Origin of the sequence: Micromonospora sp. MH99, assembly GCF_021442385.1 — a bacterium.
In the GTDB taxonomy this organism is placed as follows: Bacteria; Actinomycetota; Actinomycetes; order Mycobacteriales; family Micromonosporaceae; genus Micromonospora.
In genome coordinates, this window is sequence record NZ_MUZA01000045.1 from 1 (window position 1) to 52,372 (window position 52,372).

The window sequence follows — 52,372 nt, forward strand, 5'->3', positions numbered from 1 at the left end:
CGCGACGGCCGGCGACCCGGTAGGGCTGGGTCACCCGGATCACCGCCAGGCCGGCCCCGACCGCCGAGTCCCGCACCGCGAGCAGGTCGGGCGCGTCCACGCTGCCGCCCGCCCCGTGCCCGAGCACCAGCAGGGCGGCGGCCGGCCGGGCCGGCAGGTCGGTGTCGATCCGCGCCGGGCCGCGGGGCGTGTCGATCTCTTCGCTGGGCAGCACCGACCCATTCTGCGCCGACCTCGCCGGTCAGCGGGATGGTTCACTCCCGGCGGTCAGCTCAGCGGCACCAGGGTGAGCAGACGGTCGCGGACCGGAGGGCCGGCGTCGTCGGCCGCGTCCGGATCGGGCTCGACCTCGCCGCGCCAGGCGACAAGCATCGCCCGCCGCTCGCGGGGTGTGGTCGCGCCCCACACGCCGTGGCAGTCGCCGACCTCCAGCGCCCAGGCCAGGCAGGAACCCTGCACGTCACAACTGCGGCACAGCGCGACGGCGGCATCCGCCGGTTCGTTCGGTGCCGGAAAAAACGTCTCCGGATCGACGTTCTGGCACGTCCCTCTGGTGCGCCACGCGTCGTCCTGTCGGCGTTCTCGCAAGGCCCGCAGCAGCCGCGGATCTCTCCGTGCCGCAGCCACCTCGTGCGGACGGGGCATACGCGCCCGTGTCATTCCACCCACCTCCCCCGTGGGACCGGCAAGATCGGTGGATGTCGTCCGCCCCGTGCGAATCGACAGCCACTACCGGCGCTGTGTTGTATCGCACTTCCGGACACCGAGACAAGGGCTTACGGAGAACATGGCTGAACGGCCAGGCGACGAATCGAGCAGAACCCTGGCAAATCGGTGCTCGACGATGCCTGTCATTTTCAGAACAGAGTCAGCTCCGATGGGACCGGCTGCGGCGGGACGGACACTCGGGCGGTCAACTCCGGGCCGTCGTTGCGGACGTCGCCCACCGCCGGCCCGACCGGGCGGATCTCCAACCCGGCCAGCCGATCGGACGACGCGGGCACGAGCAGGCGGTCGGGCTCGTCGCACGGCCCCAACCAGGACGACCACCGATCGGGCGGCAGCAGCACCGGCATCCGGTCGTGCACCTCGGCCAGCTCGCCGAGCGCCGCGGTGGTCAGCACGCTGAAGGTGAGCCGGCTCTCGGCCCCGGACTCCCAGACCGACCAGATGCCGGCCAGGGCGAGCACCGAGCCGTCGGCCGGGGTCATGAAGTACGCCTGCCGGCGGCCGTCGGGCTGGCGGACCCACTCGTACCAGCCGTCGGCCGGCACCAGGCAGCGGCGGCGGGCGAACGCCCCGGCGTACGCCCGGCTGGTGGCCACCGTCTCGGCCCGCGCGTTGATCATGCGGGCCGCGCCCGCGGCGGACCGGGACCAGTGCGGCAGAAAGCCCCAGCGGGCGACGCAGAGGCTGCGGTGCCCGTGCGGGGTGAGCCGGACCAGCGGCACGCGGTCGGTGGGCGCGACGTTGTGATCCGGCCGGATCGCGCCGTCGGTGTCGTCGGCCGACTCGAACAGCGCGCTCAACTCACCGGAACCACGGGTCGTCGCGTACCTGCCGCACATGCGCTCACGCTAACCCGTCGGGGGCCCTGCCTGCTGTCCCGCCAACCGGGAGTACGACCGCCGGTCGGCGTCACCCACCGGCCGACACGGCAGAATGTAACCGTGGGGAATCTGACCGCGACCCGGCCGCCACAGCCGTGGAGCGCACCGACCGCGTCCGACCCGGTGGCAGCGACACTGCGCCTGCCCGGCTCCAAGTCGATGACCGCCCGCGCCCTGGTGCTCAGCGCCGTGGCCGCCGGGCCGTCGACCCTGGCCGAGCCGCTGCGCGCGCGGGACACCGAGCTGATGGCCGCCGGCCTGCGCGCGATGGGCACGCACGTGTCGATCAACGACGACGAACGTTGGCTGGTCCGGCCGCACCCGCTGGTCGGCCCCGCCCACGTCGACGTGGGGCTGGCCGGCACCGTGATGCGGTTCCTGCCACCGGTGGCGGGGCTGACCGACGGGCAGGTCACCTTCGACGGCGACCCGTACGTCCGCACCCGGCCGCTCGGCCCGCTTGTCGACGCACTGCGCTCGCTGGGCGTGCGGATCGACGTCACCGGCACGGGCAGCCTCCCGCTGACAGTGCTCGGCACCGGTGGGGTCACCGGCGGCGAGGTGGTGATCGACGCGTCCGCGTCCAGCCAGTTGGTCTCCGGCCTGCTGCTGGCCGCCCCGCGCTTCGACCGGGGCCTCGTGGTGCGCCACGTCGGTGCGCCGGTGCCCTCCGCGCCCCACCTGCGGATGACGGTGCGGATGCTGCGGGCCGCCGGCGCGGCGGTCGACGACAGCACCCCCGACGTCTGGGCCGTCGAGCCCGGCCCGCTCACCGGGCGCGGCTGGGAGATCGAGCCAGACCTCTCCGGCGCCGTGCCGTTCTTCGCCGCGGCCCTGGTCACCGGCGGCGAGGTGACCCTGCAGGGCTGGCCGCACAGCAGCGCCCAGCCGGTCGAGCAGCTCCGGTCGCTGCTCCAGCGGATGGGCGGCGAGGTCACCCTCTCCACCAACGGGCTGACCGTCCGCGGCACCGGCGTGGTGCACGGTCTGACCGCCGACCTGTCCGACGTCGGCGAGCTGACCCTCGTGCTGACCGCGCTGGCCATGCTCGCCGACTCGCCGTCGGTCTTCACCGGCGTCGGGCACATCCGGGGCCACGAGACCGACCGGCTCGCCGCGCTCGCGCGGGAGTTCGGCGGGCTCGGGGCCGACATCACCGAGACGCCGGACGGGTTGGAGATCCGGCCGCGCCCGCTGCGCGGTGGCGTCTTCCGCACCTACCACGACCACCGGATGGCCCACGCCGCCGCGGTGGCCGGGCTCGCCGTCCCCGGCATCGAGGTGGACGACGTGGGGTGTACCTCCAAGACCATGCCCGAGTTCCCGGCACTATGGTCAGCGATGGTGACCGGAAAGTGACGCTCACTGAGAGCTGACGCGAGAAGAGGACAGGTCCTGGCGACCAAACGGCGGGAGTACGACGAGGACGACGTACGGGTCCGACCCGGAAAGTCGTCGCGCCCGCGTACGCGCACCCGCCCGCAGCACACCGACGCGGTGGACGGCTTCGTCATCGCCGTGGACCGGGGGCGCTACCAGTGCGTGCTGGCCGGGGCCGAACGCGGCGTGGTGGGGGCCGAGCTGCCCACGGTGACCGCGATGCGGGCCCGGGAGCTGGGCCGCAAGTCGGTGGTCGTGGGTGACCGCGTCAGCCTGGTCGGCGACACCTCCGGCGCCCAGGGCGCTCTCGCCCGGATCGTCCGGATCGCCGAGCGCCGCTCGGTGCTACGTCGCACCGCCGACGACGACGAGACCACCGCCGAGGGCCGGCTGGAACGGGTGGTGGTGGCCAACGCCGACCAGTTGGTGATCGTCAGCGCCCTGGCCGACCCGCCGCCGCGGACCGGGTTCATCGACCGCTGCCTGGTGGCCGCGTACGACGCGGACGTCGAGCCGCTGCTCTGCCTCACGAAGGCCGACCTGGCCGGGCCGGAGGAGGTGCTCGGCTACTACACCGAGCTGGAGCTGCCGTACGTGCTCAACCGCCCGGACTCCGACCTCGCCGCGCTCCGCGCGCTGCTGAGCGGCAAGGTGTCGGTGCTGGTCGGGCACTCCGGGGTGGGCAAGTCGACGCTCGTCAACCGCCTCGTCCCGGAGGCGCTGCGCGCGGTAGGCGTGGTCAGCGCGATCGGCCGGGGCCGGCACACCTCGACAAGCGCGGTGGCGCTGCGGCTGCCACCTGTGCCGGGCGTCGACACCGACCCGGGCTGGATCATCGACACCCCCGGGATCCGCAGCTTCGGGCTGGCGCACGTCTCCGCCGACAGCCTGCTGCACGGCTTCCCGGACCTCGTCGAGGGCACCGTCGACTGCCCGCCCAACTGTCAGCACACGGCCGACGAGACCGACTGCGCGCTGGACGCCTGGGTGGCCGCCGGCAAGGCCGACCCGCGCCGGCTGGCGTCGTACCGCCGGTTGCTCGCCTCGCGTGCCGGCGACGGTGACGCGCGCGGCGACAGCGACCAGCGCGGGCCCGGCGAGGGTGACCGGCGCGGGCCCGACGAGTGACCCGCGAGGCGTCGGCTAGGTTGCCGGCATGACCGGGTACGCCGACGACCTCGCCCTCGCCCACCTGCTCGCCGACCGGGCCGACGCCATCGCCATGGCCCGGTTCCGGGCGCTCGACCTGCGGGTGGAGACGAAGCCCGACCTGACCCCGGTCTCCGACGCGGACACCGCAGTGGAGCGGGAGATCCGCGCCCTGCTGGCCGAACACCGGCCCGCCGACGGGCTGCTCGGCGAGGAGTACGGCGCCGAGCCGTCCACCGATCCGAACGGCCGGCGGTGGATCGTCGACCCGATCGACGGCACCAAGAACTTCGTCCGTGGCGTGCCGATCTGGGCCAGCCTGATCGCGCTGTACGACGGCGACCGGCCGGCCGTCGGCGTGGTGTCGGCGCCGGCGTTGGGCCGACGCTGGTGGGCGAGCGCCGGCGCGGGCGCGTACGCCGGGCCGGGTCCGGCAGCCGGCGACCGGATCGGGGTGTCGGCGGTGCGCGAGGTCGCCGACGCGAGCGTCTGCTACTCGTCGCTGACCGGGTGGGAGGACGCCGGGCGACTCGACGCGATGCTCGACCTGCTGCGGGCCGGTTGGCGCAGCCGAGCGTACGGCGACTTCTACGGCTACATGTTGTTGGCCGAGGGCGCACTGGACGTGATGGCCGAGCCGGAGTTGTCGCTGTGGGACGTGGCGGCGCTGGTACCGATCATCACGGAAGCGGGTGGCACGGTCACGGATCTGGGCGGTCGACAGTCCCCCACCGGCGGGCCGGGCACCGAGAGCAGCGTGGTCGCCACCAACGGTGTACTGCACGCCGACATCCTCGCCCGGCTGGATCGACCAGCCGAGCGCTGACCCCCGGCAACCTCTATCCTCGCCAGGTGGTCTCCTCCGGCTGGTGCTTCCTCGCGGCGATGATCGTCGCGTACGGCTTCGCCAACCTGCTCCAGTCGGTGGCTGCGGCGCGCACCACAGTGCACCACACCTTCGATCCGGGTCTGCTGCTGCGCCTGGCCGGGCACCGGACGTACCTGGTGGGGCTGTGCTGCCAGATCGGCGGGTTCGTGCTCGCCTTCCTGGCCCGACGGGACCTGCCCCTGTTCCTGGTGCAGGCGAGCGTGGCGGCCGGGCTCGGGGTGACCGCCATCATCGGCGTTCTGGTGCTGAAGTGGCGGATGCCGGCGGCGGAGGTGGCCCTGCTGGCCCTGCTCTTCGCCGGGATCACCGCGCTGGTGCTGGCCGCGCGGCCGGCGCCGTCGAAGCAGCTCGGCACCGCCGGCTCGGTGGCCCTGCTGGCGGCGCTCGGCGTCATCGCGGTGCTCGGTGTCTTCGCCGTCCGGCTGCACGGAGCGCCCGGGTCGGTGGCCCTGGGCTCGCTGGCCGGGCTGGCGTTCTCGTCAGCGGCCGTCGCGGCCCGGCCGCTGGCCTCCGCGCCGTCGGCCGAGGCGTTCCTCGCCAACCCGCTGTTCTACCTGCTGATCGCCCACTCGATCGTCGGCCAACTGCTGCTCGGGCTGGCCATGCAGCGCGGCTCGACGACCGCGGCGGTCGCCGCCATGGACGCCGCCGGAGCGGTGCCGGCGGCGATCGTCGGTCTGCTGCTGCTCAACGACAAGATCTGGCCGGGTCGCGAGTGGCTGGCCGCCGCCGGATTCCTGGTCACCCTGGCCGCCGTGATCGGCCTGACCCGCTACGCGCAACCGCAGCAGCACCGTTCGGTGGCGCACCGCCACGACCGGGCCATGGTCAGCGCGGGCCGGTCCGTCTGACCGACCCGCGCATCCGGCGGCACCCCGCTCACGCCTCGACGGGCTTGCGGCGGCTCACCACCCGCTCGTAGAGGCGTTCCAGGGCGCCGGCGGTCCGTTCCCACGTGTAACTGCTGCGGACCCGGTCCACCGCGGCGTGCCCGTACGCGAACCGGCCGGCGTTGTCGGCGAGCAGCCGGCGCAGGGAGACCCCGAGCGTGCGTACGTCACCGGGGGGCACCAGACGGCCGGTGACCTCGTCGACCACCGCGTCCGCCAGGCCGCCCATCGCGTAACCGACAACCGGCACCCCACAGGCCATGGCCTCCAGGGAGACCCGTCCCGCCGAGGAGTAGTGCGGCGTGCAGGCCACCACGTCGGCCGACCGGTACCAGGTCGCCATCTGGTCGTGCGGCACCGCCCCGACCAGGCGGACCTGCTCGGCCACCCCGGCCCGTTCGGCCAGCTCGCGCAGGCGACGCGCCTCCGCGTGGTTGGCCAGCTGGCCGGCCGGTGGACCACCGGCGATCACCAGTTCGGCGTCGCCGACCAGCCGCATCGCCCGGATCAGGTCGTCCTGGCCGTGGCCCGGGGACAGTCCGCCGACGGAGAGGATCCGGGCCCGCTGTTCGCGCGGGGCCGCTTCGCCGTCCGGGTGGAACTGCGCGGTGTCCACCCCGGCCGGCACCATCGCCACGGAGGTACGTTGCAGACCCATCCGGGTCAGCTCGTCCACCTCGTCGTTGCACTGGGCGACGGCGATGTCCACCGCCCGGGTCAGCGCCCGCTCCAGCGGGATCCGCTCCCCCGGGCCGTCGTACTCGCCGCCCAGGTGGCGCAGCTGCTCCACACCGAGCGAGTGGAAGGTCTGCACGACCGGGATGTCGGTCTCCCGGACGGCGTGCGCGGCGGCCAGGCCGCCGATCCAGTAGTGCCCGTGCACCACCTCGGGGCGCCAGGCGCCGCCCCACTCGTCGGTCAGCCACCGCCCGAACTCGGTGACGTGCGGGATCAGACCGGCGGTGGGCAGGGCGGTCGCCGGGCCGACGGGCACCCGGTGCACCCGGTAGCCGCCGACGTCCGCCGTCGCCGGCAGGTCAGGGTCGTCCCGACGTTCGTAGATGCGGACGTCGTGGCCTCTTCCGGCCAGTTCGGCGGCGACCCGCGCGATGTGTTGTTGGGTGCCGACCGGCGGGCCGTCGGCATGCCGGTACGAGCTGGTGTGCGCGCAGACGAGGCCGACGCGCATGGGTCACCTCCCTGCGATCTTTTCCTCGGCGGTCCCGGTCAGAGCGTCCCATTAACCTCAGAGCCCCGAGCCGAAACCTGGCAGATCGGGAACAGTCACCGCAGGTGCCACCGACACTTGCGTCACGGCAAGCACATGAGCCCCGATTTCGCCCGGCGCACCGGGCGGATCCGATGATCGTCGGGCGGCGATTGGTATGACCGGGCCCGACCGGGGGTACCGCTGCAGAATGCCGCTGACCCGCACCCTCGACGATTCGACCGTGGTGATCACCGGCGCCTCCAGCGGGATCGGCACGGCCACCGCGTACGCCCTGGCCCGCCGGGGCGCGGCGGTGGTGCTCGCCGCCCGCAGCGAGCCCGCGTTGCGACAGGTCGCGCAGCGCTGCCGGGAGCTGGGCGGCCGGGCGGTGGCCGTCCCGACCGACGTGACCGATCTGGAGTCGGTGCAACGGCTGGCCGACCGCGCGGTGGGCGAATTCGGCCGCATCGACGCCTGGGTGAACAACGCCGCGGTGAGCGCGGTGGGCCTGTTCGACGAGATCCCCGTCGCCGAGTTCCGGCGCGTGCTGGAGGTCAACCTGCTGGGCACTGTGCACGGCATCAAGGCCGCTCTGCCGTACCTCGGCGCGGCCGGCGGCGGCGTGCTGGTCAACAACGCGTCGGTGCTGGCCGAGGTGGCGATGCCGTACCAGTCGGCGTACAACGCCGCGAAGCACGGCATCCGTGGGCTGGCCGACACCGTCCGGCAGGAGCTGCGGGTGACCGGTCGCGGGCAGATCTCCGTCTGCACCGTCCTGCCGGCCACCATCGACACCCCGTTCTTCCGGCACGCGGCCAACCACAGCGGTCGCGAGCTGGTGCCACCCCCGCCGATCTACCCGCCGGAGGTGGTCGCCGAGACGATCGTGCGGCTGCTGCGCCGGCCGCGCCGCGAGGCGTACGCCGGTGGCGCCGCACGGCTGCTCGGCCTGCAGTGGCGGCTGGCGCCGGCCCTTGTCGAACGCACCCTCGGCTGGTACGCCCACCGCACCCAGTTCGGCCCGGGCGCCCGGCTCGACAGCACCGGCAACGTGTTCCACGCCGACGGGCAGGCCAGCCGCAGCGGTGGCTGGCACGGTCGACGGCGTCAGCTGGTTCGGATGACCGCCGCGTTCGGTCTCGCCGCGGCCGGCACCGCTGTCGGCACCATGGCCATGAACCGCCGATCCCGATCGGTTCGCTGATGACAGGCGTCGACCGACCGCAGGCGCCGTACGTCAGCGGGCCGCACCCCGAAACGACCATCGGAGTGAACGAGCGCTGCCGGGTGGAGGTCGACGAGTCGTCCCCGGTCATCCGGTTGAGCGGGGTGCTCGACACCGCCGGGGCGCCCCGGGTCCACGACGCGTTGCTGGCACGGCTCAGCGACCGGCCCGGCCCGGTGGTCGCCGACGTGACCGGGTTGCGGGTCACCGACCCGGCCGGGCGGGGCGTCTTCGCCGAGGTCCGCCGGGAGATCGCCGACTGGCCGGCCGCGGACCTGCTGCTGTGCGACCCGGCGGTCTCCGGGCCCGGTCGCCCCGACGCCGTCCTGGCGGGTGTGCCGGCCTGGCCCACCCTCGACGCCGCGCTGGCCGCTGTCGCGGCGGCCCCGCTGGCGGCGGTGCTGACCGCCGAGCTGCCGCCGACCCCGGAGTCCGCCCGGCAGGCCCGCGAGCTGGTCGCCACCGGTTGCGTGCGCTGGGGCATGCCGGCCCTGACCGAGCCGGCGCAGATCGCGGTCACCGAGATGGTCAACAACGTGGTCACGCACGCCCGGACCCCGATGAGCGTCCGGCTGGCGCCGCAGGACGACACCCTGCACCTGGCGGTTCGGGACCACTCGTCGCGCCGGCCCACATTCGAAGGTCTGTCCCCGCCGAACCGCGTGGGCGGCCGGGGTCTGCTGCTGATCGACACCGTGGCCCGACGGTGGGGCACCAGCATGGTGCCGGACGGCAAGGTCGTCTGGTGCGTGCTGCACCCGGACGACGAGGCAGCGCAGGGCTGACGGACTTCCCGCACCCGGTGTCCGGTTCGCCGCCGCATGACCGGCGGTGCTCCGGTTACGGCGGGAGGGCAGCGGGTAGTGATCAGACATGCGCGACAACGAGTACCCGACCCCCGTGTCCGACACCGAGGCGGAGGGGCTGCCCGACACCGCCGATGACGACTCGAGCGCCAACGACGACGTGCTCACCGGCCGCGAGGCGGACGGCCCGGAGCCGGCCCAGCTGCCCGGCGACCGGACGCCGGTGGCCGTCGACCGCTTCGGGACGACCGCCGAGGAGCAACTGGACGGGGAGTCGTTGGACTACAAGCTCGATCGGGAGGTCTACGAGCGTCCGGCGGACGACCCGCTGGCCGGGACGATCGACCCGAAGATCGCCTTCGAGGCGGACAACCTGGAAGCCGCGGCCGAGGCCCAGTTGGACGCCGACGTGATGGACCCGGGGCCGACGTCGGATCCCAACTCGCCGGTCTCCCTCTACGACCACGGCCAGCTCGGCACGGTCGCCGACGCCACGGTGGGCCGGCTCGTGGAACCGGACGAGGGAGCGCACACCGACCAGGAGACCGACTCCGTGGCGTACGACGCCGGGTCGGCTGGCGGCGGGGCGACCGCGGAGGAGCTGGCCATCCACGAGACCGAGCCGCCGCGCTCGGTCTGAGCCGATCAGTCGTCCAGGCCACGCTCGATCGCGTAACGGGTCAACTCGACCCGGTTGTGCAGTTGCAGCTTGCCGAGCGTGTTCTGGACGTGGTTCTGCACCGTCCGGTGGGACAGGCCGAGCCGCTGCGCGATCTGCTTGTACGACATTCCCTTGGCCACCAGGCGCAGCACCTCGGTTTCCCGGTCGGTGAGGCGGGGCGTTCCCGGCTCCGCGTCCCCGGTCGCGTCCTGCCCCGGCCCGGCGGCCATCCGCCGGTACTCCCCCAGCACCAACCCCGCCAGGCCGGGCGTGAAGACCGGGTCACCGGCGGCGGTGCGGCGGACCGCGTCGAGGAACGCGGCGGGCGCCGTCGACTTCACCAGGTAGCCGGTGGCGCCCGCCTTGACCGCGTCGAGCACGCTCTGCTCCTCGCCGCTGGCGCTGAGCATCAGCACCCGGACCTCGGGCAGCGCGGCGCGCAGCCCGACGACCACCTCGACCCCGGAGATGTCCGGTAGTTGCAGGTCGAGGACCACCACGTCGGGGCGGGCGGCGGCGGCCACCCGGATCGCCTGTCGCCCCTCGCCGCTGGTCGCCACCACCAGGAAACCAGCCTCGGCGAGGTCGCGGGCCACGCCCTCGCGCCACATCGGATGGTCGTCGACCACCATCACCCGCACGGCCGTCACCGCTGCGTCCTCGGCACGATCAGCTCGATCTCGGTGCCCGCGTCGGGGGTCGACATGATCCGGACCGTACCCCCGAGGTCGGTCACCCGGCCACGGATCGACTGGGCCACGCCGAGCCGTCCCTGCGCCGCGGCCTCGACCAGCCGGCCGGCCGGGATGCCCGGCCCCTCGTCCCGGATCGACACGGTCACGGTCTCCCCCTCGTCCTCGATCAACACCCAGGCCCGCCCGCCGGCGTGGCGGCCCACGTTGTCCAGGGCCGCGCCGGCCGCGGCCGCCAACTCGCCGGCCACCTGCCGGGGCAGGGCCACCGGGGTGGCGGGGGCCGAGACCGACACCGCCGCCGACGCGTACCGGCCGAGCAGACCGCGCAGGTCCACCGCTTCCGCCCCGGCGTCGGCCGGTGCGGTGCCGGCGATCAGCGCCCGCAGCGCGGCCTCCTGCTCACCGGCGAGCCGGGCCAGTTCGCCGGCCTCGCCGGGCAGGTGCGCGCCGCGCCGCTGCACCAGCGCCAGCACCTGGAGCACCGAGTCGTGGATGTCGCGTGCCAGTCGTTCCCGCTCCCGGGTGGCCGCCTCCAACTCCACCGCGTGTTGCAGGCGTTCCTCGGCGGCCACGGCGAGCCGGGCGACGTGGCCGACCACCACCCCGGCGAGCAGCAGCAGGATCACTCCGGTGAAGGAGGACTGGCTGATCCGTTCCCGGGTGGCCACGTCCGCGCCGGCGACCAGCAGCGCGGCCACCGTGCCCCGCCGCCGGCCGCCGGAGACCGCCCAGGCCAGCACCGGGCCGGCCATCCAGGCAACCCCCAGGGTGGGTACGCCGTGGGCGAGCGCCTCCCGTCCGATCACCCAGGGGGTGGACAGCACGATGGCGACCACCACCCCGAGGTCTGCCAGCAGCAGCGGCCAGCGGCGCCAGGCGGAGCGGGCGTACCCGACGGCTGTCACGGCGGTCCAGAGGATCATCGCCAGGACCAGGGCGCCGACGGCGAACGGGTGGTCGTACCGGTCGGCGTCGCGTACGGCGAGCGCGCAGACGTACAGGAGGGAGGTGACCCGGAACACCGTGAGCGCCCGCCAGAGCGGCACCTCGAAACCACCCGACGGCGACGGCATGGCGGTCAGGATGCCACAGCGGGGCCGGCGGCGCGGGGCCACGGAGTGCACATCAAGGAACCCTGACGTACGGTTGAAAAGCCGCGAAATACTCCGAGATCCGCTGTCGGGACGGGCCATGACGAATGCAGATCCGCACGCACCGCGTACGGTTGTGCCCATCGAACCCTCCCTCCTGATCGCCGAGGCCTTCGAGCAGGCCCAGGTGACCGAGATTCGACACTCGGTCACCTCCTGCGCGCACGCCTCCGGCCTCGACGGCCAACGGCTGGACGACTTCGTGCTGGCGGTCAACGAGTTGATCACCAACGCCGTGCGGCACGGCGGCGGGCGCGGGTGGCTGCGGCTCTGGCGGGAGCCCGGCGCGCTGTTCTGCGAGGTGGCGGACCACGGCCAGGGCATCACCCCGCAGCGGCTTGGCGACCGGAGCCGTCCCGCCCCGGACACCGCGGGCGGGTGGGGTCTCTGGCTGGCCCGGGAGCTGACCGACGCCATGGAGATCGCCACCAGCGCCGCCGGCACCACCGTCCGCATCGCCGCCACCCTCGCCGCCACCGACCGCACCAAGCGCTGAGACCGGGCCGGGCGCTAGCGGGCTCACCCGAACAGGGCCGAGACCGACTCCCCGTTGTGAATCCGGCGCATGGCCTCGGCCAGGGCGGGAGCCACCGAGAGGACCTGGAGTTTCCCGACCCGCTTCTCGGCCGGGATGGGGACGGTGTTGGTGCAGACGATCTCCAACACGCCGTCCTGGTCGCTGAGCCGCCGCAGCGCGTCGCCGGAGAACAGGCCGTGCGTGCAGGCCAGCCGGATCGAGCGCACCTTCAGGCCGCGCAGGTGCTCCATCAGCTCGACCACGGTGCTGCCCTTGGCGATCTCGTCGTCCAGCACGATGACGTCCCGGTCGGCGACCTCGCCGATCACGGCACTGATCTTGACCAGGTCGTCGCTGAACCGCTGCTTCGCACCGGCCGCCACCGGCGTGCCGAGCAGCCGGGCGAAGGCGGCGGCCTCCTTGGCGTTGCCCAGGTCCGGCGAGACCACCACCGTGTTGCTGAGGTCGTAGCGCCGGAAGTGGGTGGCCAGCTCGCGCAGCGCGTGCAGATGATCGACTGGGACGCTGAAGAAGCCGTGCACCTGCGGCGAGTGCAGGGTCATCGCGAGTACCCGGTCCGCACCCGCCGAGGTGAGCAGGTCGGCGACGAGCCGGGCCCCGATCGAGATGCGCGGCGCGTCCTTCTTGTCCGAGCGGGCGTACGCGTAGTGCGGCAGCACCACGGTGATCCGGCCGGCGGACGCGCCCCGCGCCGCGTCGATCATCAGCAGCAGCTCGACGAGGTTCTCCTGCACCGGGGGGACCAGCGGCTGGATCAGGAAGACGTCCCGCTCCCGGCAGTTGGCCTGCAACTGCACTTCCAGGCAGTCGTTGGCGAACCGGGAGACCCGCACCGGATGCAGCGGCACCCCCAGGTGGGCGCAGATCTCGGCAGCCAGGTCGGGATGGGCGGTTCCACTGAAAACGGCGATGTCGCGCACGTTCGCACATCGTAGGCGAAGCCCCGGCCAACGTGACGTCTGTCGCTCCGCGCCGCCGGTTTGGGTACGGTGCTGCCGTGAGGACCGAGTACGTCGCCGCCATCGACCAGGGCACCACCTCCTCGCGGTGCATCGTCTTCGACTCCGCCGGGGACATCGTCGCCTCGGCCCAGCGCGAGCACCGGCAGATCTTCCCCCGGCCCGGCTGGGTGGAGCACGACGCCGAGGAGATCTGGGACAACGTCCAGCAGGTGGTCGCCGAGGCGCTGCGGGCCGCCGGCACCGACGCGGCCGGGCTCGCCGCCGTGGGCATCACCAACCAGCGGGAGACCACAGTCGTCTGGGACCGGGCCACCGGCCGCCCGGTGGCCAACGCCATCGTCTGGCAGGACACCCGCACCGGGCCGCTGCTGCGCGAGCTGGCCTCGGCGTACGGCGAGGAGCGCTTGCGGGCCCGCACCGGCCTGCCGCTGGCCACCTACTTCGCCGGCCCGAAGCTGCGCTGGCTGCTCGACGAGGTCGACGGCCTGCGCGAGCGCGCCGAGCGGGGCGAGGTGCTCTTCGGCACGATGGACAGCTGGCTGATCTGGAAACTCACCGGCGAGCACGTCACCGACGTGACCAACGCCAGCCGGACCATGCTGATGGACCTCGCCACCCTCGACTGGGATCCGGAACTGCTGGACGCGCTGGGCGTGCCGGCGGCGATGCTCCCGGAGATCCGCTGCTCCGCCGAGGTGTACGGCACCGCCACCGGCGTGCTCGCCGGCGTGCCGGTGGCCAGCGCGCTCGGCGACCAGCAGGCCGCCCTGTTCGGGCAGACCTGCTTCCAGCCGGGCGAGGCGAAGTGCACCTACGGCACCGGCAGCTTCCTGCTGCTCAACACGGGCGCCAGCCCGGTGCCCTCCACCCACGGCCTGCTCACCACCGTCGCGTACCAGATCAAGGGCCAACCTCCGGCGTACGCCCTGGAGGGCGCCATCGCCGTCACCGGCTCGCTGGTGCAGTGGCTGCGCGACAACCTCGGGCTGATCTCCAGCGCCGCGGAGGTGGAGGACCTGGCCCGCACCGTGGACGACAACGGCGGCTGTTACGTAGTGCCGGCGTTCTCCGGGCTCTTCGCCCCGCACTGGCGCAGCGACGCGCGCGGCGTGATCGCCGGGCTGACCGGCTACATCACCAAGGGGCACCTGGCCCGGGCGGTGCTGGAGGCGTCGGCGTGGCAGACCCGCGAGGTGGTCGACGCGATGAACGCCGATTCCGACGTGGCGCTGCGCCGACTCCGGGTGGACGGCGGGATGACCGCCAACGGCCTGCTCATGCAGTTCCTCGCCGACGTGCTCGACGTGCCGGTGGTCCGCTCCCGGATCACCGAGACCACCTGCCTCGGCGCGGCGTACGCGGCCGGCCTGGCGGTGGGCTTCTGGCCGGACCTGGCCACCCTGCGCGCGCAGTGGCGCTCCGACGCGCAGTGGGAGTCGACGATGGCACCGGAGCTACGCGACAGCGAGCTGCGCCAGTGGCGCAAGGCCGTGCAGCGCACGCTCGACTGGGTGGAGTGACAGAGGCGACCAGGTGAAGCGCCGCGCAGGCGCCCGGCTGAAGCGGCGCGCGGACACCCGGACGAAGCGGCGCGCGGACACCCGGGCGAAGCGGCGCGCGGACACCCGGGCGAAGCGGCGCGCGGACGCCCGGCTGAAGTCCGCCCTGGGCGGACGCCCGGGCGAAGCGGCGCGCGGACGCCCGGCTGAAGTCCGCCCTGGGCGGACGCCCGGCTGGAGCGCCGTAAGCCCGGTGCCGGACCGGCCAACCGTCCCAGCCAAGCGTGCCCGGCCAAGCACCCACGTGCGCGTCCTTTGCTCTGCTTCAGCGGAGGCAACAGAAAGGTGCCCTGAGTGTTGCGCCGGTTGAAGCAGAGCAAAGGACGCACAGTGGTGCCCCGGCCCAGCGAGCGACCCGGCGAAACGGAGCAACCCAGCGAAACGGAGCAACCCGGCGCAGCGCGCAACCCGGCGCAGCGGGCGACCCGGCGGACCGAGAGACCTGGCGGACCGAGAGACCTGGCGGACCGAGAGACCTGGCGGACCGAGAGACCTGGCGACCCGCTCAGCTCCAGCGGTTGCCGGTGAGCTTCTCGTAGACCTCGACGTAGCGGGCGCGCGTCGCCTCGACGACCTCGGCGGGCACGTCCGGCGCCGGAGGCAGCTTGTTCCAACCGCTGCCGGTGGCCCAGTCCCGCACGTACTGCTTGTCGTAGGAGAACTGCACCCGGCCCGGCTGGTACGACTCGGCCGGCCAGAACCGCGACGAGTCGGAGGTGAGCAGCTCGTCGGCGAGCACCAGGGTGCCGTCCGGCGCCCAGCCCAGCTCGATCTTGGTGTCGGCGATCAGGATGCCCCGGTCGGCGGCCAGCTCGGCACCGCGCCGGTAGACGTCGATGGTGATCTGTCGCAGCCGTTCGGCGGTCTCGTCGCCCACCTTGTCCACCACGTCGGCGTACGTGATCGGCTCGTCGTGCTCGCCGGCCGGCGCCTTGCTCGACGGCGTGAAGATCGGCTCGGGCAGGATCGACGCCTCGACGAGCCCGCGCGGCAGCGGTACGCCGGAGACCGCGCCGGTGCGCTCGTACTCCCGCAGGCCGCCGCCGGTGAGGTAACCCCGGGCGACGCACTCGACCGGGACCATGTCCAGCCGCTGGCAGCGGATGGCCCGCCCGGCGAACTCGGCCGGCACGTCGGTGGCCGAGATGACGTGGTTCGGCACCAGGTCGGCGAGCTGCTCGAACCACCACAGCGAGAGGGCAGTGAGCAGCCGACCCTTGTCCGGAATCGGTGTCGGGAGGGGCACGTCGTAGATCGAGATGCGGTCCGAGGCGACCAGAATCAGGTCGTCGCCGTCGGCGTACACGTCCCGAACCTTGCCCGAGTGCAGAAGTTCCACGCGCCCTAGTACACCACGCGACGACGACGGGCCCGTTCCGGCCACCCATACCACCCGCGGGCTGCCGGGTGACCGGACGGACGTTGACACCCTCCTGCGCCGCCTGCGTGAATGGTCCGACCCGTCCGTACGTGCCAGGAGACCTCGTGCCCGTTGCCCGTCCCCCGATCGCCCGCTTCGGCGCCGACCCGGGCCGACGCCGAGTGCTCACCGCGCTACTCGGCGCACCTCTGCTGGCCACCGGTGGGCTGGCCGGATGCAGCGATGGCGCCGACACCTCGACCCAGGACGGGCCGATCGAGCTGTCGGTCTTCTGGTGGGGCGGGGCGAGGCGGGCCGAGTTGACCGAGAAGGCCCTCCGGCTGTATTCGCAGCGCAACCCGCAGGTCAGCTTCCGGGTCACCTGGCAGGGCGCCGACGGCTACTACGAGCGGTTGGCCACCCAGGCGGCCGGCGGCAACGTTCCGGACCTGATCCAGCTCGACGACGCCATGCTGACCGAGTACAGCGAACGCCAGATCGCCCTCGACCTCACCGAAGCGACCGCCGACAACCGACTGGACCTGCGTGGCCTGCCGGAGGGTCTGATCCGCTACGGCACCGTGGACGGGCGGACGATGGCGGTGGCCGCCGGGCAGACTCTCGCGGCCGTGGTCTTCAACCGTGACCTGCTGCGCGAGCTGCGGGTGCCGGAGCCGCGCGGCGGGATGCCCTGGGCGGACTACATCGCCTGGGCGCAACAGGTCACCGAAGCGAGCGACGGCCAGGTGGCCGGCACGATGGACGCGTCCGGCGACTACCGCGCCCTCTGGCTCTGGCTGCGGTCCCAGGGCGGCGAGTTCTACCGCGGACGGCAGCTCGGCTTCGGCGCCGAGGAGCTGATCGCCTGGTTCGAGCTGTGGCAGCGCGCCCGCACCGGGCGGGCCACGCCGGGCGCGGCCCTCGTCGAGCAGGCCGACAGCGGGGAGCCGGCCCGGCAGTTGGTGGTCACCGGGTTGACCGCCGCGTCCTTCGCCTGGTCCCACCAACTGCCGGAGATGCAACGACTCAGCGATTCCGAGTTGGGTGTGGTGGGCTTCCCCGGCCCGCCGGGCGCCCAGTGGGCGCGGGCGTCGATGTACTGGGCGGGGTTCCGGGGCACCCGCCACCCGGACGCGGTGGCCGACGTGATCAACTTCCTGACCACGAACGGGGAGGCGGGCACCATCCTCGGCCACGAGCGTGGTCTCAACGCCAGTCTCGCCGTGCGCCGCTACACCGAGGGCAGCATCACCGACCCTGCTCAAAAGCGCGCCGCCGCGTTCGGCGCCAGCATCGCCGACCAGCTGGGGCCGGCTCCCGCGCCACCGCCGAAGGGCCACCCCAAGGTGCGTTCCCTGCTGGTCACCGCGGCGGAGAGCCTCCGCGCCCGGCGTACCGGCACGCGGGCGGCGACCTCACGTTTCCTCGCCCAGGCCAACGCCGCCCTGGCAGCCTGACCCACCGGCGGACCACCGCCGCCCGCCACGCCTGTCGACCGGCCCGGCCGGCCGTCGTCGACAGGTGGTCGTCGGCGGCCGGCCCGGATGGGCGACGGTCAGCGCGGGGGGCCACCTCGCCGGTTGCGCGTCAGACGCAGCACCAGGAACACGATGATCGCCACCACCACGAGGCAGCAGAGCAGACCGAGAAAACCGAAGCCGCCGCCACGGGAGCGCCGCCGGGCGGCCTCCACCACCAACTCGCCGGTCCCCGTGGACGCCCAGGCCGCGACCGGCACGAAGACCGCCAGGACGACCGCACCGAGGACCGCGCTGAGCCGGCCCCACCACTTCCCGAATGAAGACATGCGCCCATCCTCGCCGAAGGACGCAACCTCGGCACGGCGGTCCACGCCGAATTCACGCCGTTCGGACGGACGGAGCAGATCGGAATCCACAGAGGTGATCGGATTCGGCGAGCACCTCGCACCCATCGCGCCGGTGGTGGGCGGCCTTCGGCCGGGAAACAGAAGACCCGGCCCCACGATCTGGGGCCGGGTTCCGGTGTGCACTTTCCGTGGTAGCGGGGACAGGATTTGAACCTGCGACCTCTGGGTTATGAGCCCAGCGAGCTACCGAGCTGCTCCACCCCGCGTCGACTGGTTAACCCTAACCCATCCGCCCCGACGATGATCAGCGGGGGCCTCGGCGGCCCGGACACGGGCTCCGGACATGGCTCCGGAAACGGGCTCCGGACATGGCGAAAGCCCGCCTCCGGAGATCCGGAGACGGGCTTTCAGTCGTAGCGGGGACAGGATTTGAACCTGCGACCTCTGGGTTATGAGCCCAGCGAGCTACCGAGCTGCTCCACCCCGCGTCGGCTCGTTAACCGTAGCGCACCGACCCGGGGCACCGCAAAACGACTCCGATACCGCCGTCAGCCCAGCCATTTCTCGATCGCCGCCACCGCCCGCCGGCTGTCCGCGTCGACCTGCGCGCGCTCGGCGGCGGTGTACTCCCAACCCTGCTCCCAGAGCACCGTCACCACGTCGTCGACCCGGACCGCACGGACCAGTCGCACCTCGTGCGCGCCCGGGTCGCCCATGCCCTGCGGGTACGGGGCTCGCAGCTCGAACAGCACCGACTCGTCGCCGTACGCCCCCGGGTCCAGCAGTCGCTGCCGCCAGGTCCTGGTGTCGTCGGGCATCGTCTGCTGCGGGCAGGCGCGGACGGCCTGCCGCAGCTCGCGCAGCGCGTCGTCGGCGCGACCGGGACGGTAGATCGCGATGCTGTGCCGGTAACTGCCGTCCGGCACGTTCCCCTGCGGGGTCTCCGGTCGCTTGTAGGCGATCGACCGGGCGCGGCGCTGCACCACTGCCGATTCGCTCCGATAGCGGGTCCCGCACAGCGCCGGCAGGACCGGACCCGGTGCGGTCGACTCCAGGCCGGTCCGGTTGGCGGCCGCCAGGACGAAGAAGGCGCGGTCCGGGATCGAGGTCGGTGGGCGGGCGGTCGCCCCACCGGTGGGCTCGACCGACCGCGTACCGCTCGGGGTGGCGTGCGACGGCGTCGGGGACGAGGGCGAGGCGGACGGGGACGGGGAGGGCGCACGAGCCGACCCCGTCGGCAGTGGGGAGACCGGCGTGGCGGCCGGTGGTGGCAGCGGCGCGGGCCGGTCGGCGGAGAACGCCAGCCGCCCCCCGACGGCCACTCCGCCGAGCAGCACCGCCACCGCCAGCGCACTGCCGGCCACCCGGACCCGCGCCCGCCGGTCGGCGTGCCGCCGGACCAGCTCGGGGTGGGCCACCTCCACCCCATCGGCCACGACGGTGAGCGATCGGTACAGGTCGGAGAGTTCAGCTGACATCGTTCGCCTCCAGCTCCTCGATGTGGACGTCGGGCAGCAGCACGGCCAGCCGGGACCGGCCGCGGGCCAACCAGGACTTGACGGTGCCGAGGGGTACGCCGGCCTCCCGGGCGATCTCCTCGACCGGCAGGTCGAAGAGGTAGTGCAGGGCCAGCGCCTGTCGCTGCGCCGCCGGCAGTTGGCGAAGCGCGTGCACGAGCAGTACCCCGTCTTCGCTGGGTGGGGGCGCGGTCGGTGGCGGCCCGCTGCGGCTCACCATCGCGCGCGAGCGGTGCAGGCGCCGCCAGCGGTCGTTCGCCAGCCGGGACACCACCAATCGCAGCCACGCCTCGGGCGCCGGATGCTCCGACAGTCGCCCCCACTGCCGCCAGGCCCGCGCGAACGCCTCCTGAACGAGGTCCTGCGCCTCGGTGTGGTCACCGGTCACCGCGTAGCCGTAGCGCATCATCCGCCGGGCGGTGCTGCGGTAGAACTCGTCGAAGCTCTGTGCGTCCCTCACGCCTGCCCCCTTGTCCGCGCCCCGTTGCATCAAGGACGGCGGGAGGCGGTCGCGGGTTGCGGTTCAGCCGGACAAAGCATGTCGGAGAGGCGACAGGCCGGCATAACGTACGGACGCGACGGAGCCCCCGACGCCAGGACCGGTCAGGTCCGACGACGAGGGCTCCGTGGTGCTCCTCGGGCGCTGGTCAGCCGCCCGTGCCGGCGCTCGGGGTGGCGCTCGGCGCCGGCGGCGCACCGCCGCTCGGGTTGTTCGCCTGCTGCGCCTGCTGGAACGCGGTGAGCGCCTCGTCCAGCGCCTTGAGCGCGCGACCGTACCGCTCGAAGTCGCCGGAGGCCTGCGCGGCACGGACCTCGGTGATGGCGGCCTGCACCCGGTCCGCGGCGGTGGCCAGCTCGCCGGTCGGCGGCGGGTTGGTGCCACCCGGCGTCGGGGTCGCGGTCGGCGACGGGCTGGTCGGGTTGCCGCCCGTGGTCGGCGGCGGCGACGTGCCCTGCCCGGCGCGCTTACCCTGCTCCACCAGCTGCTTGATGCCGTCGTTGATGTTGTCGGCGAGCGCCACGAACGAGCCGCCGTCACCGTAGGAGAGCAGCACCTTCTGCAGCAGCGGGTACGCGTCCTGCTGGTTGCTCTTCACGTAGACCGGCTCGACGTAGAGCATGCCGTCGGCGAACGGCAGCGAGAGCAGGTTGCCGTACTGCACCTGCGCCTGGTTGCTGGAGAGCAGGTTGAGCTGCTGGCGGATGTTCGCGTTGTTGGTCATCTGCTGGTGCACCTGCACCGGACCGGAGATCCGGGTCTGGTCCGGCAGCTCCAGCACCTCCAGCCGCGGCTTCCCGTCGACGTACGACCCGGAGATCAGCGCGGCCAGGTTCTGCCGGCCGTTCGGGGTGACCGCCGAAGTCAACTGGAAGCGTGGGCCCTCCTGGCCCGGGAACTGGGTGAACAGGTAGTACGGCGGCTGCTTCTGGCCGCTGTCCGGCGCGTCCGGCACATTCGGCACCTGCCAGAAGTCCTGCGCCGAGTAGAAGTCACCCGGGTTGGTCACGTGGAACTTGGTGAGCAGGTTGCGCTGCACCTTGAACATGTCGGCCGGGTAACGCAGGTGCTCGGTCAGCTCGACCGGGATGTCCGCCTTCGGCTTGATCAGGTCCCCGCCGAACGCCTTGTTCCATGCCTTGAGCACCGGGTCGGTGTCGTCGTACTCGTAGAGCGTCACGGTGCCGTCGTACGCGTCGACGGTGGCCTTCACCGAGTTGCGCATGTAGTTGACGTTCTCCCTGGCCAGCTGGAAGGTGCCCCGGTTGGTCAGCTCGTCGGTCGTCTCGACCTGGAGGTTGACCCGCTCGGCGTACGGGTAGGTCGCCGCCGTCGTGTAGCCGTCGACGATCCACTGCACCCGGCCGTCGACCACCGCCGGGTACGGGTCGCCGTCCAGGGTGAGGAACGGCGCGACCTTCTCCACCCGGTCCCGCGGGTTACGCACGTACAGCAGCTTGGAGTCCTTGTTGACCGCCTCGGAGAGCAGGAAGTTCGACTCCTGCTCCTTGATGGCGTACAGCAGCCGCCGGGTGAAGGAGCCGATCTTGACGCCGCCCTCGCCGGTGTAGGTGTAGGACTCGCCGCCGCCCTCGCCGACCGGCCTGTCGAACTCGGCCTTCTTGTTCGGGTCGGATTGGCCGACGATCGCGTAGTCGTCGGGCGCCATCCGCTCGCCGTAGTAGATGCGGGGCTGCTTGGCCGGGATCTGCTCGGTCTGCGAGGAGCACGCCTCCTGGGTCCGCTCGCCGAGGAAACCCGAGACGAAGAACGGCTGCCCGCCGCACACCACCTGGTTCGCCGGGGCGGCCACCAGGCCGTACCCGTGGGTGTAGACGGTGTGCCGGTTGATCCAGGTGTTCTGCTGGTCGGTCAGCTCGCCGTAGTTGATCTCCCGGACGCCGACGACGTAGTCGGAGGTCTTGCCGTTCACCCCGTACCTGTCGATGTCCAGCTTGGGGCCGAAGTCGTAGAAGCCGCGCACCTGCTGGAGCTGGGTGTACGTCTCGCTGACCAGCTGCGGGTCGAGCAGCCGCACGTTCGACACGACGGACGTGTCGGTGGCCAGGTTCGCCGGTGGCGTGAGGTTGCTCGCCGCGTACGGCGTGGTCTCGGTGGCGCCCAACCCGAACGCCGCACGCGTCGCGTCGATGCTGCGCTGGATGTACGGCGCCTCCTTGTCCTTGGCGCTCGGCTTCACCTCGAAGGTCTGCACCGCCCAGGGGTAGATGCCGCCGATCGCCACGGCGGAGACGCCGAGCAGAGCGAGCGAGATGCCCGGCCACACGAGGTTCCGCATCCAGGCGTTGGAGAACACGATGATCGCGATCGCCACGACGATCGAGATGTACGCCAGGATCTCCTTCGCCGGCAGCAGCGCGTTGACGTCGGCGTAGCCGGCGCCGTACAGCTTGGCGCCCTCGTTGTACTCCAGCAGCATCGCCCGGCGGTCCAGCACGTACGCCAGGGCCTTGAGCAGCACGAACACCGCGACGAGGGTGCTCAGGTGAGCGCGGGCCGCGTTGCTCATCCGGTCGCCGATGCCCTGGAGGCGGACCCCGCCGAAGAGGTAGTGCACCGCCAGCGCGCCGATCAGGGCCAGCACCACGGCGGTGAAGCCGACACCGAGCAGGTAGCGCCAGAACGGCAGCTGGAAGACGTAGAAGCCGATGTCGACCCCGAACTCCGGGTCCTTGACCCCGAAGTCACCGCCGTTGCGGAAGAGCAGCCACTGGTTCCACCGGCTCTGCGCCGACAGGCCGGCGAAGAGCCCGACCACGGCGGCGGTGAGCGCGATCCAGGTGCCGAGGCGCGGGCTGAGCGCCATCCGGTAACGCTCCAGGGTGGCCTGCTCCATCGAGTGCGGCCGCAGCCGCGGACGCAGCCGGTGCGCCAGCCACAGGTTGCCGCCGACGATCACCGCCATGGCGAGCCCGATGACGAGGAACAGCGTCAGCCGGGTGAGCAGCACACCGGTGAAGACCTCGGTGTAGCGGACCTCGTCGAACCAGAGCCAGTCCGTCCAGGCCTGGACACCCCAGCCGAGCAGGGTGAAGAGCACGAACACCCCGACCAGGACAGCGATGGTGACGCGGCCGCGCCGGCTCATCCTCGGCAGGGGGCTGCTGCTACGCATTACCACTGTTGGCTCCGCACGCTCGATGTGATCGGCTCCGATCAGGCACCCAGAGTACGGGGTGTTCCTGAGCGTGTCGGGGCACGGTCACACCGGTCAGCAGCGGGTCGGCTGACCACCGGTGCGCAACGTCTCCAGAGCGGTAAGCGCCTCGTCCAGCGAGCCCACCTTCAGCAACGGCAGGTCGGGCTGCGGGTTGCGGACCGCCTCGGCGCAGTTGTCCGCCGGCACCAGGAAGACCTTGGCCCCCGCTTGCTTCGCGCCGACCAGCTTCTGGGCGATCCCGCCGATCGGGCCGACAGTGCCCTCGTCGTCGATGGTGCCGGTGCCCGCGATGACCTTTCCGCCGGTGAGGTCGGCCGGGGTCAGCTTGTCCACGATGCCCAGGGCGAACATCAGGCCGGCGCTCGGGCCGCCGATGTCCCCCAGGTCGATGCCGAGCGTGAACGGGTGCGGCTGCTGCTGGTCGATCTCGACGCCGATCCGCGGCCGACCGTCCTGCTCACGGCTCGTCACCGTCGCGGTGGCCGCCGCGCCGTCGCGCGTGTAACCGATGCTCAGGGCCGTACCGGCCGGCTTGGCCCGGATCAGCTCGGTGACCTTGGCGGCCACCGGCACCGGCTTACCGTCGACCGAGGTGACCACGTCGCCGACCTTGAGCACCCCGGCGGACGGGCCGTCCGCGGCGACCGTCTTGATCACCACCTGCACGGGGAAGCCCAGCTCGCGCAGCGCGGCGGTCTCGGCGCTGGTCTGCGACACCTTGAAGTCCTCGGCGTTGCGCTGCTCGACCTGCTCCGTCGACTCCCCCGGCGGGTAGACCAGCTCGCGCGGCACCACGGCCTCGTCGTCGGAGAACCAGCCGGCGATGGCCGAGCGGAGCCGCACCGTCGGCTGCACGCCCACTGTCGTCAGCCGGAGCTGGCCGGCGGAGGTGGAGGTCTCCCGGCCGGTGACCTGGATGACCTCCTTACCGTCGGCCGTGCCGAGGGTGTTGACCGTCGGGCCCGGGCCGAGCACCACGTACGGGATCGGCACCCGGAGCACCCCGATGCTGAGCAGGGCGGTGAGCAGGGCACCGAGCAGGACCGTCAGGCCGCGACGTCTCATGCGCCAGAGCGTACCGATTGCGCCGGGCCCACCCGACGGATGCGCCGCGCGACTTCGCCCTCAGCGCAACGCCAGCGGCGGCTACCTGGGGCGCGGCCCGCGTACCGTAGACGTCGTGCCTGATATTCCGTTCGGTTTCGCGCTCCCGGGTGGGCAACCACCAGACCCCAACGATCCCGCGCAGATGCAGCAGTTCATGTCGCAGTTGCAGCACCTGCTCTCCGCGCCGGGCAGCGGGCCGGTCAACTGGGACCTGGCCCGGCAGGTGGCGGCCAGCCAGCTCGCCGCCGCTGGCGACCCGGCGGTGTCGCCGTACGAGCGCAACGCGGTGGAGGAGGCGTTGCGCCTGGCCGACCTGTGGTTGGAGCCGGCCTCGTCCTGGCCGTCGGGCATCCAGTCCCCGGTCGCCTGGAACCGCAATGAGTGGATCTTCAAGACGCTCGACGTGTGGCGCAAGCTCTGCGACCCGGTGGCCAGCCGCATGGTCGGCGCGATGGGCGACCTGGTGCCGCCGGAGGCGCGCGCCCAGCTCGGCCCGATGCAGTCGATGGTGGCCACCCTCGGTGGCGCGCTCTTCGGCGGTCAGCTGGGGCAGGCCCTCGGCTCGCTCGCCGCGGAGGTGCTCTCCGCCGGTGACATCGGGCTGCCGCTCGGCCCGGCCGGCACGGCCGCGCTGATCCCGGCCAACATCCGCGCGTACGGCGAGGGCCTGGAGCTGCCCGAGGACGAGGTCCGTCTCTACGTGGCGCTGCGCGAGGCCGCCCACCAGCGGCTGTTCCAGCACGTCCCGTGGTTGCGCGGGCACGTGCTCAGCGCCGTGGAGATGTACGCCTCGGGCATCCGGGTCAACCGCGAGGCGATCGAGGAGGCGATGGGCCGCGTCGACCCGACCGACCCGGAGTCGATGCAGGCGATCGCCCTGGAAGGCATCTTCACCCCGGAGGACAGCCCGGCGCAGAAGGCCTCACTGGCCCGGTTGGAGACCGCGCTGGCCCTGGTCGAGGGCTGGGTGTGCCACGTGGTGGACAGCGCGGCCAGTGACCGCCTGCCCAACGTCGTCCGGTTGGGCGAGGCGTTCCGTCGCCGCCGGGCCGCCGGCGGCCCCGCCGAGCAGACCTTCGCCGCGCTCGTCGGCCTGGAGCTGCGCCCCCGCCGACTGCGCGAGGCGGCTGCCCTGTGGGCGGCGCTCACCCAGCACCGCGGCATCGAAGGCCGGGACGCCGTCTGGGGTCACCCGGACCTGCTCCCGTCGGACAACGACTTCGCCGACCCGGTGGCCTTCGCGATGAACGACATGGACCTGAGCGAGCTGGACAGCTTCGACTTCACCGCGCCCGGTGGCGCAAAGGAGAAGGCCCCGGGCCAGCCCGACGACACCGAGGGCGACACCAACACCGACGGCGACAGCAGCACCGACGGCGACAGCAAGGCCTGACGCGCGAGCCCGGGTTCCCGCGCCACGCGGTGGCGGGCACCCGGCGCATGTCCGCGCCGGGTTGCCCGGTCCGCAAGGCGGCTGATCGGGCGGAGTGCCCGGTTGCCGATCAGCCGGCACCGCCGACCATGCGCAGCGCCCGCCCGCCGACCAGCCGGAACTGCCGATCGGGCAGGGTGCCCGGTTGCCGGCCAGCCGCAACCGCCGACCATGCGCAGCGCACCCCCACCGACCACCCGACCGGCTGGTCGGGCGGCGCGCTGGGTTGCCTGGTCAGGCCGGACGGCCCGATCCGGACAGCAACGCGCGGGTGGCCTCCCAGCCCTCGAAGGCCGGGTCCAGGCTGGCGAGGTCGGCCGGACCGCGCTGCCGCCGCCAACCGGCGGTGACTGCGACGTCCCCGGGCGCGGGAGCACCGGCCCGGGCGTCCGCCGGCATCGACGTGTCCAGGTCCAGCGGAGGCAACCACTCCGGCACGGGCAGTCGTACGGCCACTCCGAGCAGACCGGGGCCGCCGCCCTCCACCGGCGCCACGGCGACCGACCGGGTGGTGAGCGGGCGCAGCAGCTTGCCGACGGTCAGCGCGGGCAGGTCGGGCACGTCAGCGGAGAGCACGGCCGCCTGGTCGTAGCCGTCCAACGCGGCGAACACGGCGTTCGGCGTCGACTCGGCCACCTCGTGGACAGCGGTGCCGGGCCAGACCAGCGCGTCCGCCAGCGGACGGTCGGCCGGGGTCACCGCGACGGCGACGTCCACCTCGTTGAGGGTGGCGACCAGGTCAATGACGTCCTCGGCGAGCGCCGCCCGCCACTCCGCCCGGTTGATGCCGGGGGGCGACCAGTGCACCCGCCCGAGCATCACCACCACCACCCGCCGCGCCATGACCCGACCCTAGCGCCCCGCCTCGGCCGACTCGATCCCGCCGCACGACCACCTGATCGGGTCCCCCGGAAGTCGGGGTGTCCCGGTGGCCCGGATGCCCCGATTTCCAGAAACCCGAGTCGATCAACGTCGGCCAGCCCTCGCCCCGGCCGAATCTTGGACAGTTTCCGTTCGAAGCTGACGGAAACTGTCCAAGATCGCCAAATTCACGGCGCGCTGCGCGCCGCGGACAGCGCGGCCCGCACGGCGCGGTCCCGCACGACGCAGCCCGCACGGCGCAGCGCAGGCACACACGGCCGGGCGCGCGCACGGCCCGGCGCACGCACGGCCCGACGCACGCGCAGAGCGGCGCGCAGCCAGAGCGCGCGACCAGGGCGTACGCAGGCGGGGTGCTCGGGGGCGTCTGTCGATCAGGTGGGGACGGGGGCGCAGGAGGCGGCGGCGACGCCCTCCAGGTAGCCGCGGGCGCGCTCCGACTTGGGGTAGCGGCCGACCAGCGCCCAGAAGCGGGCGTTGTGGCTGGGCACGATGAGGTGCGTCAACTCGTGCAGCAGCACGTAGTCGATCACCCAGTCGGGCATGTCCTGGACGCGGTGCGAGATGCGGATGCTGCGGTCGGCGGGGGTGCAGGAGCCCCAGCGACCGTTCTGGTTGGTGACCCAGCGGACGCTGGCCGGCACCGCCTTCGCGCCGTACCCGCCGAGGTAAAGATCGATCAGCCGGTTGGCCCGGGCGACCAGCTCGTCGTCCGAGCGGGCGAGCCGGCCCTCACGGGCGGCGAGTCGCGCCAACATGCGGTCGACCCACTCGCTCTCCTCGGCCCGGGAGAACTGGTCCGGGATGAGGACGACCACCCGCTCACCGTCACGGTACGCAGACACCGTGCGTCGCCGACGCTGGCTGCGCCGCACCTCGACGACCGGCTTACGCGTCCCCGCCATCACTGGCCCGCGCAGCCTCGGCTACGTGTCACGAAGGAAAGCTAATGCGTACTGACCAGGGGTCCGCAAGAGTCAACCGCACGACACGCGCCCAAAAAATGGTGTTTGGTCGCCCAGCGTCCCGAAAATTTCTTGGCCCGGTCGTCGCCGGGACGCCGCCGGGACGTCTCGTCACCCACCGTGTACGTCGTCGGCGCGGCACCGCGCGGGCTCCCCTCCACCGTAGGTGATCACTGTGCTCCGCGCTGCCTCGGGGGCACTCGCACGGGTGGCTGTGAGGGTTTGGTCGGCGTGTCCCCGCCAAACTGACTTATCCGACCTAATTCGCCATGCACACTCTCGACGTCGACTTGCTCACAGGCCGATGTACAGCTGACATGGAACTGCCCAGACCTGGGTAGGGTCCGCGGACCAGCGGTCACGAAGGTGACCGTGGAGTGAGACCCAGCGGCCGGCGCCCCGTGTGGCCCGCCGCCGGGCACCCCGCCGGGACCGTATTGACCGGCGGACGAGACGAGGAGGGCACCGTGGCCGACCAGGCCCAGACCTACAACGGTTACTGCGTGAAGTGCAAGGAGAAGCGGGACTTCGAGGGGCACGTCGAGGTCTCGAAGACCGGAATGAACATGGCCAAGGGCAAGTGTCCGGTTTGCGGCACAACAGTGAACCGGATTCTCGGCAAGGCGAAGGTCTGACCGTACGGATCGACGGGGGCGGGACGGCCGTGGTGGCCGTCCCGCCCCCGTTGCGGTTCTGAAGAAGGGCCACTGCGGACGCCGGCCAGGCTGTCGGGTGGCGGACAACACGCCCGGCGGCCTGTGGATAACCCGCCAGATCCTGTGGACAAGGCTGGATACCGCCTCGGCCGCCTGTGGACAACGATCGACCGAGCGCAGGGATGCGGTCACGATTCGTCACCATGAGTCGTACCCCGCTGCCCCGCCCCACGCTTCTTCCCGGCCTCAGCCGGCTCTGGCGGGATCGGCACACCCTCCAGATCGGTGTCGGCCCGGGGCCCGCCGTGCTGGTGGAGCTGGCCAACCCGCGTACCGCCGCCCTGCTCGACCTGCTCGACGGCACGCGCAGCGAACGGGACGTGCTGACCCAGGCGCTCGCGGCCCAGGTCGCGACCGACGACGCGCGTACGTTGCTGGACGCCCTGCGCGCGGCGGGCCTGTTGGTGCCGGCGCACAGCCTGCTCCCGCGCGACCTGGCCGGGCCGGTCCGGGCCCGACTCGCCGCCGAGGCCGCGGCGCTGGCCCTGGTCGCGGCCCGGCTGCCCGGCACCCCCGCACAGGTTCTGCGTCGCCGGTGGACCGTGTCGCGCCGGGCACCGGCACCCATCCGGTCCGGGCCGCCCGGGTGGATCTGGTGATCCAGCTCGGCACGGACCGTCCGCCCGCGCTGCTCGCCGCCGGTCTCGCCCAGCGCCGTCAACCGCACCTGCTGGTGACCCTGCGCGAAGGCGTACCGGTGATCGGGCCGTTGGTCCGGCCACCCGCCGGGCCCTGTCTGCGCTGCGTCGAGCTGCATCGCGCCGACCGCGACCCGGCCTGGCCGGGGCTCGCCGCCCAGCTCGCCGCGGCTGAGCCGGTGGCCGCCGGCGCGACCGGCACCCTGCTCGCCGCCATCGGGTACGCGGTCGCGGAGGTCCTGGCGCACCTCGACGGCGGCCACCCCGAGACACTGGGTGGCGCCATGGAGATCACCGGGGCGGGCCGATTCCGCCGCCGGGGATGGCCGCCGCACCCGGCGTGCGGCTGTTCGTCGAGCCGGGTGTACGCACCAGCCCGGCCGCACAGCAGCAGCGGACCCCTCCGGTCGGTAACAATGGCGAAGTGACCGACATCCCGCGCCGGGCCGTGTCCCGGACCGCCAAGCTCGCCGCTCTGCCGCTCGGCTTCGCCGGCCGGACCGTCCTCGGCATGGGTAAGCGCGTCACCGGGCTCGCCTCCGACGTGATCTCCGCGGAGATCCAGCAGCGCACCGCCGAGCAGCTGTTCAGCGTGTTGGGCCAGCTCAAGGGCGGGGCGATGAAGTTCGGCCAGGCGTTGTCGGTCTTCGAGGCGGCCCTTCCGGAGGAGATCGCCGCGCCGTACCGGCAGGCCCTGACCAAACTTCAGGAGGCCGCGCCGCCGCTGCCGGCCGCCAGCGTGCACAAGGTGCTGGCCGAGCAGCTCGGCCCCGACTGGCGCGACAGGTTCGTCGAGTTCAACGACACCCCGGCTGCTGCGGCGAGCATCGGCCAGGTGCACCGGGCCCGGTGGCGTGAGCCGGGTTACGGCCCGTCCGGCGAGCCGAACAGCCGCGACGTGGCAGTCAAGATCCAGTATCCGGGTGCCGGCGACGCGCTGCTCGCCGACCTCAAGCAGCTCTCCCGGCTGGGCGGCATGTTCCGGGCGATCCAGCCCGGCCTCGACGTCAAGCCGCTGCTGGTCGAGCTGCGCGAGCGGATCACCGAGGAGTTGGACTACGAGCTCGAGGCCGAGTCGCAGCGCACCTTCGCCGCCGCGTACGCCGACGATCCGGAGATCTTCATCCCGGAGGTGGTCTCCGCCTCACCCCGGGTGCTGGTCACCGAGTGGGTGACGGGCACCCCGCTGGCGGACATCATCCGCGAGGGCACCGAGGAACAGCGGGACGAGGCCGGCCGGCTGATGGCCACCTTGCACCTCTCCGCGCCCCAGCGGGCCGGTCTTCTGCACGCCGACCCGCACCCGGGAAACTTCCGGCTGCTGCCCGACGGCCGACTCGGGGTGATCGACTTCGGTGCGGTGGCCCGGATGCCCGAGGGCACGCCGGAGCCGATCGGCCTCATCGCCGGGCGGGCCCTGCGCGGCGACGCGGACGGGGTGGTGGCGGGACTGCGGGACGAGGGGTTCATCGGCCCCACCGACGAGATCGACGCCGAGGGGGTCCTCGACTTCCTCCGTCCGATGCTGGAACCCATCGCGGCCGACGGGTTCCGCTTCACCCGGGCGTGGCTGCGGGCCGAGGCGGGCCGGCTGGCCAGCCCCCGCTCCCCCACGTACCAGCTGAGCAGGCAGCTCAACCTGCCCCCGTCGTACCTGCTCATCCACCGGGTGACGCTCGGCTCGATCGGGGTGCTCTGCCAGTTGGAGGCGAAGGCGCCGTACCGCAGCATCCTGGAACGCTGGCTGCCGGGCTTCGCGCCGGTCGCCTGAGGATGTGCGGAAGGGCGGGTGCCGGTCGGCACCCGCCCTTCTGTGTGGGGTGGTACTAGAGAACGCCCAGGTCGCGCGCCGACTGGTTGCGGCTGTTCATGGCGACGGTACGGGCGGATCGGGTTGCCTCAGTGCTCGTGGTGGTACGACCGGCCTGAGGCCGGCGCATTCGAGCCCTGGTCAACGCTTCGTGGAGTAGTTGCATCTCGAAGGCTCCACTCGGAACGTTCAACATCGTTTTCTCACTCACTGCCGGTGTGCCACCGGCGTAGTTGGTACGGGTCGGGAACATGTCAGGCTGCCAGCCGGACCGCGCCACGCACCTCGGACAGCCCACTGGCCGCCAAGCGCGCCTCGGCCTCGACCCGGAGCTCGGCGTCACGAGCGACGTCCTCCTTGCGCGGACGGCCACGGGGCCGCTTGCGCGGAACGACCGCGCCACGCTCGAAGATCTCGCCGCCCCAGACGCCCCACGGCTCCGCTCGCTCCACCGCCCCGGCCAGGCACTCGACGCGCAGCGGGCAGTCCCCGCAGAGCGACTTGGCCAGCTCGAGCTCGGCAGGCGAGTCGGAGAACCACAGGTCGGGGTCGAACTTCCGGCAGGGCAGGTTCGCCTCCAGCTCGACGCTCACATCGAGGGGGGCCAACGCCAGACTCATCTCCCGGTCACCTCTCTCTCACTTCGATCTCGTGGATCGCATTCCGACGTACTTCGGCGGGGCAAAAAACTGAGGCCGCGGATCCCGGTAGCGGGTTCCGCGGCCTCGAGGTGAGCCGGTGTCTGAAGATCAGACCGGTCTACCTCGAGGTGGAACGCCGCGGACATCCGTGCGCTTCTTGGCGCCATCGATGTCCATGCCCGTGAAGCCACTGATCCCCTCGACTCCGGCGATCGGCGCAACGGTCAGATTCAGCTCGGCCTGAACCTGGTGCACCTGCGGAACCGACGGTCGTGCGGCCGCAAGGGCCACCCGGACAGCCGACAGCGGAGCGTGGACAGACGGCATCGCCGTCAGACGCTCATAGGTGAAGATCTCCACGGTGGCCACCTCCCTCACGTTCCTCGAATCGACCGGACCAACCCCCGTGAGCAGCCGGAATGGCGCCGCTCGCGTGGTGTGTTCTGAGGCTATTCCTCGCCCGGGGGCGAGGGCAAACGAATTTACGACGAGATTTCGAAAGTTTTCTCCGGGCAGACGTCGTCCACCCCCGCGCCCTGCACGAGCGCCAGCACCGACTCCCCGTAGAGGCCCAGTTTGCGGGGGCCGATGCCGGCGATGGCGATCAACTCTTCCGGCCGGCCGGGACGCCGCTCGGCCAGCGCGGTCAACGTGGCGTCGGTGAACACCACGTACGCCGGGACCTTCTGCGCGCCGGCCACCCGCTGCCGCCACTCGCGTAGGCGTTCGTGCAGCTCATCGTCGATGTCAGACGGACAGGTGGGGCACCGACCCAGCTTGCGGTCGGGGCCGGCGAGCAGGGTGGCGCCGCAGATCCGGCAGGACACGATCTGCGTCCGGCGCCGTTCGGGACGGCGCGCGGGACCGGTGGAGGCGCCGGCCCGCTCGGTGCCGCCGGAGCGGTCCAGTTGGGGCAGGAACCTTGACGGCCGCCGGGCACGCCCGCCCGGCGAGCGTGCGGCGGCGTACGACAGCCAGAGCCACTGCCGCGCGCGGGTGATGCCGACGTAGAGCAGCCGGCGTTCCTCCTCGACCTGCTCGACGGTCTTGGCGTACGTGGTGGGCAGGGTGCCCTCGGCAAGGCCGATCAGGAAGACCGCGTCCCACTCCAGGCCCTTGGCCGAGTGCAACGACGCCAGCGTGACCCCGTCCACCGTCGGCACGTGCTGCTGGGCGGCCCGGCGGGCCAGTTCCTCGGTGAAGTCGGTGAGGGTGACCTGACGCTCCACCGACGCCGCCTCGCCGATCGGCACCACCTCGGGGGTGGCCGCGTACTCCTCGGCGAGCTGGACCAGCGCGGACAGGGCCTCCCAGCGCTCGCGGGCGGCGCCACCGGCCGGGGGCGCGTCCGGGGCCCAGCCGACCGCGGTGAGCGCCTCGACCACCGCGGTCGGCAACGGGGTCTCCCCGGGGATCGAGCGGGTGGCCGACCGCAGGGCGACCATCGCCTGACGCACCTCGGTCCGCTCGAAGAACCGCTCCGCGCCCTGCACCACGTACGGCACGGCGGCCTCGGTGAGCGCCTTCTCGTACGCCTCGGACTGCGCGTTGACGCGGAACAGCACGGCGATCTCCTTCGCCGGGGTTCCCGCGTCGATCAGCGACCGGCAGCGCGCGGCCACCGCGTTCGCCTCGGCCGGCTCGTCGGTGAAGATCCGCAGGTCGGGTTCCGGTCCCGGGGGGCGCTGTCCGCTCAACTCCAGCCGCAGCCGCGCCTCGACGCCGCGGGCCTGGGAGATCACCGCGTTGGCCAGCCCGACGACCTGCGGGGTGGAGCGGTAGTCGCGGACCAGCCGGACCACCGTGGCGTTGCGGTGCCGGCGCGGGAAGTCGACAAGGTACGACGAGGTCGCCCCGGTGAACGAGTAGATCGTCTGGCTGGCGTCGCCGACCACTGTCAGGTCGTCGCGGCCGCCCAGCCAGGCGTCCAGCAACCGCTGCTGGAGCGGGTTGACGTCCTGGTACTCGTCGACCACGAAGTGCCGGTACTGACTGCGGACCTGCTCGCCGACGTCCCGGTGCTCCTCGATGCCCCACACGGCGGCGCGCAGCATGTCCTCGAAGTCGATCACCCCGTTGGAGCGCTTGAGCTGCTCGTACGCGGTGAACACCTCGGCGACCTTCGCCGGCTCGTGCGGCGTGTCCCGCAGCGCCCGGGCCGCCGACACGACGTAATCCCCCGGCTCCACCAGCGACGACTTGGCCCACTCGATCTCGCCGGCCAGGTCCCGTGCGGCGGCCCGGTCGGTACGCAGGCCGACCCGGGCGGCGGCGAGGGTGACCAGGCGCACCTTGCTGTCCAGCAGCTCGGGCATGGCCCGGCCGGCCAGCAGGCGGGGGGCGAAGTACCGCACCTGGCGCAGCGCGGCGGAGTGAAACGTCCGCGCCTGGACACCGTGCGCCCCGAGGACTGTGAGGCGGTGTCGCATCTCGGCGGCGGCGCGGGCGGTGAAGGTGACGGCAAGCACATGCCGGGGGGAGATCTCCCCGGACAGCGCCCGGTGGGCGATCCGGGAGGTGATCGCGCGGGTCTTGCCGGTGCCGGCGCCGGCGAGGATGCAGACCGGGCCGGCGGGTGCGGTTACCGCGGAGCGCTGCTCCGGGTCCAGCCCGGCAAGGACGCCTTCCGACGCTGAGTGAACCACCACAACCAGGAATCATCTCAGCTCCTCCGGACGTTGTAGCGGACAGCCTCGGCTTGATCCGCAAGCCGGTGGTCAGAGGAGTTGGAGGATCCGACCATGCTGACGATGTATTCCACCCCCTGGTGCGGCTACTGCCACCGGTTGAAGTCGCAGCTCGACCGGGAGGGCATCGGGTACGAGGTGGTCGACATCGAGCGGGATCCGGAGGCCGCGGAGTTCGTGATGAGCGTCAACGGCGGCAACCAGACGGTGCCGACGCTGCGCTTCACCGACGGCAGCGCCCTGACCAACCCCTCGATCACCCAGGTCAAGCAGCACCTGGCGACCCTCAGCGCCTGACCCGGCCCGGGTCACCTCTGGACGAACGGCCGCCCACCTCCGGGCGGCCGTTCGTCGTATCCGGCATCCGTCACCGTCGGGGCGGTCGCCGGGGCCCGGTGGCCACCGGCGCGTCGATGTCGGCGTCGACCGGGCGGCGCGGCGCGGGGAGGGTCGGACGGGTCGGCGGTGTGGGCCCACGACCGTCGGCCGGCGCGCTCAGGTGCCGGCCCCGCCAGAGGTAGACGCCAGCGGCAAGCGTGGCCACCCCGACCAGCAGGAACAGGGCCCGGTAGTCGAGGACGCCGACCAGCAGGGCGCCGGCGCCGATGGAGAGCGCCTGCGGGCCGCTGACCAGCGCCTGGGTGGCCGCCGCGACCCGTCCGACCAGCCCGGCGGGCGTACGTCGCTGGATCAGCGTCTGCAGGCCCACCATCGTCAACGGCAGCGAGACACCGGCCAGCAGCACCGCCACGACCCCCAGCCGCAGATCGGGGTACGCGAGCGCGAGCGCGGCCGGGGAGAAGAAGGCCACCCCGGCGGCCAGCGTGCCGATCTCACCGAGTCGGCGGACCAGCGCCGGTGAGCAGATCCCACCGAACAGCCCGCCGACGCCCTGCACCATGACCAGCACGCCCACGAACGCGGCGTCCCGATCCAGACCCTGGTCGACATAGGCGAAGATCAGCGACTCGCTGAAACCCATCACCAGCGACCCGAGCCCGTAGCCGAGCAGGGCCCGGCGCAGCGCCGGCTCGCCGGTCAGGTGCCGCAGGCCGGCGCCCAGCTCGGCGGGCCACCGCAGCCGCGCGCTCGGCGGCGTCAGCGCCGGGCTCGGCACCGCGGTCACCACCAGGGCCGCGATCACGAAGCCGACCATGCCGATCCCGGCCAGCGCCCACCCGCCGAGCGCCGCGTAGAGCGCCGCGCCGACCAGCGGGCCGACCAGCCGCAGCCCCTGGCGTACGGTCTGCAGCACGCCGTTCGCCTCGGCGAGCAGCTCCACCGGCACCAACTGCCGGATCAACCCGCTGAGCGCCGCGCCGAGCGTGATGGACGACAGCCCGTAGAGGGCCGCCACCAGGTAGACGAGCCAGACGTCGCCCGCGTCGCGGACGGTGAACAACGGGACCAGCAGCAGCGCGGTGACCACGTTCGCGGTCACGAAGAAAGGCCGGCGCGGGTACCTGTCGACGAACCAACCGACCAGCGGCGCCAACGTCATCGGGGCGATGACGGCGAAGATGATGCCGCCGGCGAGCCCGTTGGAGCCGGTCAGGTCCTTGACCCAGATGGCGAGTGCGAGCAGCAGGATCGACTCGGCGGTCATGCTGGCCAGCAGGCCGCCGAACAGCAGGCGGAAGTCGGGTCGGCGCAGGACGGTGCGCATGGGGTCCCTCCGGCGGGGTGGCGTGCCCGGCTGGGCGCGTTCGACGGGGCTGGGACCAGGGGTCCGTCGTCGTCCGGCGTATCCGTGGTCCATTTTTCGACAAGACACGCCCCCGCCGGAACCTCCGACGCCGGTCGCGCCGTCCATACTGACCGTGGGGGGCGAATTTCATACAGTTACCGTCGCGTCTGCGGCGGTCGACGGGAAAGAGGACACTGTGCCTCCTGCCGCACCCAGCCCGATCATGCGTCGCCGACGGTTGGGCATCGAACTGCGCAGCCTGCGCGAAGCCGCGGGCCTCACCGGTGACCAGGTTATCGAACGGATCGGTTGGGCGTCCGCGTCCAAACTGTCCCGCCTGGAGAACGGCCGTAGTCGACCGGACCCGCAGGATGTCGGCGTTCTGCTCGACCTCTACGGGGCCGACACCGCGTCGCGCGAGGAGTTGCTCGGGATCGCCGGCGAGGCCGGCGACATGCGCGGTTGGTTGAAGAACTTTCCGGTGATGACGCAGCAGCAGCGCAGTTGGGCCGAACTGGAGGCGGGCTGCGCGGAGATCTCCGAGTACAACCCGGTCCTGGTGCCGGGTCTCCTGCAGACCGCCGGGTACGCGAAGGTCCGGATCGTCTCGGCCCGCCAGGTGAGCGAGGGCGCCGGCGAACCGGAGCCGGCCGACGAGCCGGAGACCGAGGTGCAGGCCCGCCTGGCCCGCCAGACGCTGCTGACCCGCGAGCCGCACGCGCCGAGCTACACCGCAGTGCTGGAGGAGGCGGCCCTCGGCCGCCGCGCCGGCCCACCCGAGGTGCTGCACGAGCAGCTGCACCAGCTGTGCGACCTTGCCCTGCTGCCCAACGTGACGCTGCATCTGCTTCCGCGGGACACCCAGATCGGCGATTGGTACCTTCCGCCGACCGCCTTCTCCCTCTATCGGTTCGCCGATCCGCTCGATCCGGAGACATTGGCCATCGAAGGGGGGTTCACCGACGTCATGTCGACCGAGGCAATCACGCTAAATCGCTATAAAGTGGTGTTCGAGTGGCTATGCACGGCGGCACTAGACGCCTCGGACACCCTCTCCTGGCTGATCGAGGCGACGGGACGGCTGACCGGGGCGACGCCCCCATCCACAGTGGCGTTCGGGCCGGCAACGGCGCCGACCCAACGCCGCCGGGCCTCGGGGCGACTGACGGATCGGTGATCCACGGGGGACCCTCCGTCGGGGCGTGCGGCACCACTCGTCCCATCGGATCGGTTCACATCAGGAGCAGAGCCATGAACGACATCCACAACACGCCGTCCGTCTCCGCCAGCTCGTTGGCGGACGCCCCGTGGCGTAAAAGCACCCGCAGCCAGACCTCCAACTGCGTGGAGGTCGCCCCTCTGGGCACCGGCCCGTCGGCTGTCGCGCTGCGCGACAGCAAGGACCGGGGCGGTCCGGTGCTGCTCTTCAACCGGGCCGGGTGGCTCGGTTTCATCGGCGGAGCAAAGACGGGCCAGTTCGATCTGAACTGATCCTCCCGACCGGGGCGGGGCCGTTGGCATGATGCCGGCGGCCCCGTCGCCCTTTCGGTGGCAACCCCGCTGACCAGGCATCCGCCGATCGGACGAGGCTCGAAACCAATAGGCGCGTTTCACTTGCTGGGATGAACACGGGGCGTAACATGGCCCACGGGAACGTGGAACTTCCACACTGGCTCATTCGTCGCGGTTCATCCGGAGACCCTTATGCGGTTCCTGATCGTTCGCACCGACATCCGCACCGTCGCCGACGGGGACATCGCCGCCGCCTGGGCGGACGGCCATCGCCTCCGCGACGAGACGACCACGCCGGAACCGCGCCGGCAGACCGTGCACGCCGAGGACCGGGACGCCGCGTTGCTGCTGGCCCGGGCCCTGTCGACGGTCGGCGCGGTGCGCGCCGGCAAGCAACGGGTCAAGGTCCTGCCACTCGGCGAGCCGCGGCCCGCCTTCCGGCGCAGACCCGGGCGCACCGGCACCTGACCCCAGACGTCCGTCGTGGTCGGCTCGGCTCCCCCGCCGCGTCAATCGCTCCCGCCGACCACGACGGCCCGTGTTCCCGGCCCGTGACCGCCGCGGCAACGGTGGCCACGGGCCGGGACCGTGCTCAATGGTCGGCGTCCACCCAGCCATCCAGCCAGCGGTGGATGAGGAACAACGCGATCGACGACGGCGGCGGCAGGATCAGCCGAGCCCCGTCCCCCACGTCCACTGCCCTCCCCGCACCCGCGGCCCCGATCTCCGCGCGGCTGAACCACCTGGCGTACGCGATCTCGGACGGGTCGACCTGCACCGGATCCGCCGGGTCCGCGGTGGCCAGGAAGCCCAGCATCAGTGAGCCCGGGAACGGCCAGGCCTGGCTGCCGACGTACCTGATCCGCTCGACGGAGATGCCCACCTCCTCACGAACCTCGCGCAGCACGGCGGCCTCGGCGGACTCCCCCGGCTCGACGTACCCGGCCAGGCAGGAGTAGCGCCGACCACCCGGGGTGCCCGGCCAGCCGGCGTTGTTGCCGAGCAGGCAGCGGCCCTCGGGGCCGTCGACGCCGTCGTGCACCAGCACGATCATCGCCGGGTCGGTACGCGGCCAGATCCGCCCGCCGTCACGATCCACCCGGGACCAGCCAGCCTCGTCCATCACTGTCGGCGCTCCGGTCGCCGTCGAGTAGCCGTGCCGGGTGTGCCAGTTGAGCAGCGCGAGCGCCGTGGTGAAGATGCCCGCCTCCCGGTCGCCGAGCAGGTGGCCCACCTCGCGCAGGTTGACCGGCCGGGTGCCCGGCACCGTCGGCAGCGGCGCGTCGAGCGCGAAGACCGGCACCCCGTCCGGCTCGACACCGAGGAACATCGCCGTCGACTCGGCGCCGGCCGGCACGTCGGCCGCGCCGAACAGCACCAGCGCGGGAGGCGACACGTCGGTACGGGCGAGCGTCCGCCCGCCGTCGGTCGAGTCGAGCAGCAGGATCCGGCCGCGCAGCCACGCCTCGGTCAGCCACTGCGCGTCGCCCCGCCGGTGCGCGGCGCGATCCAGCGTGGACCGCGCCAACGGTGGCGCCGTCTCCCCGCTCACGTCAGCGCTCCGCCGCAGGCAGACACCCGGACCGGCGGGCCGTGGCGGTGCCTCACGGCTGCACCGGTTCGGTGTGGACCGGCGTCAGCGCGGCCAGCCCCGGGGTGATCCGCTCGGCGTCGCCGAGCACGACCACCGCCGCACGAGCGGGCGCCAGATAGTGGGCGGCAACCCGCGCCACGTCGTCGACTGTCGCCTTCGCCAGGCGGGCCGCGTACTCCGCGAGGAACTCCAGCCGCAGGCCGTTCCCGGCGTACGCGCTGGTCAGCGCGGCCAGACCGGCCTGGGTGGACATGCCGAGCTGGAGGGTGCCCAGGGCGTACCGGCGGGCCTGCTCCAGCTCCTCCGGCTTCGGTGGCAGCGAGGCCAGCCGGCCCAGCTCGTACGTCGTCTCCAGCAGCGCCGGGCCGGTGACCTCGGTGGCCACCTCGGCGCCGGCGACCAGAACCGACCCGGCCACCGAGTGCTCGATCACCGAGTGCGGGCCGTACGTGTAGCCCTTGTCCTCGCGGATGTTCTCCACCCAGCGGGACGAGAAGTAACCCCCGAAGATCAGGTTGGCCAGTTGCAGCGGCGCGTGGTCCGGGTCGGTGCGCGGCACGGCGGGCAGCGCGACCCGCAGCGAGGACTGCACCGAGCCGGGCCGGTCGACAAGCAGCAGCGGCCCCGGCTCCAGCGGCGGGGTGGCCGGCAGGGTGGCCGTACGCCCGGCGCCGGCCCACCCACCGAGCGCCCGCTCGGCCGCGTCCAGCGCCTTCTCCGGCTGCACGTCGCCGACCACCACCAGCTGCGCCCCGGCGGGGTGCACCCGCTCGGCGTGCAGGCTGCGCAGGGCCGCCGGCCGTACGGCACGGATCTGGTCCGGCTCCGGGGTCTGCGTCGCGTACGGGTGTCGCCCGTAGATCCGCTTCAGCAGCGCCTCCCGGGCCAGGTGCGCCGGCTGGCTCTGGGCGACCTGGATCCGATCGATCAGCCGGTCCCGCTCGGCGGCGACCTCGTCGCTGGGGTAACTGGCGCCGGTCAGCACCTCGGCCAGCAGCTCCAGCATCCGGTCCAGGCCGGTGACCAGGCCGGCGCCGGAGAGCATCAGCCGGTCCGGGTCGACGCCCGCGGACAGTCCGCCGCCCACCTTCTGCAGCTCGGCGGCCAACTGCACGCTGGTCATCGACTCGGTGCCGGAGAGCATGGTCTGTGAGAGCATCGCGCCGCGCGCGAGGTGGGCGCGGCCGAACGGCACCCAGAGCCGCAGCTCGACCAGGGGCACCGCCGGCCGGCGTACGGCGATCACGGTGAGCCCGTTGCGCAGCGTGCGTTCGGCCTGCTTGGGCACCTTGAGCTTGCGGGTGGGGCCGAGCGGGGGCAGCGTACGCGGGGCGGTGGTGGCGGTGGTGGTCATCGGGCGCCTCCGGGGATGACCTCGACGGCGGCGCGGCGCTCCGGGCGCAGGGTGGCCGCGGCGGCCCGGACCTGCTCCTCGGTGACGTCGCCGACCAGTCGGGGCAGGTCGTTGAGCAGGCCGGGCTCGCCGCGTTGCTGTTCCAGAACGGCCATCCGCAGCGCCCGGCCCAGCACCGCGTCGGTGTCGCGCAGCAGGTGGGTGGCCATCCGGGCCTGGGTGCGGGCCAGCTCGCCGTCGGTCAGCCCGTCGGTGGCCAGCCGGTCCAGCTCCTCGTCGATGGTGCGCAGCACCTTGTCCACGTCGCCGCCGGGCGGCAGGTGCGCCTGGAGCAGCAGCGCGGTGGGGTCGCGGACGTCGAACGGGTCGCCCATGAAGCCGAGGTAGCCGCCGAGGCTGGTCACCGTGCGGTCGCGCTGCACCAGTCGTTCGACCAGCCGGGACGCGTCGCCGTCGGTGAGCACCTCGGCCAGCACCACGTACGGCAGGTAGCCGGCGAAGTCGCCGACCGGGTCGGGCACCCGCCACGCGCCGGCCACCGCCGGCAGCGGTGCCAGGGCATCGGTGTACGAGCTGCGCCGCTCGGCGGTCAGGTCGGGCTCGGTGAAGTCCGGCCGGCGCGGTGCGGGACGGGACGGGACGTCGCCGAAGTGCCGGGTGACCAGCTCGGTCGCCTCGGCCACGTCGATGTCGCCGCTGACGGCCAGCACCGCGTTGCCGCTGGCGTAGTAGCGGCGGAAGAAGTCGGCGGCGTCCGCGACGGTGGCCGACTCCAGGTCGTCGAACGAGCCGTAGCCGTCGTGCGCGTTCGGGAACGTGTCGAACATGACCGGCGGCAGGGTCAGCCAGGGAAAGCCGCCGTACGGCCGGTTGAGGACGTTGACCCGGATCTCCTCCTTGACCACGTCGACCTGGTTGCGCAGGGTCTCCTCGGTCAGTCGGGGCCCGCGCATCCGGTCCGCCTCCAGGAACAGCGCGCGCTCCAGCGCGTTGCTCGGCAGCGTCTCGAAGTAGTCGGTGTAGTCCAGGTGGGTGGAGCCGTTGAACGTGCCCCCGGCACCCTGCACGTGCCGGAAGTGGGCCAGTTTCTCCAGGTTCTCCGAGCCCTGGAACATCAGGTGCTCGAAGAGGTGGGCGAAGCCGGTGCGCCCCTCCGGCTCGGAGCGGATGCCGACGTCGTAGACCACCGCCACCCCGATCACCGGGGCACTGCGATCGGGGGTCAGGACCACCCGCAGGCCGTTGTCGAGGGTGAACCGCTCGACCGGGTACTTCGTCGCTGGAATTCTGGATCTCCGCGCCGCCACGGGATCGACCCTAGCGCGTCGGCATCCCCGCCACCGGCGACCTCCCGGAGCCGCGGCCACAGAGACCGGGAGAGGGCGTGCGCCGCGTACGGGACTGCGACCGGCTCGGCCGTGACGGCCGCGTCCCGGGCCGGTGGGGAGCGGACGGCCTGCGGTACGGCGACAATGGGGAGATGAAGCGAGACGTACGCCTGATGCGGTTGACCGGGGCGCGCGCGAACGGCGCAGCGGCGACGGGCGCGGCGACCACCGGCGCGCGGGCGACAGGCGCGGCGGCCACCGGCGCGGTTGCGCTCGGCGCCCTCGCCGTGGGCGCGCTGGCCGTGGGGGCCGTGGCCGTCGGGGCGCTGACAATCGGGCGGCTGACGATCCGCCGGGCGGTGGTGCGGGAGCTGCGCGTCGGTCGGCTGGAGATCGACGAGCTGGTGGTCCGCAACCGACCCGCCTCCGAGGGATGACAGGGGTCGGCACACGAACGGCGTCGGCGCGTACTCGTCGATGCGTCCACCACCTCGACGTGGCTGCCGCACGCGTCCGCGCCTGACGCGCGAGGCCTGATTGGCCTAGCAAGCTGGTAGGAAATGCCGACATATCTGAGACGCACCATCCCGTCATGTGGATGGGTCTTGACGCTGCACGCGGCCTGGCCCACTCTTCCTACCAAGTAAGTAGGAATACTGCGGATTGGATGGACGATGAGACGGCTCCCCCTGCGCCGGTTGGTCACCCTGGCCACCCTCGCCGCCCTCGGCGCGGCGACCCTGGGCAGCACCGCCGCGTGCGGCGACGACAGCGAGGGCGCGGGGGGCGGTTCCGGCCCGGTGACCCTGCGGCTCGGCTACTTCCCCAACATCACCCACGCGCCGGCCGTCGTCGGCGTGGAGAAGGGCATCTTCGCCGAGAAGCTCGGCGCAGACGTCAGGCTGGACCCGAAGACCTTCAACGCCGGCCCGGCCGCCATCGAGGCCGTCTTCTCCGGCGCGCTGGACGCGACGTACATCGGCCCGAACCCCACAGTGAACGCGTTCTCCAAGTCCAAGGGGGAGGCCGTCCGGGTCGTCTCCGGCGCCGCCTCCGGCGGCGTGGCGCTTGTCGTCAAGCCCGGCATCAACGGCCCGCAGGACCTCAAGGGCAAGAAGGTCGCCACCCCGCAGCTCGGCAACACCCAGGACGTGGCCGTCCGCTACTGGCTCAAGCAGCAGGGGCTGACCACCACCAAGGAGGGCGGCGGCGACGTCAAGATCGTGCCGCAGGAGAACGCCCAGACGGTGGAGACTTTCACCAGCGGCGCGATCGACGCCGCCTGGGTGCCCGAGCCGTTCGTCTCCCGGCTGGTCAACGCCGGCGGCAAGGTGCTCGTCGACGAGCGCGACCTGTGGCCGGACAAGAAGTTCGTCATCACCAACCTGCTGGTCAGCACGAAGTTCCTCAAGGCACACCCGGACGTGGTGCAGAAGCTGGTCGACGGCCAGGTGGCCGCGAACGAGTTCGTCAACACCAAGCCGGACGAGGCCCAGCAGGCCATCTCCGACGCCATCGGCAAGATCACCGGCAAGCCGCTGGACCTCAAGCTGATCAAGCAGGCGTGGCCGACGTTGGAGTTCACCAACGACCCGATCCCCACCTCGCTCAAGGCCGGTCTCGACCACGCCGTCGAGGTCAAGCTGACCGAGCCGGTGGACCTCAAGGGCCTGTACGACCTGACGTACCTCAACAAGGCGCTCAAGGCGCAGGGCAAGCCCGAGGTCGTCCAGCCATGACGTCGACCACGACGCCGCCGCGGAGCGCGACCACAGCTGTCGCGCTCTCCGGCGTGACCAAGGTGTACGGACGCGGGCCGAGCGCGGTGCTGGCCCTGGACGGGGTCTCCCTGGACGTGGCGCCTGGTGAGTTCGTGTGCCTCGTCGGCGCGTCCGGCTGCGGCAAGAGCACCCTGCTCAACCTGGTCGCCGGCCTGGACCGGCCCAGCGGCGGGCAGATCGGCATCGCCGGCGACGCCAATCCGGGGCTGATGTTCCAGGAGCCGGCGCTCTTCCCCTGGCTGACCGTCGAGGCCAACGTCGAGGTGCCGCTGAAGCTGCGCGGGCTGCCCCGCGCCGAGCGCCGCGAGCGGGTCGCCGAGTTGCTGCGCACGGTGCACCTCGCCGAGTTCGGCCGCAAGCGTCCACACGAGCTGTCCGGCGGAATGCGGCAGCGGGTCGCGCTGGCCCGCACGCTGGCCCTGGACACGCCGGTGCTGCTGATGGACGAGCCGTTCGGCGCGCTGGACGCCATGACCCGCGACATCCTGCACGACGAACTGGAACGGATCTGGTCCGAGCGCCGGCTCTCGGTCCTCTTCGTCACGCACAACGTCCGCGAGGCCGCCCGCCTGGCCGACCGGATCATCCTGCTCTCCAGCCGGCCCGGCCGGATCATCTACTCCACCGAAGTGGACATCCCACGGCCACGGCGGATCGACTCGCCCGAGGTCGCCGCGATCGCCGCCGAGGTCACCGAACGGCTCCGCACGGAGGTGGGCCGCCATGGCCAGTGACACCCTCACCAGCACGGCACGCAGCGACGCGGAGATCTCCGGCCTGGACGCGCTGGAGATCGCCGGACGGGAGAAGGAGGTGTCCCGCGGCACCCGGCTCTGGGCGGCCACCTGGCCCAAGCTCGCCGCGCTGGCCATCGTGCTCCTGGCCTGGCAGGTGGTGGTCTGGTCGGGCTGGAAACCGCCGTACTCCCTGCCGGGCCCGCTGGTCGTCGGTCGCGAATTGGCGACCCAGGCCCAGGGTCCGCAGCTCTGGGAGGGCCTGGCCACCACGCTGCGCCGCGCGGCCGTCGGGTACGTCTTCTCGGTAGCTGTCGGCCTGCTGCTGGGCCTCGCGGTGGCCCGCTCCCGGGTGCTGCGCGCCGCCATCGGCTCGATGATCACCGCGTTGCAGACCATGCCGTCGATCGCCTGGTTCCCGCTGGCCATCCTGCTGTTCGAGCTGAGCGAGAAGGCGATCTTCTTCGTGGTGGTGCTCGGCGCCGCGCCGTCCATCGCCAACGGCGTGATCTCCGGTGTGGACTACGTACCGCCGCTGCTGCTGCGCGCCGGACGCAACCTGGGCGCGCGGGGGCTCAACCTCTACCGGTACGTGATCGCACCGGCCGCCCTGCCGGCGATCGTCGCGGGCCTCAAGCAGGGTTGGGCGTTCTCCTGGCGGAGTCTGATGGCCGGCGAGCTGATCGTCGTCGGCATCTCGCAGACGTCGCTGGGCGCCCAGCTCACCTACTCGCGGGAGCTGTCCGACGCGCCGTGGCTGCTCTCCACAATGATCGTCATCCTGGTGCTGGGCCTCGTCGTGGACGCGGCCTTCGGCGCGGCCGACAAGGCGATCCGCCGTCGCTGGGGCGTACTGGACCAGGCTGGTCAGTGACGTGTACGTCTCCGCGCGCAGCGACTACGCGCTCCGGGCGATGCTGGCCGTCGCCGCCGCCGTACGCGGCGGCGACGCGGCCGGTGGTGGCGCTGCCGGTGGTGGCGCAGGCGGTGGTGGCGCAGGCGGTGGTGGCGCTGGCGAGTTGGTGAAGGCGGGCAGCCTCGCCGAGGCGCAGGAGATCCCGCTCAGCTTCCTGCAGGGCATCCTGCTCGACCTGCGCCGTGCCGGCCTGCTGCACAGCCACCGCGGCGCCGAGGGCGGATACACGCTGACCCGGCCAGCCGAGGAGATCACCGTTGGGGATGTGCTGCGCGCGGTCGGTGGATCGCTGACCACGGTACGCGGGCTGCCGGCCGAACGCGCCGGCTACCACGGGGTGGCCGCCGGGCTCACCGACGTCTGGCTGGCCGTGCACGGGGCGATCGCCACAGTCGTCGACAGCACCACCCTGGCAAACCTGCTGACCCACAACCAAACCCCCACCCCCTAACCACCCAAGCCCCGCACCCCAGGCGCCGACCCCGACCCCGACCCCGACCCCGCGATCTTGCACTTTCTGTCGCGATAAAGGGGATGCATCGCAACGAATCAACGACAGGAAATGCAAGATCGGCGCGGTCGGGGCGGCGCGGTCGGGGCGGCGCGGTCGTGGCCGCGCGGGGGATCGTGGTGGCGTGGCTCGTGGGCGGTGTGGTCGGGTCGGTGCCCCGCCGACCCGACCACACCTCGTACCGATCCTGACCGGGCCTGCCCCTGGGCTGGCACCGGTCGGCCGGTCGCTGCTCAGCCCCGGTGCTCGACCGTCGGGCCGGAGCCCGGGTCGTCGGGACTGTGCAGCTCCACCAGACCGGCAGGAGCATTGCCCCCCGCGGTGGCATGCCAGGGCGCGAACGCCGCGACCATCGCGAGCAGCAACCCGGCGAGCCCGACCGCGGCCACCAGGATCAGTTCGCGCAGCGCCCCCGAGCCGGCTTCGCCCGCCATGGTCACCCCTCCCACACCGGGCCCCCCGCCCGGCTTCCCCCGGTGGCCAGCTTCGACCACACCGGGCCGGGGCACAGTCGGCCAGCCGACCAAGCCGCGGCTGATATTCGACTCGTCCGGTGGCCGGGCGGCGCGGTTCATCGACCGCCACGACAGTCGAGGAGGCCGATCCGGGGCGCGACCCGGACCACCCCGCACACAAACCGACCCGCCCAGCCGAAGCGGGGCGGGTCGGTGACGTGCGTGGAGCGTCAGACGGTACGCGGGCGGCGCGGGCGACGGGACCGACCCGACGCGCGGTGCGCCGGGCGGGCGCCGCCGTCGGTGGCCGAGCCACCGGCTGCGCGTCCCCGACTGACAGCCACCGGCGGGGCGGCGATCGTCACCGGCACACCGGACGGCTCACGCGCCCCGGTGACCCGAACCAGCGCCTCGTCACCCGGGCGCACCTGGACCGACTGCGGCCGGATGCCTGCGGTGGCCATCAGCCGGGACACGTCCCGGCGCTGCTCGGGCAGGACGAGGGTGACCACGGAGCCGGACTCGCCGGCGCGGGCCGTCCGACCGCCCCGGTGCAGGTAGTCCTTCGCCTCGGTCGGCGGGTCCACGTTGACGACCATGTCGAGGCCGTCGACGTGGATGCCCCGGGCCGCCACGTCCGTGGCGACCAGGGCGGTCACCTGGCCGTTGCGGAACTGCTCCAGGATGCGGGTGCGCTGCGGCTGCGACTTGCCACCGTGCAGCGCGGCGGCGCGTACACCCTTGGAGAGCAACTGGCGCGCGAGCCGGTCCGCGCGGTGCTTGGTGCCCATGAAGAGGATGGTGCGACCCTCACGGGCGGCGATCCGGGTCAGCGCGTCGGGCTTGTCGAGCGCGTCGACGTGCAGCACGTGGTGGGTCATCGCGGTGACCGTGGCGGTGCCCGGGTCGACCGAGTGGGTGACCGGGCTGCTGAGGAAGCGGCGGACCAACCGGTCCACACCGCCGTCCAGGGTGGCGGAGAAGAGCATCCGCTGACCCTGCGGGGCGACCTGCTCCAGCAGCTTGGTCACCTGCGGCAGGAAGCCCATGTCGGCCATCTGGTCGGCCTCGTCCAGCACGGTGATCTCGACCTGGTCGAGCCGGGCGTCGCCACGGTTGATCAGGTCGTGCAGCCGGCCGGGAGTCGCCACGACCACCTCGGCGCCGGCGCGCAGCGCGTCCGCCTGGCGCTGCAACGACAAGCCGCCGACGACTGTGGCGCAGCGCAGGCCGACGGCGCGGGCGTACGGAGCCAGTGCGGTGGTCACCTGCTGCGCCAGCTCGCGGGTCGGCACCAGCACCAGGGCCAGCGGGCGACCCGGCCGGGCCTTACGGCCGGCGGTGCGCGAGAGCAGGGGAAGCCCGAAGGCGAGCGTCTTACCCGAGCCGGTACGACCCCGGCCGAGCACGTCCCGGCCCGCGAGCGAGTCCGGAAGAGTGGCCGACTGGATCGGGAACGGCTCGGTGATGCCCTGTGCGGTCAGCGCGCTCAGCAGCGCCGGCGCCAGACCGGTATGGGCGAAAGACGGAATAACTGTGGTCACGCAGAAGCCTTCCTCGACGCGGCACGTGTCGAGGGAGGCGCCGAAGTCGGCGCTGTCAACCGGCGGCGCAGGGCAGCCAGGACTCACAAGCACGAACCGATTGGAGTACGGGCCGGCCCGCCGCCGGGCCGCCGCCTGCGGAGGCAGGCGGCGAGGCGGGCCGGTCCCGTCACCGTCACACCCGGAGGGCGCGACAGGTAATGCTGACCGATCCGAAGATCAGAGCGGGCGGATGTTCTCCGCCTGCGGGCCCTTCTGGCCCTGGGTCACCTCGAACTCGACCCGCTGGTTCTCGTCCAGGCTCCGGTAGCCGGAGGACTGGATCGCCGAGAAGTGGGCGAAGACGTCAGCGCCGCCGCCGTCCGGGGTGATGAAGCCGAAGCCCTTGTCAGCGTTGAACCACTTCACGGTGCCAATAGCCATGTGTTTCGTCTCCTTGACGGAACGTCGGACTCGCACTTGTTGCGCGCCCGAAGAGGAGCGCTCCGCGCGGGGATGCGCGAATCGCCTGTCGCTTCTGGTCGCCCCGCCCGGAGAACTCCGGACACAACAAAGAGCGCCTGGGGCCACAATCCCGCCAGGCGCACACAGAGTCTCTGGTAACCAAAACTGCAACCCGGTCAACGTATCATGGTTTTCCCGCGAGCGGTCAATCTTGGGCGGAATCTTCGGGCAACTGGCTGATCATGGCCGTGAGGCCGGTCACATCCAGCAGGTCGGCGGGCCGAACGGTCGTGCCGTGGCGGACGTAGTGGAAGGCCGCGCCCACCCGGTCGACCGGCACGCCAGCCAGCTCCGCCCAGGCCAACCGGTACACGGCCAACTGCACGGCGGCCACCTCCGCCGCCGGCCCGGTCGGCTGCGCGCCGGTCTTCCAGTCGACCACGTCGAACCGCCCACCGGGCCGGGCGAAGACCGCGTCCATCCGACCCCGCACCACCACTCCGGCGATGACCGTGGCGAACGGCACCTCCACCTCCACCGGTGACCGGTCGGCCCACTCGCTGGCCAGGAACCGCTCCTGCAACTCGACGAGCGCCTCGTCCGGCGCGGCGTCCGCGTCGGCCGCACCGGGCAGCTCGTCCAGGTCGAGCAGACGGTCGGCGCCGAAGCGCTGCTCCAACCAGGCATGGAACGCGGTGCCGCGACGGGCGTACGGGTTCGGCTCGGTCGGCACCGGACGGCGCAGCGTACGGGCCAGCCCGGCCGGGTCACGCCGCAACGCCACCAGCTGGGTGACGCTCAACTGCCCGGGCAGGGCCACCTCGACCGCGCCGGACAGCCTGGTCAGCTCGGTCCGCTCGGCCAGCAGCAGATCCGCCTCACGCCGCCAGCGCGCCACCTCCGGATCGGGCTCCGGCTCGGCCGCCGGCCCGATCGGCGTGGCGACCACCGGTCCCACCGGCCCGACAGCCACCGACGCCGGACCGTCCGTCATCAGGCGGCGCACCAGCCCGGCCGCCTCGGCCAACGCCGGCCTGCGACCACCCAGCGGGTCGGCCGGCCACTCCGCGCGCAGCACCACCTCGGCCGTGGGGTTCGTGGCGTCCGGGGTGGGCTCCGGCGCCCACGCGTCGACCAGGTGCCCCGGGCCGCCGTCCAGGCAGGCGTCGTACACCTCGCGAAGGAAAACCGACGGACCCCGCGGCCGCTTCGTGCCCTCCCCCCACCAGTAGCCGGAGCACAGCAGCAGCCGGCGCGGGCGAGTGACCGCCACGTACGTCAGCCGGCGCTCCTCCCGCTCGTCGTGGGCCCGCCAGGCGTCGGTGAAGTCGGCCACCGCCCGGGCCACGGCCCGCTGGTCGGCGGCGTCGTCGAGCGCCAGCTCCGGCAACCCGTCGGCGTCGCCGCGCAGCGGGAACGGCAGCACACCGAGCCCGCCCAGCCAGTGGTCGGAGTTGCGCACCGGCCCGGGCCACGACCCACGGCACAGCCCGGCCACCGCCACCACGTCCCACTCCAGACCCTTGGCGGCGTGCGCGGTGACCACCTGCACCGCGCCCTCCACGACCTCGACCTCGCCCGGGGCGAGACCGCGCTCCTCGTCCTCGGCGGCGGCCAGATAGGACAGGAAGCCGGACAGCGTCGCGCCGGGCGTCTCTCCGCTGAAGCGGGCCGCCACGTCGCCGAGGGCGTCCAGGTGCCCCCGGGCCAGGCCGGCGTCGCCGGCGCCGTCGCGGCCGGCACGCACCGCGACCTCCACGTCCAGGCCGATGGTCCGCTCGATGTCCGCGATCAGATCCGGCAGGGCCTGGTCCAGGCGGTAGCGCAACAGCGCCAACTCCATGCCGTACGCCCGCAGCCGCGCGAACCCCTCCGCCGAGTACGCCTGCGCCGGGCCGAGGTCGGCCAACGCCTCCACCAGGGTCGCCTCGTCCAGCAGGTCGGGGGTGATGTCCGAGGTGTCGTCGGCGGCCACCTGCCGTCGGGCGTTGGCGATGGCCCGGGCCCGCCGGTGCAGCGCCACCAGGTCACGCGGCCCGATCCGCCAGCGGGCGCCGGTGAGCAACCGCAGCAGCGCGGCCCCGTCGGTCGGGTCGGCAAGCACGCGCAGCGTGCACACCACGTCGCGGACCTCGGGAGTGTCCAGCAGACCGCCGAGGCCCACCACCTCCACCGGCAGGCCGCGCTCGCGCAACGCCGACTCGATCGCCGGGATCTGGCTGCGGACCCGGACCAGCACCGCTGTCGTCGGGCGCTGCGCCACCGGGATGTGCTCCGGCGCCGCGCCGGGCATCCGGGCCGCGCCGCGCCAGGCGGCGAGCACACTGTCGGCGATCCACGCCGCCTCGTCGGCGTACGTGGGCAGCAGCGCGCAGTGCACAGTGCCACCGGCCGCGCCGCCGGGGCTGCGGTGCGGGATCGGGTCGCGGACGGTCAGCGCGGAGCGCAGCTCCGGCACCCGGGCACCGGCCGCGCGCAACGGCGTGGACAGGGCGTTCGCCACCCGGAGGATCTCCGGACGGTTACGCCAGCTGGTGGTGAGCCCGAGGGCCGGGGCCGGCTCACCGTCAGCGCGGGCGAACTCGGTGGGGAACCGGTCCAGGGTGCCCGCGCTGGCGCCCCGCCAGCCGTAGATGGACTGGCACGGGTCACCCACCGCCGTCACCGGGTGCCCGCCACCGAACAGCGCGTTGAGCAGCACCACCTGCGCGTGGCTCGTGTCCTGGTACTCGTCGAGCAGCACCACCCGGAAGCGGTCCCGCTCGATCTCGCCGACCCCCGGGTGATCCCGGGCCACCCGCGCCGCCCGGGCGAGCTGGTCGGCGAAGTCCATCGCCTCGAAGTCTTCCTTGCGCCGCGCGTACGCCCGCACCAGCGGCAGCAGGCGCAGCCGGGTCTGTTGCAGGGCGAGCGCCTTGCGCACGTCGGCGTACACCCGGCCCGGCCGCGACTGCACCTCGGCGAAGAACCGGCCGGTCCAGGCGGCCAGCTGGTCCGGCGCGACCAGGTGCTCGTCCAGCTCACCGGCGAGCGCCAGCACCGCGTCGGTGATGGTGCTCGGCATCCGGTCCACCTCGGACATGTCGCCGTCGTAGTTGCGCACCAGCAGGTCCACCAACTGCCACCGGGACGCCTCGGTGAGCAGCCGGGTGGACGGCTCGTAGCCGGCCCGCAGACCGTGCTCGGTGACGATCCGCCCGGCGTACGAGTGGTAGGTGGAGACGGTGGGCTCACCCGCGAGCGGGTCGTCCAGTGGGTCGCGGCCCTGCCGGCCGAGGCGGCGGATCAGCTGGTCGAGCCGGGTGCGGACCCGGTGGGCCAGTTCGCCGGCCGCCTTGCGGGTGAACGTCAGTCCGAGGATCTGCTCGGGGCGCACGTACGAGTTGGCCACCAACCAGACCACCCGCGCGGCCATCGTCTCGGTCTTGCCGGACCCGGCCCCCGCCACCACCAGCAGCGGCTCCACCGGAGCGGCGATGATCGCGGCCTGCTCCCGGGTGGGCGCCGGCAGCCGCAGCAGTTTGGCCAGCTCCACCGGGGTGTACCGGGGCCCGGAGTCCGCCAGCCGGGGCGCCGGCGCGGGGCCCGCGCCGAACAGGGTGGGCTGGGTCATGGATTCTCCGGACGTCGGACGGTCGGCGGCTCGACCACCTGGCGCCCCTGCCCGGAGACCGGGCAGCTGGTGCGCACCGGGCAGACCCGGCACTTCGAGTTGGCCACCGCGGCGAACGTGGCGGCTGCCATCGTATCGGCGGTCCGCCGGACCAGCGCGGTCGCCCAGCCGGCCGCGGGCCCTTCGCCGGCCGCCGGCTGATTCTGCTCCCGGGCGTCCTTCGCGGACGTGCCGAGCTGCACCAGCGCCGCGCCGCCGGACTCGTCGCCGAACTCGGCGAACGCACCCGCCTCCACCGCCGCCTGGTACGCGCCGAGTTGCGGATGCTCGGCCAGTTCGGAGCCGGTCACCGCCGTCGACTTGCCGGTCTTGAGGTCGATCACCACCAGCCGGCCGGCCTCGTCGACCTCCAGCCGGTCGACCCGCCCGGTCAGGTCCACCGGTCGCTGCGGATCGTCCAGGCGGACCGCGAACTCGTGTTCGATGGCGAGCAGCCGGCGCGGGTTGGTGGCCAGCCAGCGCAGCAGCTTGTCGACCATCGCCTCGGCGCGCTCCCGCTCCGGCCCGGCCATCCACCGGGCCGCCAGCTCGATCGCGTCGAACCGGGCGGCCACGTAGTCGAGCAGCGCGCCCCGGTCGGCGCTGGCGTCCTCGGCGAGCATCGCGGCGGCGTGCACCAGGTTGCCCACGCCCTGCGCGGTGCTGGTCGGGCCGCTGCCCCCGTGCCGTTCCAGCAGCCAGCGCAGGCTGCACCGCAGCGCGCTCTCCATCGCCGACGGCGTGACCCGCACCGGCGCCCCCTCGTCGACCAGCGGCCGGTCGTCCGAGAGGCCGCGCAACCCCCACCAGTCGTCGGGGTGCGCGCCGGGAACCCCCGCAGCGGCGAGCCGCGCCAGCTCGGCCGCCGCCGCGCG

General features: G+C 72.7%; 47 protein-coding genes, 2 tRNA genes and 3 pseudogenes. 23 read left to right on the top strand and 29 right to left on the bottom strand.

Annotated elements, in window-relative coordinates; all coding sequences use genetic code 11:
* The 3 genes and pseudogenes from B0E54_RS21615 to B0E54_RS21625 all read right to left on the bottom strand — a co-directional run.
* Nucleotides 1-214, bottom strand: a pseudogene (locus B0E54_RS21615) (alpha/beta hydrolase); the annotation flags it as partial.
* 53 nt (nucleotides 215-267) lie between these two features.
* Entirely contained in the window at nucleotides 268-660 is a 393-nt protein-coding gene (locus tag B0E54_RS21620) for a WhiB family transcriptional regulator (protein ID WP_234587627.1), read from the bottom strand.
* A 197-nt stretch (nucleotides 661-857) separates the two neighbouring features.
* Nucleotides 858-1,568, bottom strand: a complete 711-nt coding sequence (locus tag B0E54_RS21625) for an SOS response-associated peptidase (RefSeq protein ID WP_234587628.1) — start codon at nucleotides 1,566-1,568, stop codon at nucleotides 858-860.
* A 102-nt stretch (nucleotides 1,569-1,670) separates the two neighbouring features.
* Here B0E54_RS21625 and aroA point away from each other — a divergent pair, with 102 nt between their 5' ends.
* From aroA to B0E54_RS21645, 4 genes and pseudogenes are all read left to right on the top strand, one after another.
* The gene (gene aroA, locus B0E54_RS21630) at nucleotides 1,671-2,969 is read left to right on the top strand and encodes a 3-phosphoshikimate 1-carboxyvinyltransferase (protein WP_234587629.1); all 1,299 of its coding nucleotides are present in this window, start codon (nucleotides 1,671-1,673) and stop codon (nucleotides 2,967-2,969) included.
* Nucleotides 2,970-2,975: 6 nt separating this feature from the next.
* Nucleotides 2,976-4,118: a ribosome small subunit-dependent GTPase A gene (gene rsgA, locus B0E54_RS21635; RefSeq protein ID WP_374109298.1), complete on the top strand. Its 1,143-nt coding sequence runs from the start codon at nucleotides 2,976-2,978 to the stop codon at nucleotides 4,116-4,118.
* A gap of 28 nt (nucleotides 4,119-4,146) precedes the next feature.
* The gene (gene hisN / locus B0E54_RS21640) at nucleotides 4,147-4,965 is read left to right on the top strand and encodes a histidinol-phosphatase (RefSeq protein ID WP_234587630.1); all 819 of its coding nucleotides are present in this window, start codon (nucleotides 4,147-4,149) and stop codon (nucleotides 4,963-4,965) included.
* A 59-nt stretch (nucleotides 4,966-5,024) separates the two neighbouring features.
* Nucleotides 5,025-5,950: pseudogene (locus B0E54_RS21645) on the top strand (hypothetical protein).
* On the opposite strand, the gene B0E54_RS21650 reads toward B0E54_RS21645, so the two are convergent.
* Nucleotides 5,908-7,107: a glycosyltransferase gene (locus B0E54_RS21650; RefSeq protein ID WP_234587631.1), complete on the bottom strand. Its 1,200-nt coding sequence runs from the start codon at nucleotides 7,105-7,107 to the stop codon at nucleotides 5,908-5,910. The pseudogene B0E54_RS21645 and the gene B0E54_RS21650 overlap by 43 nt on opposite strands.
* A gap of 229 nt (nucleotides 7,108-7,336) precedes the next feature.
* Between B0E54_RS21650 and B0E54_RS21655 the strand changes: the two genes are divergently transcribed.
* The 3 genes from B0E54_RS21655 (at nucleotide 7,337) to B0E54_RS21665 (ending at nucleotide 9,799) form a co-directional block, all read left to right on the top strand.
* Complete coding sequence (locus tag B0E54_RS21655) at nucleotides 7,337-8,332, top strand: SDR family oxidoreductase (RefSeq protein WP_234587632.1); 996 nt, start codon at nucleotides 7,337-7,339, stop codon at nucleotides 8,330-8,332.
* Entirely contained in the window at nucleotides 8,332-9,138 is an 807-nt protein-coding gene (locus B0E54_RS21660) for an ATP-binding protein (protein WP_234587633.1), read from the top strand. Before B0E54_RS21655 ends, B0E54_RS21660 begins: the two co-directional genes overlap by 1 nt.
* 88 nt (nucleotides 9,139-9,226) lie before the next feature.
* Nucleotides 9,227-9,799 (top strand): DUF5709 domain-containing protein, encoded by a 573-nt coding sequence (locus B0E54_RS21665; protein ID WP_234587634.1) that lies wholly within the window; start codon nucleotides 9,227-9,229, stop codon nucleotides 9,797-9,799.
* A 5-nt stretch (nucleotides 9,800-9,804) separates the two neighbouring features.
* Here the strand turns inward: B0E54_RS21665 and B0E54_RS21670 are convergent, their stop codons facing one another.
* Complete coding sequence (locus B0E54_RS21670; RefSeq protein ID WP_234587696.1) at nucleotides 9,805-10,452, bottom strand: response regulator transcription factor; 648 nt, start codon at nucleotides 10,450-10,452, stop codon at nucleotides 9,805-9,807.
* 14 nt (nucleotides 10,453-10,466) lie between these two features.
* The gene (gene macS / locus B0E54_RS21675; protein ID WP_234587635.1) at nucleotides 10,467-11,588 is read right to left on the bottom strand and encodes a MacS family sensor histidine kinase; all 1,122 of its coding nucleotides are present in this window, start codon (nucleotides 11,586-11,588) and stop codon (nucleotides 10,467-10,469) included.
* A 118-nt stretch (nucleotides 11,589-11,706) separates the two neighbouring features.
* Between macS and B0E54_RS21680 the strand changes: the two genes are divergently transcribed.
* Nucleotides 11,707-12,162 (top strand): ATP-binding protein, encoded by a 456-nt coding sequence (locus B0E54_RS21680; protein WP_234587636.1) that lies wholly within the window; start codon nucleotides 11,707-11,709, stop codon nucleotides 12,160-12,162.
* A gap of 23 nt (nucleotides 12,163-12,185) precedes the next feature.
* On the opposite strand, the gene B0E54_RS21685 is transcribed toward B0E54_RS21680, so the two are convergent.
* On the bottom strand, nucleotides 12,186-13,124 hold the full coding sequence (locus tag B0E54_RS21685) for a ribose-phosphate pyrophosphokinase (RefSeq protein WP_234587638.1): 939 nt from the start codon (nucleotides 13,122-13,124) through the stop codon (nucleotides 12,186-12,188).
* A gap of 77 nt (nucleotides 13,125-13,201) precedes the next feature.
* On the opposite strand from B0E54_RS21685, the gene glpK reads away from it, so the two are divergent.
* The gene (gene glpK, locus B0E54_RS21690; RefSeq protein ID WP_234587640.1) at nucleotides 13,202-14,686 is read left to right on the top strand and encodes a glycerol kinase GlpK; all 1,485 of its coding nucleotides are present in this window, start codon (nucleotides 13,202-13,204) and stop codon (nucleotides 14,684-14,686) included.
* 544 nt (nucleotides 14,687-15,230) lie between these two features.
* Here the strand turns inward: glpK and B0E54_RS21695 are convergent.
* Nucleotides 15,231-16,064, bottom strand: a complete 834-nt coding sequence (locus B0E54_RS21695; protein WP_234587642.1) for a phosphoribosylaminoimidazolesuccinocarboxamide synthase — start codon at nucleotides 16,062-16,064, stop codon at nucleotides 15,231-15,233.
* 146 nt (nucleotides 16,065-16,210) lie between these two features.
* On the opposite strand from B0E54_RS21695, the gene B0E54_RS21700 reads away from it, so the two are divergent.
* Complete coding sequence (locus tag B0E54_RS21700) at nucleotides 16,211-17,542, top strand: extracellular solute-binding protein (protein ID WP_234587644.1); 1,332 nt, start codon at nucleotides 16,211-16,213, stop codon at nucleotides 17,540-17,542.
* 98 nt (nucleotides 17,543-17,640) lie between these two features.
* Here B0E54_RS21700 and B0E54_RS21705 read toward each other — a convergent pair whose 3' ends face one another.
* The 7 genes from B0E54_RS21705 to B0E54_RS21735 all read right to left on the bottom strand — a co-directional run bounded on the left by B0E54_RS21705 (nucleotide 17,641) and on the right by B0E54_RS21735 (nucleotide 24,175).
* On the bottom strand, nucleotides 17,641-17,892 hold the full coding sequence (locus B0E54_RS21705) for a hypothetical protein (RefSeq protein WP_089019121.1): 252 nt from the start codon (nucleotides 17,890-17,892) through the stop codon (nucleotides 17,641-17,643).
* Between the two features lie 210 nt (nucleotides 17,893-18,102).
* A tRNA-Met gene (locus tag B0E54_RS21710) sits at nucleotides 18,103-18,179 on the bottom strand.
* A 148-nt stretch (nucleotides 18,180-18,327) separates the two neighbouring features.
* A tRNA-Met gene (locus tag B0E54_RS21715) sits at nucleotides 18,328-18,401 on the bottom strand.
* A gap of 60 nt (nucleotides 18,402-18,461) precedes the next feature.
* Nucleotides 18,462-19,391: a hypothetical protein gene (locus B0E54_RS21720; RefSeq protein WP_234587646.1), complete on the bottom strand. Its 930-nt coding sequence runs from the start codon at nucleotides 19,389-19,391 to the stop codon at nucleotides 18,462-18,464.
* Nucleotides 19,381-19,890, bottom strand: a complete 510-nt coding sequence (locus B0E54_RS21725) for an RNA polymerase sigma factor (protein ID WP_234587648.1) — start codon at nucleotides 19,888-19,890, stop codon at nucleotides 19,381-19,383. Before B0E54_RS21725 ends, B0E54_RS21720 begins: the two co-directional genes overlap by 11 nt.
* A 187-nt stretch (nucleotides 19,891-20,077) precedes the next feature.
* A complete protein-coding gene (locus tag B0E54_RS21730) occupies nucleotides 20,078-23,065 on the bottom strand; it encodes a UPF0182 family protein (protein WP_234587651.1) in 2,988 nt (995 codons plus the stop codon).
* A gap of 96 nt (nucleotides 23,066-23,161) precedes the next feature.
* Nucleotides 23,162-24,175, bottom strand: coding sequence for a PDZ domain-containing protein (locus B0E54_RS21735; RefSeq protein ID WP_234587653.1), 1,014 nt, complete (start codon nucleotides 24,173-24,175; stop codon nucleotides 23,162-23,164).
* Nucleotides 24,176-24,290: 115 nt separating this feature from the next.
* Between B0E54_RS21735 and B0E54_RS21740 the strand changes: the two genes are divergently transcribed.
* Nucleotides 24,291-25,610 carry a zinc-dependent metalloprotease gene (locus B0E54_RS21740; RefSeq protein ID WP_234587654.1) on the top strand — a complete coding sequence of 440 codons (1,320 nt, stop codon included), beginning with the start codon at nucleotides 24,291-24,293 and terminating at the stop codon, nucleotides 25,608-25,610.
* A gap of 273 nt (nucleotides 25,611-25,883) precedes the next feature.
* Here B0E54_RS21740 and B0E54_RS21745 read toward each other — a convergent pair whose 3' ends face one another.
* Entirely contained in the window at nucleotides 25,884-26,492 is a 609-nt protein-coding gene (locus B0E54_RS21745) for a hypothetical protein (RefSeq protein WP_234587655.1), read from the bottom strand.
* 410 nt (nucleotides 26,493-26,902) lie between these two features.
* A complete protein-coding gene (locus tag B0E54_RS21750) occupies nucleotides 26,903-27,433 on the bottom strand; it encodes a M48 family metallopeptidase (protein ID WP_234587656.1) in 531 nt (176 codons plus the stop codon).
* Nucleotides 27,434-27,960: 527 nt separating this feature from the next.
* On the opposite strand from B0E54_RS21750, the gene B0E54_RS21755 reads away from it, so the two are divergent.
* The 3 genes and pseudogenes from B0E54_RS21755 (at nucleotide 27,961) to B0E54_RS21765 (ending at nucleotide 30,618) form a co-directional block, all read left to right on the top strand.
* On the top strand, nucleotides 27,961-28,128 hold the full coding sequence (locus B0E54_RS21755; RefSeq protein WP_007464795.1) for a DUF5679 domain-containing protein: 168 nt from the start codon (nucleotides 27,961-27,963) through the stop codon (nucleotides 28,126-28,128).
* Between the two features lie 224 nt (nucleotides 28,129-28,352).
* Nucleotides 28,353-29,275: pseudogene (locus tag B0E54_RS21760) on the top strand (hypothetical protein).
* Complete coding sequence (locus tag B0E54_RS21765; RefSeq protein ID WP_234587657.1) at nucleotides 29,272-30,618, top strand: AarF/ABC1/UbiB kinase family protein; 1,347 nt, start codon at nucleotides 29,272-29,274, stop codon at nucleotides 30,616-30,618. The pseudogene B0E54_RS21760 and the gene B0E54_RS21765 overlap by 4 nt, the downstream one beginning before the upstream one ends.
* Nucleotides 30,619-30,911: 293 nt before the next feature.
* Here B0E54_RS21765 and B0E54_RS21770 read toward each other — a convergent pair whose 3' ends face one another.
* From B0E54_RS21770 to B0E54_RS21780, 3 genes are all read right to left on the bottom strand, one after another.
* Nucleotides 30,912-31,277 (bottom strand): WhiB family transcriptional regulator, encoded by a 366-nt coding sequence (locus B0E54_RS21770; RefSeq protein ID WP_007464802.1) that lies wholly within the window; start codon nucleotides 31,275-31,277, stop codon nucleotides 30,912-30,914.
* A gap of 129 nt (nucleotides 31,278-31,406) precedes the next feature.
* Nucleotides 31,407-31,658, bottom strand: a complete 252-nt coding sequence (locus tag B0E54_RS21775) for a hypothetical protein (protein WP_234587658.1) — start codon at nucleotides 31,656-31,658, stop codon at nucleotides 31,407-31,409.
* Between the two features lie 122 nt (nucleotides 31,659-31,780).
* Complete coding sequence (locus tag B0E54_RS21780) at nucleotides 31,781-33,946, bottom strand: ATP-dependent DNA helicase UvrD2 (RefSeq protein WP_234587659.1); 2,166 nt, start codon at nucleotides 33,944-33,946, stop codon at nucleotides 31,781-31,783.
* A gap of 93 nt (nucleotides 33,947-34,039) precedes the next feature.
* Here B0E54_RS21780 and B0E54_RS21785 point away from each other — a divergent pair, with 93 nt between their 5' ends.
* Nucleotides 34,040-34,282 (top strand): mycoredoxin, encoded by a 243-nt coding sequence (locus tag B0E54_RS21785; protein WP_234587660.1) that lies wholly within the window; start codon nucleotides 34,040-34,042, stop codon nucleotides 34,280-34,282.
* 70 nt (nucleotides 34,283-34,352) lie between these two features.
* Here B0E54_RS21785 and B0E54_RS21790 read toward each other — a convergent pair whose 3' ends face one another.
* Entirely contained in the window at nucleotides 34,353-35,651 is a 1,299-nt protein-coding gene (locus tag B0E54_RS21790) for an MFS transporter (RefSeq protein WP_234587662.1), read from the bottom strand.
* A 217-nt stretch (nucleotides 35,652-35,868) separates the two neighbouring features.
* Here B0E54_RS21790 and B0E54_RS21795 point away from each other — a divergent pair, with 217 nt between their 5' ends.
* From B0E54_RS21795 to B0E54_RS21805, 3 genes are all read left to right on the top strand, one after another.
* Nucleotides 35,869-36,849, top strand: a complete 981-nt coding sequence (locus tag B0E54_RS21795; protein WP_234587664.1) for a helix-turn-helix transcriptional regulator — start codon at nucleotides 35,869-35,871, stop codon at nucleotides 36,847-36,849.
* A 74-nt stretch (nucleotides 36,850-36,923) separates the two neighbouring features.
* On the top strand, nucleotides 36,924-37,163 hold the full coding sequence (locus tag B0E54_RS21800) for a DUF397 domain-containing protein (RefSeq protein WP_234587666.1): 240 nt from the start codon (nucleotides 36,924-36,926) through the stop codon (nucleotides 37,161-37,163).
* Between the two features lie 213 nt (nucleotides 37,164-37,376).
* On the top strand, nucleotides 37,377-37,652 hold the full coding sequence (locus B0E54_RS21805) for a hypothetical protein (RefSeq protein ID WP_234587668.1): 276 nt from the start codon (nucleotides 37,377-37,379) through the stop codon (nucleotides 37,650-37,652).
* Between the two features lie 124 nt (nucleotides 37,653-37,776).
* Here B0E54_RS21805 and nudC read toward each other — a convergent pair whose 3' ends face one another.
* Genes nudC through B0E54_RS21820 form a run of 3 tightly spaced genes read right to left on the bottom strand, consistent with a single transcriptional unit; the run spans nucleotide 37,777 to nucleotide 41,439 of the window.
* Nucleotides 37,777-38,736, bottom strand: a complete 960-nt coding sequence (gene nudC, locus B0E54_RS21810; protein ID WP_234587671.1) for an NAD(+) diphosphatase — start codon at nucleotides 38,734-38,736, stop codon at nucleotides 37,777-37,779.
* 52 nt (nucleotides 38,737-38,788) lie between these two features.
* Nucleotides 38,789-40,132 carry a pitrilysin family protein gene (locus tag B0E54_RS21815; RefSeq protein WP_234587673.1) on the bottom strand — a complete coding sequence of 448 codons (1,344 nt, stop codon included), beginning with the start codon at nucleotides 40,130-40,132 and terminating at the stop codon, nucleotides 38,789-38,791.
* Nucleotides 40,129-41,439, bottom strand: a complete 1,311-nt coding sequence (locus B0E54_RS21820; RefSeq protein ID WP_234587675.1) for a pitrilysin family protein — start codon at nucleotides 41,437-41,439, stop codon at nucleotides 40,129-40,131. The genes B0E54_RS21815 and B0E54_RS21820 overlap by 4 nt, the downstream gene beginning before the upstream one ends.
* A 173-nt stretch (nucleotides 41,440-41,612) precedes the next feature.
* Here B0E54_RS21820 and B0E54_RS21825 point away from each other — a divergent pair, with 173 nt between their 5' ends.
* The 5 genes from B0E54_RS21825 (at nucleotide 41,613) to B0E54_RS21845 (ending at nucleotide 45,342) form a co-directional block, all read left to right on the top strand.
* A complete protein-coding gene (locus B0E54_RS21825) occupies nucleotides 41,613-41,897 on the top strand; it encodes a hypothetical protein (protein WP_234587677.1) in 285 nt (94 codons plus the stop codon).
* Nucleotides 41,898-42,134: 237 nt separating this feature from the next.
* A complete protein-coding gene (locus B0E54_RS21830; protein ID WP_234587679.1) occupies nucleotides 42,135-43,199 on the top strand; it encodes an ABC transporter substrate-binding protein in 1,065 nt (354 codons plus the stop codon).
* Nucleotides 43,196-43,975 carry an ABC transporter ATP-binding protein gene (locus B0E54_RS21835; RefSeq protein ID WP_234587681.1) on the top strand — a complete coding sequence of 260 codons (780 nt, stop codon included), beginning with the start codon at nucleotides 43,196-43,198 and terminating at the stop codon, nucleotides 43,973-43,975. The genes B0E54_RS21830 and B0E54_RS21835 overlap by 4 nt, the downstream gene beginning before the upstream one ends.
* On the top strand, nucleotides 43,965-44,849 hold the full coding sequence (locus tag B0E54_RS21840) for an ABC transporter permease (RefSeq protein WP_234587683.1): 885 nt from the start codon (nucleotides 43,965-43,967) through the stop codon (nucleotides 44,847-44,849). Before B0E54_RS21835 ends, B0E54_RS21840 begins: the two co-directional genes overlap by 11 nt.
* A gap of 1 nt (nucleotide 44,850) precedes the next feature.
* Nucleotides 44,851-45,342: an Rrf2 family transcriptional regulator gene (locus B0E54_RS21845; RefSeq protein ID WP_234587685.1), complete on the top strand. Its 492-nt coding sequence runs from the start codon at nucleotides 44,851-44,853 to the stop codon at nucleotides 45,340-45,342.
* Between the two features lie 293 nt (nucleotides 45,343-45,635).
* Here the strand turns inward: B0E54_RS21845 and B0E54_RS21850 are convergent, their stop codons facing one another.
* The 5 genes from B0E54_RS21850 to B0E54_RS21870 form a co-directional block, all read right to left on the bottom strand.
* Complete coding sequence (locus B0E54_RS21850; RefSeq protein WP_234587687.1) at nucleotides 45,636-45,836, bottom strand: hypothetical protein; 201 nt, start codon at nucleotides 45,834-45,836, stop codon at nucleotides 45,636-45,638.
* Between the two features lie 251 nt (nucleotides 45,837-46,087).
* Entirely contained in the window at nucleotides 46,088-47,401 is a 1,314-nt protein-coding gene (locus B0E54_RS21855; RefSeq protein WP_234587689.1) for a DEAD/DEAH box helicase, read from the bottom strand.
* A 219-nt stretch (nucleotides 47,402-47,620) separates the two neighbouring features.
* On the bottom strand, nucleotides 47,621-47,824 hold the full coding sequence (locus tag B0E54_RS21860; protein ID WP_007464836.1) for a cold-shock protein: 204 nt from the start codon (nucleotides 47,822-47,824) through the stop codon (nucleotides 47,621-47,623).
* 226 nt (nucleotides 47,825-48,050) lie between these two features.
* The gene (locus B0E54_RS21865) at nucleotides 48,051-51,458 is read right to left on the bottom strand and encodes an ATP-dependent DNA helicase (RefSeq protein ID WP_234587691.1); all 3,408 of its coding nucleotides are present in this window, start codon (nucleotides 51,456-51,458) and stop codon (nucleotides 48,051-48,053) included.
* Nucleotides 51,455-52,372, bottom strand: a 918-nt coding sequence (locus tag B0E54_RS21870) for a PD-(D/E)XK nuclease family protein (protein WP_234587693.1), incomplete at its 5' end; no start/stop codon positions are given. The genes B0E54_RS21865 and B0E54_RS21870, both read right to left, overlap by 4 nt.

What these genes read in the sequence shown, in the direction of transcription:
- B0E54_RS21620 (WP_234587627.1), bottom strand. Translation starts at nt 660, where the DNA reads ATGACACGGGCGCGTATGCCCCGTCCGCACGAGGTGGCTGCGGCACGG.
- B0E54_RS21625 (WP_234587628.1), bottom strand. Translation starts at nt 1,568, where the DNA reads ATGTGCGGCAGGTACGCGACGACCCGTGGTTCCGGTGAGTTGAGCGCG.
- hisN (WP_234587630.1), top strand. Translation starts at nt 4,147, where the DNA reads ATGACCGGGTACGCCGACGACCTCGCCCTCGCCCACCTGCTCGCCGAC.
- B0E54_RS21650 (WP_234587631.1), bottom strand. Translation starts at nt 7,107, where the DNA reads ATGCGCGTCGGCCTCGTCTGCGCGCACACCAGCTCGTACCGGCATGCC.
- B0E54_RS21655 (WP_234587632.1), top strand. Translation starts at nt 7,337, where the DNA reads ATGCCGCTGACCCGCACCCTCGACGATTCGACCGTGGTGATCACCGGC.
- B0E54_RS21660 (WP_234587633.1), top strand. Translation starts at nt 8,332, where the DNA reads ATGACAGGCGTCGACCGACCGCAGGCGCCGTACGTCAGCGGGCCGCAC.
- B0E54_RS21665 (WP_234587634.1), top strand. Translation starts at nt 9,227, where the DNA reads ATGCGCGACAACGAGTACCCGACCCCCGTGTCCGACACCGAGGCGGAG.
- B0E54_RS21670 (WP_234587696.1), bottom strand. Translation starts at nt 10,452, where the DNA reads ATGGTGGTCGACGACCATCCGATGTGGCGCGAGGGCGTGGCCCGCGAC.
- macS (WP_234587635.1), bottom strand. Translation starts at nt 11,588, where the DNA reads ATGCCGTCGCCGTCGGGTGGTTTCGAGGTGCCGCTCTGGCGGGCGCTC.
- B0E54_RS21680 (WP_234587636.1), top strand. Translation starts at nt 11,707, where the DNA reads ATGACGAATGCAGATCCGCACGCACCGCGTACGGTTGTGCCCATCGAA.
- B0E54_RS21705 (WP_089019121.1), bottom strand. Translation starts at nt 17,892, where the DNA reads ATGTCTTCATTCGGGAAGTGGTGGGGCCGGCTCAGCGCGGTCCTCGGT.
- B0E54_RS21720 (WP_234587646.1), bottom strand. Translation starts at nt 19,391, where the DNA reads ATGTCAGCTGAACTCTCCGACCTGTACCGATCGCTCACCGTCGTGGCC.
- B0E54_RS21730 (WP_234587651.1), bottom strand. Translation starts at nt 23,065, where the DNA reads ATGCGTAGCAGCAGCCCCCTGCCGAGGATGAGCCGGCGCGGCCGCGTC.
- B0E54_RS21735 (WP_234587653.1), bottom strand. Translation starts at nt 24,175, where the DNA reads ATGAGACGTCGCGGCCTGACGGTCCTGCTCGGTGCCCTGCTCACCGCC.
- B0E54_RS21745 (WP_234587655.1), bottom strand. Translation starts at nt 26,492, where the DNA reads ATGGCGCGGCGGGTGGTGGTGGTGATGCTCGGGCGGGTGCACTGGTCG.
- B0E54_RS21750 (WP_234587656.1), bottom strand. Translation starts at nt 27,433, where the DNA reads ATGGCGGGGACGCGTAAGCCGGTCGTCGAGGTGCGGCGCAGCCAGCGT.
- B0E54_RS21770 (WP_007464802.1), bottom strand. Translation starts at nt 31,277, where the DNA reads ATGAGTCTGGCGTTGGCCCCCCTCGATGTGAGCGTCGAGCTGGAGGCG.
- B0E54_RS21785 (WP_234587660.1), top strand. Translation starts at nt 34,040, where the DNA reads ATGCTGACGATGTATTCCACCCCCTGGTGCGGCTACTGCCACCGGTTG.
- B0E54_RS21790 (WP_234587662.1), bottom strand. Translation starts at nt 35,651, where the DNA reads ATGCGCACCGTCCTGCGCCGACCCGACTTCCGCCTGCTGTTCGGCGGC.
- B0E54_RS21800 (WP_234587666.1), top strand. Translation starts at nt 36,924, where the DNA reads ATGAACGACATCCACAACACGCCGTCCGTCTCCGCCAGCTCGTTGGCG.
- B0E54_RS21805 (WP_234587668.1), top strand. Translation starts at nt 37,377, where the DNA reads ATGCGGTTCCTGATCGTTCGCACCGACATCCGCACCGTCGCCGACGGG.
- B0E54_RS21815 (WP_234587673.1), bottom strand. Translation starts at nt 40,132, where the DNA reads ATGACCACCACCGCCACCACCGCCCCGCGTACGCTGCCCCCGCTCGGC.
- B0E54_RS21825 (WP_234587677.1), top strand. Translation starts at nt 41,613, where the DNA reads ATGAAGCGAGACGTACGCCTGATGCGGTTGACCGGGGCGCGCGCGAAC.
- B0E54_RS21830 (WP_234587679.1), top strand. Translation starts at nt 42,135, where the DNA reads ATGAGACGGCTCCCCCTGCGCCGGTTGGTCACCCTGGCCACCCTCGCC.
- B0E54_RS21835 (WP_234587681.1), top strand. Translation starts at nt 43,196, where the DNA reads ATGACGTCGACCACGACGCCGCCGCGGAGCGCGACCACAGCTGTCGCG.
- B0E54_RS21840 (WP_234587683.1), top strand. Translation starts at nt 43,965, where the DNA reads ATGGCCAGTGACACCCTCACCAGCACGGCACGCAGCGACGCGGAGATC.
- B0E54_RS21850 (WP_234587687.1), bottom strand. Translation starts at nt 45,836, where the DNA reads ATGGCGGGCGAAGCCGGCTCGGGGGCGCTGCGCGAACTGATCCTGGTG.
- B0E54_RS21860 (WP_007464836.1), bottom strand. Translation starts at nt 47,824, where the DNA reads ATGGCTATTGGCACCGTGAAGTGGTTCAACGCTGACAAGGGCTTCGGC.
- B0E54_RS21865 (WP_234587691.1), bottom strand. Translation starts at nt 51,458, where the DNA reads ATGACCCAGCCCACCCTGTTCGGCGCGGGCCCCGCGCCGGCGCCCCGG.